Genomic DNA, 56752 nt, shown 5'->3' with positions numbered 1-56752 from the left:
ACAAGGCGCGATGCCCAGCGGCTGTCAGGAGTCATGCGTGCGTTGTACGTTATGTCGAGCCCGTTGGTGGACTCCCTGGTCAGTCATTGGATTCTCGATGGCACCGCAGAGGCCATGCGTAAAGCCGTCCGTCAGGAGGCTATTGGTCGCCTGAGGCTTGCTGAACAGTACCTGGGAACCCAGAGAATTCAGTCGGCCGAGGGTGCTTTCCATCTTTGGCTCAGCCTTCCCAAGGCCTCCAACTGGAACCCGTCTGAACTGGCGGTGCAGCTGCGACAAGAGGGTGTGAGCGCTGTTGCAAGCGCGGCCTTCAGTACTGACAACAATCCGCCAGACGCGCTAAGGCTCTGCTTCGGGGGGCCGATTAGCCGTGATCAATGGGAAGAAGGGCTTCAATATGTTGCGGATATGATCAACCAGCCGGCCTATCTCTCCTCATTGACGACCTGATCTGGTTGCTACAGATCAGGGCCGTTTCGATGTGCGGCTGGTGCCAATGGTCACAATCGAAAAGAGTGTAAAAACCGGATGGAGCTTCAAAGCACATGCACAGTAGCCGCTTGAGAGGCAGTGATTTTCAGATCAATTGGCGTGGTGAGCCAATCCGGCATGCCGATTTTTTTGCGTCATTCAAGGAGACTGATCGCGTCGGCATTGTGACTCCGCATCGAACGGAAGGCCTCGGTGCGATGAACCTTATTATGGCCTGCGTTACTGCGTTTTATGACCGCTACCGGGAAAAGGGTGCAGAATTTTACGCGTATCCGGACTTCTTTACTTTCCAGCAGGAAACTCCATGCGCCGACTACTGCATGTTTGACATATGGCCGTACCACAAAAACGTGGAGGTTCAGAACGATCCACAGAAGGTCGTTGAAGCGATTACAGAGCGGGGAATAACCGTTTTGCTGGTGCCTGAACAGGCAGATCACGAAACAGAAATATTGCCCGTTGAAATGGAAAGTGCCAAAAGGACGATCAGGCAGTGCTTTCAATATTCAGAGACTGGCAAGACAATGTCGGCCGATCTTGCCATTGAGTGTCAGAGTAGCCCGTTACGGGATTATGCAATGGCTGTGCTTGATTCTCTGTCTGAGGCTGATGCCCCGCCAGAACGTCGCAGGCAGTGGGAGCAAAGGCTGGCTCAGGATGTGATTTGTCAGACATTTCGCGAGCTCGATCCTGTAAACGCTCTGTGGCGTCTGTAACTACATAAACCCTGGATCGCTTGGGACCTGCACGGAGTGTTAAAAGAGAAGGGGGGCATGAAAAATGGCCCGCCCGAGAGGATTCGAACCTCTGACCTCTGCCTCCGGAGGGCAGCGCTCTATCCAGCTGAGCTACGGGCGGATGAAGTTGAACGCGTGATGCGTCAATTTCGAGTGCGCAATCTTACGTGTGCAGACGGCCGGTGTCCAGCCCCTGACGGCCGCTGGTCACTTTCAAGCTCCTTTTCGCACAACCTGAGGTTATTGCGGATTGCCGCTTTCCGGGGTGTCGCGTAATCTCTCCGGCCGATCAAACGCAACAGGAAGCTTCTGCCGTGGCATTTTCCGAATTTTTTCTGGTTGGCGAACTGGACCCTTCCATGTTGCTGATCGGGCATTATGATGCCTGGGCAATTGCACTGTCCCTCCTGATTGCCATTGGTGCTTCCTACATGGCCCTGACTCTCGCAGAGGCGGCCATGCGCAGTAACTCCCTGACGATGCAGCGCCTGCATCTGGTTACCGGAGCGGGCTCGCTGGGGTTTGGTATCTGGTCCATGCACTTTATCGGCATGTTGGCTTTTGAACTCTGTACGCCCGTCAGTTATTCGCCCGGTTTGACGCTCTTCTCTGCCGTTCCCGCTCTGCTGGCTGCCTGGGTGACTCTGAATATGCTGTCACGCCATTACATTAACGGCCCCCTGTTGCTGGCTGGCGGACTCGCCGTGGGGCTGGGCGTTGGTACCATGCACTATGTCGGCATGGCCGCGATGACTCTGGGGCCGGCACTTCGTTACGATCCCTGGCTGTTCGCTATGTCTATTGTGGTCGCTGCGGGGCTGGCAACCTTGGCGCTCTGGATCAGTTTTGGCCTTCGCAAGCGATTGGCACTCCGGGGAATGACAATTCGCCTGATGGCTGGTGTGGTAATGGGGCTGGCCATTGCGGGTATGCACTACACCGCTATGGAGGCCGCCCGCTTTGTGGGCGAGGCCGATCCCGATTATGTGATAGGCGATAGCAATCACTATTTGCTGGCCGTGGCCATCGGCGTGGTGACAGTGCTGGTTAGTATCTGTATTGCTGGTGTGAATTCTGTGGCGCGTTATCGTGCGCTTTTGAGGCGCAGTGAGGAAACCGCCAGTCAGTTGCGAGCGGTGTTTGATACCGCGGTGGATGGCGTTGTCCGGATTTCTGACAGAGGCATTATCCAGTCATTCAACCATTCAGCAGAACGGATACTGGGGTATTCGGAAGCGGAGGTTGTGGGCAGGAATGTCAGCATTCTTATGCCTTCTCCCCATCAGGAAGTGCATGACAGCTATCTCAAACAATACCTGCGCACGGGTCAGGCCCGTATTATCGGTTCTGGCCGGGAAGTCTTTGCACTCCACAAGGACGGTCATGAAGTTCCGATCCGTCTTGCCATTGGAGAGTCCAGGCTGGGCGGAGTGAGCACGTTTGTCGGTTTCCTGACGGACATCACAGAGCGCTACCACATGGAAACCGACCTTCGGCGGGCCAAGGAGCAGGCAGAGCAGGCGGCGGAGGCCCGTAGCGCATTTTTGGCGAATATGAGTCACGAAATTCGCACCCCGATGAATGCCATTATTGGTTTCACCGATCTGTTGTCCGAGACCCGGCTAAGTACTGAGCAGGCCAAAAATCTGAACATCGTCCGCAATTCAGCGCGCTCTCTGCTGTCACTGCTGAACGATATCCTCGATACCGCCAAGTTCGAGAGTGGTGCCATTGAACTGGAGCAGCGTAATTTCTCACTGCTGAAAATCTGTGAGCAGTTGGTCGCCACCCAGAAATTAGCGGCAGACAGGAAGGGTGTCCAGCTGTACCTGGATTACTCCTCCGGGCTGGGCCATTTCTTTTGGGGTGATGGGCTCAGGGTTCAGCAGGTGGTCCTGAATCTGTTAAGCAATGCCGTGAAGTTTACCGAAAAAGGGCAGGTCACATTGCGGGTCTGTCGTGGCTCTGCCGGGGATGGGGTGAAACTGACGGTTTCGGACACCGGCATTGGAATTCCGCCGGATCGATTGGCCAGAATCTTTGAGCCCTTCTCGCAGGCGGACTCAAGTATGACACGCCGCTTCGGCGGCACGGGTCTCGGTACGACCATCGCACGCCAGTTGGTTGAGTTGATGGGCGGTGACATTCACGTGTCCAGTACGGTTGGTGTGGGTTCCTGTTTCGCAGTCCACCTGCCATTGAGGGAGGGGCCGGCGGAGGTCGAAGTGCCACCGCTGGTAGCCTCGGTGCCGGAGTTGCCGCCTTTGCGGATACTGGCGGCCGATGATGTGCCGCAAAACCGGACTTTGCTCGAAGCGCTGTTCGACTCCGGAACGCATTATCTGGTGTTGGTAGACAACGGTGTGGACGCTGTAAGTCAGGCTCAAACCGGCGTATTCGATCTCGCGCTGCTGGATGTCCAGATGCCGGTCATGGATGGTCATCAAGCCTGTCGGCGTATCCGGGCGTGGGAGCAAGCGAATGGCAGTTGCCGGTTACCGGTCATCGCTTTGACGGCAGGGGTTCTGGAGCAGGATCGCCAGCTGGCACTGGAGGCTGGCATGGATGGTTTCGTTGGCAAGCCACTTAACCGGGCGGAGCTATACACTGAGATATCGCGTGTACTGGCTGGGCCGGCGGGTGCACTGTCAGGGGCGGCCCATGACCGGGAGTCCAGTGCCGGTGAAGTTGTGAATCTGCGCCAGGGGAGCGACCTTTGGGGATCGCCTGGCCTGTATCGCCAGGCTTTGCAGCGTTTTTTGGCCGATCCGGAGAACCAGGTGCAGGCTGTCGCTCGACGGTCGCAGCTGGGTGAAGACTCCTGGGCTCAGGCCGTGCACCGGCTAAAAGGGCTGGCTGGCAATCTCTGTCTGCCAGTATTGTTTGACTGGATATCCGAGGTTGAGGCGGCGCCGGGAGCGCCAGAGGGCGACATTGCCGGGCAATATGAGGCGCACCTGTCGCTCATCAAGTCGGTTGTGGCCACCATGCCCGATTCCGGGGGGGGCGAGTCGGAGGATGCCAAGGCTGAACTGGATCCTCTGAATAAGTCTCAAATTGAATCACTGATTCATCAATTACACCAGGGAGAGTTGCCCGAGGATGCGGTTGAGTCGGTGCTTTCCCAGCTCCCCGGCGGGGTTCGCGCCGGGCTTGAAGATGCCATGGAAAATTTTGAACCGGAGAGGGCCGCCGGAATCCTTGAATCTTTTATGCAGTCCCAATCCGGAACGGTAAACAACGATGAATGACCATCCCACGTTGCTAGTTGTCGATGATGAGCCCACTAATTTACAGGTTCTCAAGAACCTGCTCGGTGATGACTACCGTCTGTTGTTTGCACGAAACGGTGATCGAGCCTTGCATCTAGCTACGAGTGAACTGCCAGACCTGATTCTTCTGGACGTTATGATGCCCGGATTGTCCGGGCACGATGTCTGCCGCCAGCTCAAGGCGAACGCAAGCACCGCTCCGATTCCGGTGATTTTCGTAACGGCCATGTCTGAGGTGGATGATGAAGCGCTCGGTTTTGAGCTGGGTGCGGTGGACTATCTGACCAAGCCAGTCAGCAAGCCTGTTGTGCAGGCACGAGTCCGTAACCATCTTTCCCTGGTTCGCGTCGAAGAACTGCGCCAGAGCAGGCTTTCCATTGTCCAGCGGCTCGGACGAGCAGCCGAATTCAAAGATAATGAAACCGGCCTGCACGTGATCCGCATGAGTCTGTTCTCCCAGATTATCGCCCGAAAAGCCGGACTGGGCGAAGCCTATGCAGAAGACCTGCTCAATGCGGCACCCATGCATGATATCGGAAAGATTGGTATTCCGGATGCGGTCCTGTTGAAGCCGGGTCGACTGAATGAAGACGAATGGAAAGTGATGGCCAGCCACGCCGAAATTGGCGCCCGGATTATTGGGGAGGACGGCTCGCGCCTGTTGGGTATGGCTCACGATATAGCGCTTTACCATCATGAAAAATGGGATGGTACCGGGTATCCCAGGGGCTTGAAGGGAGAGGCGATTCCCATTGAGGCAAGAATTGTTGCCCTGGCGGATGTCTTTGATGCCCTGACCAGTGAGCGTCCATACAAAAAAGCCTGGTCAGTGGAGGCGGCCACCGACCTTATACGTGAGCAGAGCGGGAAACACTTCGATCCGGCGCTGGTGGCGGTTTTCTTCGAGTGCCTGCCGGACATACTTGAGGCCCGCGATCAGTGGAGGGAAACGGCTGATCAGGAAGAGGCGGCCCTGTCATAGCATGGTCTGAACCCCGGTCAGTCGGGTTGCGTTGGCCGTAACGTGATCAGTGCGTTCTCGTTGCTGAACGTTACATCCCCCTCCTGAATGGTTACCTGGAAGCTCATGTTGCGGGCCGCCAGATCAGCCAGGGCCTTGGTGCCAGCTTCTGGCAAGTCCACGATGGTGAGATTGTCGAAGCGGGCCAGCGATGCCCGGTGTTTCTCGCGCCAAAGATCCACAGCGCGTCCACCATAGGTGTACAGCAGAACCTGACTGGCGCGGTTGCAGGCTTTGCGCAACCGGTCTTCCTCGGGCAGTCCGAGCTCGATCCAGAGCTCAATCTCGCCTGTCAGAGTTTTCTGCCACAATTCAGGTTCGTCATCCGTGCTCAGTCCTTTTGTGAATTCCAGGGTATCGCTGGCGTTCAGGGCAAAGGCGAGCAACCGGATCATCACGCGCAGATCGGTTTCAGACGGATGCTGGGCGATGGTCAGGTGATGATCTGCATAATGATGCCGATCCATATCGGCGATGTTCAACATCGCCTTCAGGATAGTTGCTTTGAGCGCCATGGGCTTCCTGCATTGGTGTGGGGGGGCGTCAGTATAATGCAATTCGTCCCCCGGGTAAGTTTAGGCGCATGTTGATGTTGCGAGGTTTTTGATAATTCGGGGTCTGTGCATCATCGCAATGGCTTCTGGTTATTCGTGAACCTGTCTGCGAGTCTTGAGTTTCGCACCCATGCGCCGGGCTATCGTGTGGACGACATTAAAGGCGATAAACAGAAAGGCTACAACACACACGATCGTTGGGCCGGTTGGCGAGTCAAAGTGATAGGAAAACCGTAGGCCGGCAACACTGGCGCACGCGCCGATAACGGCGGCCATCAGTGCCATAGTCTCTGGGGTTCGACTGAACCGTCGCGCGGTTGCAGCAGGAATAATCAGCATGGCGACGATCAACAGAACGCCTACCACCTTGATGGCGACTGCGACGACGATGGCGAGAGCGATCGTCAGTACCAGCTCTTCCCGCCGAGGAGAGATGCCACTGGCAAGCGCGAGGTCCGGGTTCAGGGTCGACAACAACAGCGCTGACCAGCGATAGCCCACAATGATCAGAACCAGTAATGCGCCGCCCCAGATGATTGCGAGGTCGGTTTTTCCCACGGCCAGAATGTCGCCGAAAAGGTAGGCCATGAGGTCAATGCGAACTCCCGACAGAAATGAAACGGACACCAGCCCTACAGCCAATGCAGAGTGGGCCATGACCCCAAGAAGAGTATCCATGGCGTAGCCCCGCCCACTGAGGGTTGAAACGATAACGGCCATCAGTAAAGAAACAAGAAGCACGCCTGCGAACATTGGCGTTGAAAGTGTCAGCGACAGAGCGACACCCAGCATCGCAGCGTGAGCGGTAGCATCCCCGAAGTAGGCCATGCGCCGCCAGACAATGAAACATCCCAGAGGGGCGGCCGCGAACGCAACGCCGACGCCAGCCAGTGCCGCCCTGATCATGAAATCATCCAACATCACACCGCCTCCCGGACTGGCCCCGACTCGTGGTGGTGGCTTCTGTGGCTGTAGAACGCCAGTGTATCGTCGTCCCCGTCGAAGCCGAACAGCGCCTGGAATTCGCTGGAGGAGCCCACGGTTTCCGGCTTGCCCTCGCAACAGATAGTGCCGTTGAGACAGATGACCCGCTCTGCTCGTCGCATAACATACTGAAGGTCATGACTGACCATGATGACGGCGCAATTGAGTTGCTGCCTTATACCATCGATCTGTCGGTAAAAGGCGGCAGCACCCCGGTGGTCCAGACCTTGCGTGGGTTCGTCGAGGAGCAGCAGGTTAGGTTTCTCCAACAGAGCTCTTGCCAGCAACACTCTCTGTAACTGGCCGCCAGATAATGACATGAGCTGTTGGTTCAGCAGGTCGGGCGCACCAGCGTTCGCCATTTGTTCGCGAATATCGGCCAGTGGTGAGGTCTTTGGTAGCTGCAGGAAGCGTTTCACTGTTATAGGCAGTGTTTCATCGATATGCAGGCGCTGGGGGACGTATCCGATCGATAATCCCGGCGATCGGGTTATCTGTCCGTGCGACGGCGCAAGGGCACCGATGAGCGAGCGCAGGAATGTCGATTTCCCAGACCCATTGGGGCCAATAATGGTCACGATCTCGCCCGGATCAACCCGGACATTTATGTTTTCGAGTATGGGTTTATTGCCTATCCGGATGGAGAGTGCACGGGTTTGAAGCAGCATCAGGTTTCCTCTGCGTAAGGCGTCCGGTAGATCAGAATGTTCGATCTTTGCGAGCTGGCTAAACGCGTGGTTTTCAAATTAAATGATATGTTATAACATAACATTCTTCAGGTCACCCTTCGCCGCGGCTAACGGGGTATTACCCGTTTTAAATTTTACAGGAGCTTCCGAATGTTTCGCCCCGTGTTGTTAACAGGTTTTGCCAGTGCACTTTTACCTGCCCTCGTGTTTGCGAACCCTCCCAGAGTGTCGGTTGATATTGCGCCTGTTCATTCCATTGTAAGCCAGGTCATGGAAGGGGTGGGGCAGCCGGATTTGCTGGTTCAGTCAGAAGCATCGCCACACGGTTATTCATTGAGACCGTCTGAAGCAGAGGCGTTGTCGGAGGCCGATGTCGTTTTTTGGGTCAGTAACGAATTGACGCCGTGGCTGGAGAACTCGTTGGCGAATCTGGCCGGATCAGCAACAAAAGTCGAACTCCTTGAGCTGGCAGCTACCGTCAAACACGAGTATCGCGAGGGTGCGACGTTTGAGGCTCATGATCATGCAGGTGAGGGGGATCATCATGACGAACAGGAAGAGGGCCATCACGATGATGAAGGCCATCACGATGATGAAGAGCATCACGATGAAGAACATCACGCGGAAAGTGAGCACCACCATCATCACGGTGAACATGATCCTCATGCCTGGCTCGATCCGGTCAATGCGAAAGTCTGGGCCGAGGAAATCGCCAGAATACTCTCGGAACATGATGTACAAAATGCCGATATTTACCGTGAAAATGCCCGGTCGTTCGGGCAATCCATGGACGAGCTGAGGGCATCTCTCGACGAGCGGGCCCATAACCTTGAGGGTATTCGGTTCATTGTTTTCCACGATGCCTATCAATATTTCGAGCGGCGTTTCGGGCTGACAGCAGCCGGGGCCATTGCTTTATCTGACGCCTCCGATCCAAGCCCGGCCAGGATTCGGGAAATTCAGTCCACCGTGACCGAACTTGGTGTGACCTGTTCTTTCACTGAACCCCAATTCAACCCGGGTTTGCTCGATACCGTGTTCGAGAATACCGAGGTTGAAACCATTGGCGTAATGGATCCTCTGGGCGCTGATATCGAGGTTGGCAGAGGCCACTATGTCAACCTTATAAACGGGGTGATGACGAGTCTGGAAACATGCAAGCCTCGGAGCTGAACCCGGTCCTCAGGCGCCGGGCCCTGATGCACGGCTTCGAAAAATGGATTCCATGATTCGTCTCACATCGAATCAGCGCAAGGTTCTTGAGGTGCTTGAGCAGACTGGCAAGCCCATCGGCGCGTACGCAATCCTGGAGAAGACCGGCTTTCGGGGGGCCGTTCAGGTATACCGGGCGCTGGAGAAACTGATTGACCTTGGGTTGGCGCAGAAACTCGAAAGCCTGCATGCGTACATTCGCGTGTCACCTAAAGACGAGACGGAACTGACTGCCTTTGCCATCTGTGACCATTGCGGTCACATCCATCAGCTAACGGAAGCCAGGGAGATCAGACAATTACACGAGTGCCTGGCTCAGATGGATTTTGCCGTCTGTCGGTCCGTCATCGAAATCCACGGTGCCTGCTCGACATGCGTCAGTAGCAAACGAAACAAGTAGTAACGGCAACTCGGCCTCCCGATTTGCCGTTGAACCGATGATTCACCAACCGGATGTTGATTCACTATGGAAAAAGAGTTGCCCGACGTTGCTTCCAATGAAACGCCTCAGATCCAGGCCCCTTTAGAGTGGGTGGGAATGAGCGGAATCGATGTTCCTGTGAACCTCGCGGAGCAAGGGTGTGCTGGCCCTCTCCATGCTGTTGTCGATGCCCGTGTCAATCTGCCGGTTGCGACTGTAAAGGGTATTCATATGTCGCGCCTCTATCGGATACTGGATGATGCATCCCGGCAGGAGGTCATGTTGCCTGAGCACCTGAAAAGCCTGCTTGAGCAGATGGTGCATAGCCACCGAGACTGTCATACCGATAGCGCAAAGTTGTGTCTGGACTTCAAGCTCCTCGCCCGAAGACCGGCGCTTCAATCACCGGATTTGGCCGGCTGGAAGGCGTATCCTGTCCGAATCGAGGCGACGCTGATCCGTGGTGTTTTTAAGCTTAAAGGTTCGATCACCGTTGAGTACTCCTCCACCTGCCCATGCTCGGCCGCCCTGGCTCGACAATTGATTGCGCAGTTTTTCTGGGCGGATTTTCCTCAGGGCGATGCCCTGGCGCGTGAAGACGTTGTCGCCTGGCTGGAGAAGAAGGCAACGCTGGCGACGCCCCATAGTCAGCGCAGTGAGGCAAGCGTCAGCGTCGACATCCTCGCCTCGGCGCCGACCTTTGGATTGATGTCCCTGATAGAGCAGGTGGAAAGCGCTCTGAAAACGCCGGTACAGACAGCGGTCAAACGCGCGGACGAGCAGGCTTTCGCCTTGCTCAATGGACAGAATCTCATGTACGTCGAGGACGCCGCACGCCGAATCCAGAGTGCGCTCTCCGGCCACTTCACTAACGTTCGCACTCATGTCAGGCATCTTGAAAGCCTGCATTCCCACGATGCGGTCGCCTCTGCGGTATAACCAGCACTCTCAGATTCGTCGACTAGTCAAAGCGTATCACTTCGAAATCGGATAGAGGTTCATGGAGTCGAACAGTGAGCACAGACACCATTCAGCTATACAACAGCCTTACCGGCCGCAAAGAGCGACTGAAAACCGAGCTTCCCGGTCGGGTGACACTGTATGTCTGTGGGCCAACCGTCTATAACTTTGCCCATATAGGCAATGCGCGGCCAGCGGTGATTTTCGATGTGCTGGCCCGACTGCTACGCCAGGATTTTCGCTGCGTTCTTTATGCCCGAAACTTTACGGATGTGGACGATAAGATCAACGCCGCAGCGGCTGCCGAAGGTGTGCCGATTGAGACTGTCACTAATCGCTACATAAAGGCCTACCACCAGGACATGAAGGCGCTGGGCATCGAGGCGCCGGACCTGGAACCTCGTGTCACCGAGCACATCCCGGCCATTATCGAGCTGATCCAGACGCTGATTGATCGAGGCCACGCCTATGTGGCGCAAGGGCATGCGCTCTTTGACGTCTCTTCCTACCCTGCCTATGGGGCGCTGTCCAGGCGTAAACCGGAGGACATGCTGGCTGGCGCGCGTGTTGAGGTGGCGCCTTACAAGCGAAGCCCGCTGGATTTCGTTCTCTGGAAGCCATCCGGCGCTGATCAGCCGGGGTGGGAAAGTCCCTGGGGATGGGGGCGACCCGGTTGGCATGTGGAATGCTCCGCCATGATTGGCGAGCACCTGGGCAAGACCATTGACATTCATGGGGGTGGCCAGGATCTCATCTTCCCTCACCACGAAAATGAGATTGCCCAAAGCACTTGCGCCACTGGTGCTCTCTACTGTCACACCTGGGTCCACAACTCCTTTGTTACTGTCGACGGACAGAAGATGTCGAAATCCCAGGGGAATGTCCGGTTGGTGCGGGACCTTCTCACTGAAGCTTCAGGCGAAGCCATTCGGCTGGCACTCCTGTCCACACACTATCGCAACCCGCTTGACTGGAATGATCAACGGCTGGATCAGTCCCGGCGGACCTTGACGCGTTGGTATAAAGCCTTGGCCAGAGCAGAGGCTCGTAAGCAAACAGTATGGGATGAGACCAGGCCAGACATGCAGCTGCTGGCGGCGTTAAGGGATGATCTGAATGTATCGCGCGCACTGAAACGGATGCACGAACTCTGTCATTTGCTGGAGCAGACAGAAACCAGCCAGGCGAAGGAAGAGCTGGCATTAACCTTCAGGGCTTCTGCGGCACTGCTGGGCCTGCTGCAACAACCGGCCATGGAAGCGCTGGAGAGATTGCAAAGTAACACCGTTGAAAGCACGAAAGGGAAACTCCCGCCCGAGCGTATTGAGGCGTTGCTGCGTTTGCGGCAGGAGGCCCGGCAACAACGTGACTTTGTTCGCGCGGATGCGCTACGCAACGAACTCGAGGCCGCGGGCGTGGTCATTGAGGACGCAGCGGCGAGCCGTGCACTGTCGGGAGTGAAGCGTTCATGACTCAGGGAAACGTCTCATCTTCACGTCATGCCGATCTGTTGATTATTAACGGCACTGTGGTGACGCCGGGCGGAGCCGGGTGCCTCGATATTGCCTGTGTTGATGGCCGCATCGTCGCAATGGGTGCATTGCAAAACCAGTGGACAGCAGATACCCAACTGAACGCTCGTGGTCTGCATGTACTGCCAGGGGTCATCGATAGCCAGGTGCATTTTCGCGAGCCCGGGCTAACCCATAAAGAAGATCTTGAAGCCGGCACCCGGGGTGCTGTGTTGGGCGGTGTGACCGGTGTTTTTGAAATGCCCAACACTCATCCGCTGACACTCTGGCGTGAAGATCTTCAGGCTAAACTGGACGCCGCCAAAGGCCGAGCCTGGTGCGACTACGCCTTTTATATTGGTGGCTCAGAGGTCAACGCTGAACAGTTGCAGACCCTGGAAGCCCTGCCCGGCTGTGCCGGCGTGAAAGTCTTTATGGGGAGCTCTTTTGGTGATCTGTTGGCTGACAATGATGCGGTATTACGCAGCATTCTGCGCCACGGGAACCGGCGTATGGCCGTGCACGCCGAAGATGAAACCCGCCTGCGTGAGCGCAAAGCCATTGTGGAGGCCAGCGGGGATGTATGCCAACACTCCGAATGGCGTGATGTCACAAGCGCACTCAACGCGACACAACGAATTGTGGCCCTGGCTGAGGCGGCGGGGCGGCGCTTACATGTTCTTCACGTCTCAAGCGCCGAGGAAATGCAATACCTTGCCCGGCATAAGCGCCGGGTCACGGTGGAGACGACGCCCCACCACCTGACCATGGCGGCACCGGAGTGCTACCAGCGCCTGGGCAGCCTGGCGCAAATGAACCCGCCGGTGCGGGAACAGCGTCATCAGGAGGCCTTGTGGCACGCCATCCGTGAGGGGGTAGTCGATGTTATCGGCAGTGACCACGCGCCGCATACCCTGGAAGAGAAAGCGCAACCCTATCCCTCGTCGCCCAGTGGTATGACCGGCGTGCAGACGTTGTTGCCGGTGATGCTCGATCACGTGCATGCCGGACGTCTCAGCCTGCAACGGCTGGTGGACCTGACCAGCGCAGGGCCGGCCCGCATTTTCGGAATCGAAGGCAAAGGGCGTATCGCCGTGGGCTATGACGCCGACCTGACTCTGGTTGATCTCGCCGCCCAGCGGAGCATTTGCAATGAGTGGATTGCCAGTCGCAGTGGCTGGACCCCGTATGACGGTAAATCCATCACTGGCTGGCCCATCCACACCGTTATTCGTGGCCAGATGGTAGTGCGTGATGAAGCGCTGGTGAGCCGCCCCCAAGGCCGGCCTATCCGTTTTCTGGAAACCTCTGAAGCAAACTCTGCTTTGGTTTAAGTGAACACTTCTATTGAGAGAAAAATGCCATGACCACTGATTCCTCCAATCCACGACAACCTCGCCCGGTGAAACTTGCTCCCAGAACATCGATTGAGCAGGTAGAAGAAGGGCACGAGCTTGCACCAACGTTTGATTCGAACGGCCTGGTGGCCTGCATAACCACCGAGGCCGACAGCGGTGAAGTCTTGATGCTGGGCTACATGAATCTGGAAGCTTTGGAAAAAACGATCGTCACGGGTGAGGCCCATTACTGGAGCCGCAGCCGAGAGGTTATCTGGCATAAGGGAGCCACGAGTGGCTTGGTTCAGCGTGTTGTCGAAATGCGTGTTGATGACGATCAGGATGCCATCTGGCTCAGAGTGTCGGTGGCTGGATCCGGTGCCAGTTGCCACGTGGGCTATCGTTCCTGCTTTTACCGGCGGATTCCGGTTGCGGAAGAACGGAACGACACCGAGGCCCTGGTGTTTGTTGAGCACGAAAAAACATTCGATCCGGTTGATGTCTATGGCGATGCGCCCAACCCCACCAAGCTCTGAGATGAACCGTGTGGCCGGGAACCTGTCCTGCTTATAGCTGAGCGGCAAGGTACGGAATCGCTTTCAGGATAGCCGCTTTGAGCGCTACGGGCTTCCTGCATTGGTGTGGGGGCATTAGTATAAGGCACTTCTTTCCCCGGGTGAGTGTGGGCGCATGTCGATGTTGCGTGGTTTTCTGATTCTGGTGCTGTTTTTTATTCTCGGTGAATCCATGCGAGTGCTCCTGGCGCTCCCGGTCAGTGGTGGTGTGCTGGGAATGGTGGCCATTACCTTCACGCTGATGGTGAAGGGCAGTGTGAGTGATGACCTGGCTTTGGCCAGTCAGGGACTGATCTCGGTACTGGTGCTGCTGATTATGCCGGGTGTTGTGGGTGTGTTCTTTACCGCTGATCAGTTCTCCGGGCAGTGGTTGGCCGTTGCCGTGGCTCTGCTTGCGGGCACTTTTCTCAGCGTGCTGACGACCCTGGTGTTGATGAAGCTGGTGACGGCCGGGGGCGTGGAACATGACGAGTGATCTGTTTACGCGCTTTCAGGGGCTGCTTGAGACGCTTGCTGTCACGCCCATTCTGGCGATCGGTTTGACGCTGGGCGCCTTTCTGGCAGGTAACTGGCTGTTTGCCCGGATAGGCAGGCCGTTGTGGCTGCCCCCCGTGCTCTTGTCGGCGTGCCTGTTATCCGGGGTGATTGCGATTCTGGCGGTGGATTACCAGGATTACCAACAAGGTGCCCTCTGGCTTACCGTTTTGCTTGGCCCTGCCACTGTGGCTCTGGGGATTCCGCTGTACCAGCAGATGCACCATATTCGGGCCATGTGGCGCCCGATTGTGGTGACATTGCCAATTGCTGCGACGATGGCGGCCGTTTATGCCGTGGTGATTGGCTGGGCATTCGGCGCCACACCGGAGGTGCTGGCGTCACTGGCGCCCAAATCAGTAACGGCACCGATTGCCATCGGTATTACCGAGCAACTGGGTGGTTCGGTGCCATTGATGATGGGCGGGCTGTTGATTACCGGTGTGGTGGCAACCCTCTTCGTTGACCTGCTTGCGCGCCTTTTGCCGGTCAGGGATGAACGCATCCTTGGTTTTGCACTGGGCCTGAACGGCCACGCGGTTGGCACGGCCAGGGCTTTCGAAATCAGCCACACGGCAGGTGCGTTTGCCTCTCTGGGTATGGGACTTACCGGTGTATTCACGGCCCTGGTTCTGCCTCTGGTATTCCGTCTCTGAATGGCGCCCCACAAGAGGTCATTCACCTGACGTATAACCCCATGTCGCAATTTCGATTGCTCTAGGTGTTTTCCGAGACTAGCTTGTTGGCCAGGCATTCGGCGTGCTTCTGCGCCGATGTTCCGTGAAAATTCCTAAAACAGCGACGGAAAACGCGATGAAAAAACTGATTGCAGCATTTGTCGGTTCCATGGCTCTGGCGTCGGCGCCGCTAGCGCTGGCCGCTGACGCGACCAAAGAACTGAAGATGGCGTATGACGCCGACCCCGTGACCCTGGATATTCATGAGCAGTTGTCTGGTGGCATCCTTCAGTTGTCCCATATGACCTTCGATCCACTGCTCCGCTGGACCAAAGACCTTGGCTTCGAGCCGCGTCTGGCAGAAAGCTGGGAGCGGATCGATGACAAGACCATGCGTTTCAAGCTCCGTGAAGGCGTCATGTTCCATTCCGGTAATGAGCTGACTACAGCGGATGTGAAGTTCACCTTCGACCGGCTGAAGCAGAGCCAGGACTTTAAGGCGATCTTCAAGCCGTTCAGCGCTATCAACGTTGTCGATGACTACACCTTTGAACTGGTGACCAGCGAGCCCTACCCGCTGCTGCTGAATACGGCGACGTATATCTTTCCGCTGGACAGTGAGTTCTACAGCGGCCAGACCGAAAGCGGCAAGGACAAAAGCGAGATTCTCAAGCATGGCAATTCGTTTGCCTCCGAGAACCTGTCCGGTACTGGTCCCTACACAGTGACCGAGCGTAAGCAGGGTGTCCGTGTCGAGTTCGAGCGCTTCGACGATTACTGGGATACCGAATCCCCGGGTAACGTTGACAAGATCGTGCTGACGCCGATCAAAGAGAACAACACCCGGGTTTCTGCCCTGCTGTCTGGTGGTGTTGATTTTGTCGCCCCGGTTCCGCCCAATGACCTGGAACGGATTCGCAACGACAAGAACTCCAATCTGGTAACCATGAGCGGTACCCGAATCATCCTGTTCCACATGAACCAGGAGCGGGTAGAGGCCTTCAAGAATCCGAAGGTTCGTCAGGCTATTGCCTACGCCATCAACCAGGAAGGCATCGCGGCCAAGATCATGAAGGGCTTCGCCACGCCGGCGGCCCAGATGTCTCCGGCAGGCTACCAGGGCCATAATGACTCCCTGGCACCGCGCTTTGATGTCGCGAAGGCTCAGGAATTGATGAAGGAAGCGGGTTACGAGGATGGCTTCACCATCACCATGATGGCGCCGAACAACCGTTATGTGAACGATGACAAGATCGCTCAGGCGGTGGCCGCCATGCTCGCCCGTATCAATATCAAGGTCGACCTGAAAACCCTGCCGAAGGCTCAGTACTGGCCTGAGTATGACAACCGCGCCGCGGACATGATGATGATCGGCTGGCATGCGGATACTGAGGACTCGGCCAACTTCTATGAGTTCCTGACCTTCTGTCCGGATGCCGACAGCGGCGCTGGCCAGTACAACGCTGGCAACTACTGTAATGCGGAAATTGACGCGCTGGTCGACAAAGCCAACGTTGAGACAGATCTGGACAAGCGTGCCGCCATGCTTCAGGAAGTGGAGCAGCGTCTCTACGACGATGCGGCCTTTGTTCCGCTGCACTGGCAGGATCTGGCCTGGGCTTCCAAGAAGAACGTGAATATTGAGCCGGTGCTCAATGTCATGAACTTCCCTTACCTGGGTGATCTGGTTGTTGAGTAATCGCCTCTGATGGCCGGCCGGCGCGGGAGTGATCCGGCGCCGGCCTTTTATTTGCAAGCCTTATCCGGAAGCTTTCCATGTTAGCGTTTTTGGTTCAGCGAATTTCCCAGGCATTTCTGGTCATGTTCGTGATCAGTGTTATCGCCTTCGCCATTCAGGATGGTCTCGGAGACCCGCTTCAGGAAATGGTGGGTATGTCTGTCTCCCAGGAGGAGCGGGAAGCCATTCGTGAGGAACTCGGGCTGAATGACCCGATGGTGGTGCAGTACCTGCGTTTTGCGGGCAATGCCCTGCAGGGTGATCTGGGAAACTCCTATTTCTACAGCAAACCGACCCTTGAGGTGATCGCCGAGCATCTGCCGGGAACCCTGGAGCTGGTGATCGGTGCCAGTCTGATTATCGTGTTTTTGTCCGTGCCCATCGGTGTGTATGCCGCTATCCGACCGCAGGCATGGTTATCCAAATTCTTTATGGGTGTCAGCACCGTGGGAATTTCCATCCCGGTTTTCCTGACGGCCATTGTGTTGATTCAGCTGTTTTCCATTGGTGTGACGGTGAGCTGGTTCCCGTCTGACACCGGCTGGGGGCAGTGGCTGAATGATTTCTTTAGCACCGAGGGTGGCTTACCGTCCTATGGGCGGGGTGACGACCTGATCCACCTGTTCGGTACCTGGGAGTCGGGCTTTTTCTCCAGCGGGGGTCTCATGCACCTGGTCCTGCCGTCGGTGTCGCTGGCTTCGATCATGTTGCCGCTGTTTATCCGGCTGATCCGCGCCGAGATGATGGAAGTACTGCAAAGCGATTATGTCCGTTACGCCCGTGCCAAGGGCCTGAGCGCCGGGCGCATCAACTTCCTGCATGCCCTGAAAAACACCATGCTGCCGGTGATCACCGTCGGTGGTGTACAGATCGGTATCATGGTGGCCTACACCATTCTCACGGAAACCGTGTTCCAGTGGCCCGGCGTAGGGCTGATGTTCCTGGAAGCGATTACCCGCAGTGACATTCCACTGATCGTGGCCTACCTGATGGTTGTGGGCCTGATCTTCGTGGTCACCAACACTCTGGTGGACCTGATCTACGGACTGGTTAATCCCACCGTCAAACTGACAGGAAAGAAAGCATGACAACGGCAACGGTTTCCCGCTGGGACCGCTTCCGCGAGTCCTTCTTCTGGTACAGCTTCAAACGCGACAAGGTAGCGATTGTCAGCTTTTCCGTGCTGCTGCTGATGGTCCTGGCCGCGGTATTTGCGCCATTGCTGGCTCCGGCAGACCCGTACGATCTGGCGCAGATCAATATCATGAACTCCGAGCTGCCCCCGGTGGGCATGAGCGGTGCGGACCCGGCTTTCCCGCTGGGTACGGATGCCCAGGGCCGGGATCTGCTGTCCACCATTCTTTACGGTACCCGGGTGTCCCTGATGATTGGTTTCGGGGCAGTGGTGCTGCAGGCTTTTCTGGGGATTCTCTTCGGACTGATGGCCGGCTACCTGGGCGGCAAGGTCGACGCGGTACTGATGCGCATCGCCGATGTTCAGCTGTCATTCTCCACGTTGATGGTGGCGATTATTGTCGGTGCCGTGTTCAAGGCCAGTTTCGGTAACCTGATGTTCGGTGAGATCGCCATCTACATGCTGATCTTCATCATCGGTGTCGCAGAATGGCCCCAGATTGCCCGAACCGTGCGTGCCTCGGTGCTGGCGGAGAAAAAGAAGGAATACGTCGACGCCGCGAAGGTGATGGGTTTTGGCACCCGCCGGATCATGTTCCGGCACATACTGCCCAACACCCTGTCGCCGATCTTCGTCATTGCCACCGTGCAGATTGCCAATGCCATTATTTCCGAAGCGGCCCTGTCGTTCCTGGGGCTTGGCATGCCGGAAACCCAGCCCTCCCTGGGCTCGCTGATCAAATCTGGCTTTGATTACATCCAGAGCGGCTCCTGGTGGATCACCCTGATCCCGGGCCTGGTGCTGGTGGTGCTCGTGCTGGTCATCAATCTGTTGGGTGACTGGTTGCGGGATGTGATGAACCCACGGCTGTACAAGGGGTAACACCATGGCACTGTTGGAAGTAAAAGATCTGGATGTACGTTTTGCCGTGCGTGGTGGTGATCTGACCGCGTTGCGAGGCATCAGCTTCAGCCTGGACAAGGGCGAGCGGCTGGGACTGGTAGGGGAGTCCGGTGCCGGTAAATCGGTGGCGGCCTTTTCCATTCTCAACCTGATCGCCCAGCCTGGCTATATCGCTGGCGGGCAGATCCTGTTTGAAGGCAAGGATCTGGCGGCCATGAGCGAGCGGGAGCTGCGCAGGATCCGCGGCAATCGCATAGCGATGATTTTCCAGGATCCGATGATGACGCTGAACCCCGTGCTTACCATCGGCACCCAGATGGTCGAGTCTATCCTGGCGCACCGGAGTATCAGCAAGAAAGAAGCGCGGGCGATTGCCCTCGACCGACTGCAGAAGGTGCAGATTCCTTCGCCGGAGAAGCGCCTGGACCAATACCCCCACGAGTTGTCCGGGGGCATGCGTCAGCGGGTAATTATCGCCATCGCGTTGTTGCTTGATCCGGAGATCATCATTGCCGACGAACCAACGACGGCACTGGATGTGACCATTCAGGCGGAGATTATGGATCTGCTGTTGAACCTGTGCGAGCAGGAAAATGTGGCCCTGATGTTGATTACCCATGATCTGGGTGTGGTCTCCCAGGTTACCCAGCGGATGCTGGTCATGTATTCCGGGCGCATCATCGAGCAGGGCCCGACCCGGGAAATCATCAACGATGCCCAGCATCCCTACACCCAGGGCCTGATCAATGCGCTGCCCCAGATGGGTGAGCCGGGAGAGCGGCTCTTTCAGATACCCGGTTCCATGCCGTCATTGAAAAACGTGCCCACAGGCTGTCCGTTTCACCCCCGCTGCAACTTCGCCACCGAGCAATGCAAACAGTCGATGCCGGAGTATGTGCGCTCGGGTAACGTGAGTGTCGCCTGTTACGAAGTTGCCAATCTGATTGAGCAGGAGAAACGCATGCAGGAGGCGGAATCATGACCTCCCCGTTGGTAAGTATTCGCGGCCTTGAGAAACGCTTTGACCTGTCTGGCAGCTTGCTGGAGCAGATTACGTTTGAGGGCGGTCGTTTTCGTCGCAAGCAGGAAGCCGTGCACGCCATCAATGGTGTCGACCTGGATGTGCACAAAGGTGAGGCGCTGTGTGTTGTGGGTGAGTCCGGCTGCGGCAAATCGACGGTAGCCCGTACCGTGATGGGGCTGCTCTCGCCCAGTGCCGGAGAGATCCACTACGACGGCCAGCGTATCGATAACCTTGAGCGCAAGGACTCGCTGCCGTTTCGGCGCAAGATGCAGATGATCTTTCAGAATCCTTATGCCTCGCTGAACCCGCGTATGACGATCCAGCAGACCCTGGAAGAGCCGATTCGTTTCCACCATCCGGATTGGTCGCAGTCCCGGATTCGCGACAAGATCCAGGAGGTGATGCAGTCGGTGGGCATCGACCCGGACTGGGGCAGTCGTTTTGGTCATGAGTTTTCCGGTGGCCAGCGCCAGCGGATAGCCATTGCCCGGGCACTGGCCGTAGATCCGGAGTTTATCGTTGCGGACGAACCCATTTCTGCCCTCGATGTCTCCATCCAGGCGCAGGTTCTGAACCTGCTGATGGATGCTCAGGAAAGCCGGGGGCTGACGTACCTGTTCATTACCCATGATCTGGCGGTGGTGGAGCATTTCGGCACCCGGGTGGCGGTGATGTACCTTGGGCGGGTCTGCGAGCTGGCGGACACCAAAACACTGTTTGCCGCTCCGAGACATCCTTATACCCAGGCGTTGTTGTCTGCCATTCCGAAACTGGAAGATGATCGGCCCAATCACATCCGTCTGAAAGGTGAAGTGCCCACGCCTGTGAACCTGCCTTCAGGGTGCGTGTTCCATGGTCGTTGCCCCTATGTCAATGAGCGCTGCCGGCAAGAGGTGCCGCAACTGATAACCACCGATAGTGGTACTCAGGTTGCCTGCCATGCGGTGGAAGAGGGCCGGTTGTAACGGTGGCGGTGCGATGGGCTATGATGCCTTCAACAGAACTCGCTTCGATACAACATTCTACCCTCAGGGGACTCCATGGAAGTACGCTGGTTGGAAGACTTTCTGGCGCTGGCTCGAACGCGCCATTTCTCACGTGCTGCCGAGTTGCAGCATGTGAGCCAGCCTACGTTCAGCCGCCGGATCAAGCTGCTGGAAGAAGCCATGGGCAGCACTTTGATCAATCGCCAGACCCTGCCACTGTCACTGACACCGGCGGGGGAGATTTTCCGGGAGCTGTGTGAGCGGGTCACCCGGGATGTCCGGGATACCCGTGAGCGTGTTTCTGCGCTTGAGGCAGAAGCCTCTGCGCGGATCAGCGTTGGCTCCACTCAGGGCCTGTTCTCCCACTTCTACCGGGGCTGGGCCAAGGACACGGGTATCGCTGAACGTCTCCAGCTGAACCTTAATGCCACCAGCTGGGTCGGCGAACAATTCCTTGAAGCTCTGGACAGTGGCGAGTGTGACCTCGTGCTGTGCTACTGGCATACCGACCTGCCGTGGCGTGGGCGGTTGGCGGCAGACAGCTATGAATGGCTGGTGCTGGCCCGTGAATCGCTGGTGCCCGTCAGTGTCGTTGACGATGACGGGCACCCACGGTTTGCATTGCCGGGTGGCCCGGATCAGCCGGTACCTCTCATCGCGTATCACAGGCGTGGTTTCCTTCAGTCGGCGATTGAAGGCCATCTGGTGCGGCGCAAGCTCACGGCCAATCTGTTGCCCCTGAATGAAAATACCCAGTCGGCCAGCATCAAGGCGCTGGTCAAACAGGGGTTTGGTATGGGCTGGCTGCCCAGGCGCATGACGGAAAAAAGTGAGCAGTTTGGCAGTCTGGTACGGGCGGGTGATGAAAGCTGGGACGTGCCGCTGGAAATCCGCCTGATCCGGCGGAGGGATGCCCGCTCGGACGATCTTTTGACGCTCTGGAAGAAACTGGAAGATGTTTATGCCTCATGATGCCCTGCTGGCGCTGCAGACGGATCACCTTAAAGAAATACAGCTCCGATACGAATTGGCGTTGGCCGCACATGGTTTCGACAGTTTGCTGATCGCATCCGGCGCTGCTCCGTACCGGTATGGCGATGATCAGGCCTGGCATTTTCAGGGCTATGGCCCTTTTCTGCACTGGACAGGACTGGCCGGCCGCGAGCATTGCTGGCTTTTGATCAGGGCAGGGCATAAGCCTGTGTTGTGGTTGTTTGAACCGGTGGACTTCTGGCACGCGAGTCCGTCATTGACGGAAGAGCCGTGGCAAGATTTCATTGACGTTCGCAGCAGTGCCTCCCCGAAAGCCCCGGTGCTGGAGCATTCGGGCAAGCTGGCTGTCATTGGTGATCCGGTCGTGATCGAAGGTGTCACGGGAGAAGCAAATCCTGAGGGGTTGCTCAGGGAGCTGGATGAAACCCGTGTGCGCAAAACCCAATACGAAATCGAATGTCTCGCGCAGGCCAATAGACTGGCATTGAACGGTCATGCTGCGGCCCGAGAGGCGTTTCTCGACGGTGAAAGTGAGTTCGGTATCAATCTGGCCTATCAGCAGGCGACTGGTCAGCGCGAAGCCGACGCGCCTTACCCGAGTATCATCGGTCTGAACGAACACGCAGGGATTTTGCATTATCAGTACTTCGATACTCGGCCTCGGGGACAGCCCCGGAGTCTGCTTATCGATGCTGGCGTCCGTTTTCGCGGCTATTGCTCTGACATCACACGCACCACCGCTGGACCTTACGAGGAGCACTTCGCCGCCCTGATTCAGGGGCTTGAGCGATTGCAGTTAAGGCTCTGCGGCATGGTGGCACCTGATGTAGATTACATCGACATACATCGTAAGACCCATCAGGGCATTGCGGCCTTGCTATCCGCGACCGGGCTGGTGTCGAACCTGGACGACAGGGATATTGTCGAGCAAGGTATCACCCGGGTTTTCTTTCCACATGGCATCGGTCATTTTCTGGGGGTTCAGGTTCACGATGTGGCCGGAAAGCCAACGCCGCCCCCGGAAGACTCGCCTTTCCTTCGTCTGACCCGCAGGCTGGAGCCCGGAATGGTGGTGACGATCGAGCCTGGACTCTATTTCATTCCCTCGTTATTGGATCCCCTGCTGGCGGGGGAATTGGGCCAGTACCTGAACCAGCCGCTGATCAGCAGGCTGAGAGGTTGTGGTGGCATCCGCATTGAGGACAACCTTGTGGTTACGGAAGACGGTTCCCGGAATCTGACCCGTGAGCTGTGAGCTCGAATCACAAATCGTTGCACAGATTTAAATCAGCGGGCTTGCATTTCGTGATGTTAATGACAATAATTATCAATACCTTTTATTGTCATGGGTGAGACATTGCTATGTACGTTTGCCTTTGCCACGGCGTAACCGATCGCGAAATTCGGGAAGCGGCTGATAACGGCGTTTCCTCAATGCGCCAGCTCGGAAAGGAGTTGGGTGTAGGAACCCAGTGTGGACGCTGCGCCTGCACTGCCCGGGAAATCCTGCGTGAGTGCCGTGCGCCTGACTATCTGGCCATGGCCAATATGCTGGCGCAGCCTGCATAACCGATTTGATTTTTCGTTTCTGTTTTTCTCTCGCCTGATAAGGGGCTATCCTGAGAGGCTGATTCATCCAGCCATCAGGGAGCCCGACTATGAAAGGCGACAAAAAGGTAATCCAGCACTTGAACAAGGTCCTCGGCAACGAGTTGACCGCGATCAACCAGTACTTTCTCCATTCCCGCATGTACAAGGACTGGGGTATCTGCAAACTGGCGGACAAGGAGTACGAAGAGTCCATCGATGAAATGAAGCACGCAGATCAACTGATCGAGCGTATTCTGTTTCTCGAGGGTCTGCCCAATCTTCAGGATCTCAACAAGCTGCTGATCGGAGAGAATGTTGAGGAAATGATTTCCTGCGACCTCAAGCTGGAAGAGATCGCTCACGCTGACCTGAAAGCAGCCATCGCCTACTGTGAAGAGATCCAGGATTACGCCAGCCGTCAGCTGTTCCGCAGTATTCTCGATAGCGAGGAAGAGCACATTGACTGGCTGGAAACTCAGCTGGAAATGATTTCCCAGATGGGCATCCAGAATTACATCCAGCTTCAGTCATCTGCCGCGGAGTAACTTCAGACAATGGACCTGTCCTGCTTTAAAGCCTACGACCTGCGTGGCCGCGTGCCGGATCAGCTGAATCCGTCGCTGGCTGAAAAAATCGGGCGCGCTTACGTAGAAATCACCGGCGCAAAAAAAGTGATCGTCGGTTACGACATTCGCCTCTCCAGTCCGGATATCGCCGAAGCGCTGAGTTCCGGTTTGATGGCGGCTGGAGCGGATGTTTTCGATATCGGCCTGTGCGGTACCGAGCAGGTGTACTTTGCCACCAGCCACTACAAGATGGATGGTGGCATCATGGTCACCGCCAGCCACAATCCCAAAGACCACAACGGTATGAAAATGGTCGGCCCTGAATCCAGGCCGATCAGCTCCGACAACGGCCTGAACGATATCCGTGACAGAGTGCTGGAGCCTTTTTCAGACGCGCCCGAACAGGGGCGTTACGAAACCCTGGAGGCGATGAGCGCTTACATTGACCATCTGTTGGGCTATGTGGATGCGACATCTCTGACGCCGATGACCATCGTGGTTAACGCAGGTAATGGCGGCGCTGGCCTGGTGATTGATGAGCTTGAACGGCATCTGCCGTTCGAATTCGTGAAGGTACATCATCAAGCCGACGGCCATTTTCCAAATGGCGTTCCCAATCCCATCCTTCCGGAAAATCGCGCAGCCACCGCCGATGCCGTTATCAGGGAAGGGGCTGCCATGGGCATTGCCTGGGACGGCGACTACGACCGATGCTTTTTCTTCGACGAGAACGGCCGCTTCATCGAGGGCTACTATATTGTCGGTCTGCTGGCCGACCAGTTCCTGCGTAAAACCGGCGGCGGCAAGGTCATTCATGATCCGCGTCTGACCTGGAACACGCTCGATCTGGTTGAAGCTGCCGGTGGCGAAGCCATAGAAAGCAAAACCGGTCACGCCTTCATCAAACAGAGAATGCGGGATGAGGACGCCGTCTACGGCGGTGAGATGAGTGCCCATCACTATTTCCGTGATTTCGCCTACTGCGACAGCGGCATGATCCCCTGGCTGCTGGTCGCCGAACGTCTTTGTCAGTCTGGTCAGACCCTGTCATCCCTGATTGACGCCCGAATCGAGGCCTACCCGGCCAGTGGCGAAATCAATCGCACCATCAATGATCCGGCGAGGGTCATTGCAGCGATTGAGGCCAAATACGCCATCGGCGCGAAGAGCGTCAGCCACGTAGACGGTGTCAGCATCGAGTTCGACGACTGGCGCTTCAACCTCCGGATGTCCAACACCGAACCGGTTGTGCGTCTGAACGTGGAGTCGAGGGCGGATATTCCGTTGATGGAAGAAAAAACGGAAGAATTGCTCGCAGAAATGCAGAGGTTGAACGAAGAGGGTTAGCACTGCAGCCCGGGGCCGGTCGGCCCCGGGCTGCAGTGTCAAGGCAAGGTCAGAGCCAGTCGTTCAGCATAATCCCCACACCAAACCGCTGGATCCGGTGGTTATAGTCGATCAGGCTTTCTCCATAGCCGTTGTAGTACTGGAAGAAGCCCTTGATCGTATCTCCCATCGGAAAACTGTAGCCGAACTCCACTGACGTTTTGTTGTCATCGGATCGCAGGTTATTCATCAGGCGCAATGAAAACGTTCGGTCCTCGCTCAGCTTGTAGACCGCATAGTAGTTAGCGTGCCCCAGATAGCGCTCGATATCCTCGTTGTCATCATTGTTGTTTTCCGGAATCCGGTACCAGGGTTGAACCATGAAAAGCCAGCGATCATAGCTGTAGGCTGCGGACCCCATAATCCGGTTCCAGCTGCGGGATCGGGGCTCTGATTGTCCGTTGGACTGGTGGTTGAAACCGATAGTGAGGGCATTCAGGCGACCCGGCCCGAGGTCCCAGTCAACTTGATATCGGGCAAATATCTCGGGTTCATAGTTGGTTTCTCTGAACGGCGCCGAATCGTCCTGGTTGTAGACTTGCCAGAATGACGTCTGCGTATAGCCAAACCAGAGGGTTGTTCGATCATCCAGAATTCCGGTCAGCAACGGAACCTTGAAGCTGATCTGGTACTTGGCCTCTTCACGTTCCAGTTCATAATCGTATCCCGTGGCGCCAAGTCGGGGACTGAGTGGTGTGTCGTTCGGGTCTTTCACCCAACTGGCTGGCAGGATGTAGGTGGGGCGATGCCCGACGAAACTGCCGGAGAATGAGAATATGGCCTTTTCTGCCGCCACGTAGCGGTCGACCAGGGCCGCCATCACACCTGAGTCAGGATCACCTTCCGAGCCATTGCCGGCAATGGCATCGATGTCCTCTCCGTTCGGCGCCAGTTTCGCCACGCTCTCCTCGGCTTGTTCTTTGGCACTTTCGGAGGCCTGGGCCTGGCGCTCTGCCGGCTTATAAAAATTGTCGAAGCAGGCCAGTCGTTTAATTCCGTCGGCAATCAGCGCACATTGGTCGGGCGAATCGATGGCTGGGGGCTCGTTGGTCTGCGCCACCACCGTGAGGGGCAGCGACAGCAGCAAAGAGATCGTGATAGGTGCCGTTGGTGGCGCCGAGACCTGTGAGGATGTCATGATCAATGTATCTCCTAGCTGGCGGTCAGACTGAACCAGGTGTTGGCAATGCTGTAAATCCATACGCCGACCAGGGTGACGGTCAGAAGCGAGAAAATGACTTTGTGGCGAAACTGGTTTCCGCTCTCTGTGGACGCAATCCAGCGGAGGTACATCAATCCGATAAAACTGAGAAAGACTCCCAGACTGGCGAAGGCCGGGATCAGTAACCAGGCGGCACTGATTGTTTGACCTTCGTTGGTCTGACTGGAAAACCATCCCATTGATGCGAGCAAAACAGCGAGCGCCGTAAATTCAGTGATCAGCAGTGGTTTGCGCAGGGGATGAGGGGAAGTCGGTTCCGTATTCGTCATGGAAACAGGTCCTGAATGTTAAAACGTCGGCAAACGCCATGGTAACCGGATTGTCCGGGAAACACTCTTCGACTTACGAAATCGCAACTAAAATGGTTGAAATCAATTTATGATTTTGCTGTTTGGTTTTTTTGCCAGGTTTCAGTCGCTATAATGCGGCAACCGAAGATTATAACGCTCAAATGCGAGGTGCATTGTGAAGATGAAGAGAGTCCTGGCTGCAGTATTAGTCGGTTTCGGCCTGACAGCTGGCGCCGTATTGGCAAGTGTCGAAGATGAAATCCGTGCACGTATCCAGCCGGTGGGCGAAGTATGTCTGCAGGGTGATGAGTGTGGCAGTGCCGCTGCTCCGACCGAAACGGCCAGTTCCGGCCCTCGTTCAGGTAGTGAAGTTTATGATGCGGTCTGCATGGCGTGTCATACCACCGGTGCTGCTGGTGCACCTGTGATCGGCAATACGGATGCCTGGGCGCCTCGTATCGACAAGGGCCTGGAGACTCTGGTCAGTCATGCCCTTAATGGCTTTAACGCCATGCCTGCCAAAGGCGGCTGTGCGAACTGCGCCGATGAAGAAATTCAGGCCGCTGTCGAGCATATGGTCGCAGAGAGTCAGTAAGCTGAGTCTCTGAATACAAAGCCTCCGGACTCCGGGGGCTTTTTTGTATCTCCGGTGCGCAAGGGTTTCAGCGCTTGGGCAAAGGCCGCGGTTTAGAGGCCGAGGTCGCCAATCAATGCGCTGAGCGTTGCCTTTCCTTTTTTCTGGTTGGCTTCGACATCCAGATCGCCGGTACCCTCCCATTTAAGGTCTTCCTCCGGAAGTTCATCCAGGAATCGGCTCGGAATTGTTTCCAGCTTTTCCCCGTACTGTTTGCGGGTGGCTGCGTAGGTCAGGGTGAGTGTTTCCCGGGCCCGGGTGATGCCCACGTACATCAGGCGACGCTCTTCCTCGATATTGCCTTCCTCGATGCTGCTGCGATGAGGCAGGATTTCTTCCTCGAGCCCCATTATGAAGACATGGGGAAACTCCAGGCCCTTGGAGGCGTGCAGGGTTAGCAGCTGGACCTTGTCGCTGTCGTCATCCTCTTCCCGTTGTTCCATCATGTCCCGGAGGATCAGTTTGGTGATGGCATCTTCAATGCCCAGCTCATCGGCCGTGCCCTTGCCATCGTCGAGCATGCGCTGGATCGATTCCACCAGGTACCAGATGTTCTCCATGCGCCGCTCGGCCTGCTTTGGCGTACCGGAGTGCTGGTGCAGCCACTCTTCGTATTCGATGTCTGTAAACAGTTGCTTGATAACGGGAATCGGATTCTCGCTGTGCAGTCGTTCACAGGTCGCGTCTACCCAGTGAGCAAAGCGCCTTAGCCGGTCCAGGCCCTTTTCAGTGACATGGGTCTCGGCGCCCATGTCGCCCAGTGCCTTGAACAGGCTGACATTCCGGGAGCGGGCATAGTGGCTGAGCTGCTCAAGGGTACGCGGGCCGATTTCCCGGCGCGGCACGTTGACGACCCGCAGGAAGGCGGCGTCGTCATCCGGATTGATCAGTAGGCGCAGGTAAGACATGGCATCCTTGATCTCGTTCTTCGAGAAAAAGGACTGGCCTCCGGAGATGCGATAGGGGATCTGATAGGCCTGCAGTTTCATTTCCAGCAGCCGGGCCTGGTGATTACCCCGGTACAGTACGGCAAAGTCCCGGAAGTCGAGGCCTTTTTTCAGCTTCTGATCCAGAATCTCGGTGGCAACCCGGTCCGTTTCAGCGTCCTCGTTTCGGCACCTGACAATCCGGATTTCCTCGCCGATGGTGTGATCACTCCACAGGGCCTTTTCAAACGCGTGGGGATTGTTGGCGATCACAGTGTTGGCGCCACGCAGGATTCGGGCGGTGGATCGGTAATTCTGTTCCAGTTTAACGACCTTCAGGCTTGGGAAGTCTTCCTTGAGCTGTGCCAGGTTTTCCGGTCGGGCGCCGCGCCAGGCATAGATCGACTGGTCGTCATCGCCCACCACGGTAAAAGCCGCCCTCTCTGCCACCAGCAGCTTCACCAGTTCGTACTGACACACGTTGGTGTCCTGGTACTCATCCACCAGCATGTAGCGGATTTTACGGCGCCATTTGGCGAGAACGTCTGGCTGTGAGCGGAACAGCATGACCGGCAGCAGGATCAGGTCGTCAAAATCGACCGCGTTGTACGCCTTGAGGTACTCGTTGTATTGCTTGTAGATGATCGCAATGCGTTGTTCCCGCTCATCGGCGGCCTTGCTCAGGGCTTCTGCCGGGCCGCGCATGGCGTTTTTCCACGACGATATGGTCATCTGGATATCGTTGAGCTCATCACCAGCCTCGGCACTGGCCTCCCGGAGCATCAGATCCTGCATCAGGGCTTTGGCGTCTTCGGCGTCGAAAATGGAAAAGCCGGGGTGGTAACCGAGATGGGTGTGCTCCTCCCGGATCATGTTGAGGCCAAGGTTATGAAACGTGGATACGATCAGCCCACGGGTCAGCTTCCGGTCAACGATCCGGCCAACCCGCTCCTTCATTTCCCGGGCAGCCTTGTTGGTGAAGGTGACGGCAGCAATATGACGCCCGGGTATTCCGAGTTGCTCGATAAGGTAGGCGATCTTGCGAGTGATCACGCTGGTTTTTCCGCTACCGGCACCTGCGAGTACCAGCATGGGGCCATCGGCATAGCGGACTGCTTCGCTTTGTCTCGGATTGAGCTTGTTCACAAATAAGTGGCCAGACCGGAACGAAATGGGGATAAAGGACGTGAGGGTATTCTACACCAGACAGAGTTGGTGTACCTTGGAGATCTATCGACTATGATTAACAGAATGGAATCGGTTGTTCACGCATAAATGGATCCTGCTTGATGACATTGCCACTGGAAACCATGAGGCCAGGAGAGTTAGGCCTATTGGTTCTGACACCAGATTACGCGGATTTTCTCTGGCTGAAAGCGCTTCTGGCGTATGACGTCGAACTCAGTGCGGACGTTACCTGGTGTCCTGATCTGGTTGACTGCGACGATCTGATCCGTAATGCCAGTTTTGATGTTGTCGTCTGGGATTGCGTGTTTCATGCCGGGTCCGAAGCCTCTTTCCTGCAATACCTGGCTGTCGCCGGCAGTGAAAAACCCGTATTGGCCCTGAGTGCCGAGCATTCTCGCGAACGTGCGCCCGACCTGCTCGCGGCTGGTGCGGCGGATTACCTCTGTCGTCAGAACCTGGATCAATGGAGTTTCTGTCGGGCTATCAAATGCCTCTGGTATCGGGATCGGTTGTCCGAATCCGCTCACGGTCAACTGGGTCGTGAGGTTGCCTCCGGCTTTATCAACCGGGATCTGTTCTTCGATCGTCTTCAGCAAGCACTTTTGCGGGCTGAGCGCGCGAGCCACCGACTGGCGCTGTTGCATCTGAATATTGATGATTTCCGCAGCATTAATGAATCGTTCGGCTACCAGAAAAGCGACCAGTTGATGATTAAACTGGCCGAACGACTCCGGAGTTCCCTCCGGCGCGTCGATTCGCTGATGCGTATCGGGGGAGACGAACTGGCCATTATCATTGAAAAGGTCGAGGATTCCCTGGATATCACCCAGATTATCCGCAAGGTGGTCAACGCCCTTGATGAGCCGGTTACGATTGATGGCCAGACGGTGGTCGTCAGTGCCAGTCTCGGCGTCGCAACCTATCCGGAAGCTGGCGACAGCCCCGAAAATCTCCTGCGCCGCGCCAACCGTGCCATGTTTGAAGCCAAGCGTGATCCGGGTACCAGTTATCGTTTCTACGACCGGCAGTTACATATTTCTGCGGGTTACCAGCTCCGGCTGGAAGCTGATCTGCGCAACGCGCTCCGGGCCAATGAACTGGAACTTTACTACCAGCCCCGGATCGATCTGGCTACCGACGAGCCCCGGGGTGTTGAGTGTCTGCTGCGCTGGAATCATCCGGAACGTGGGTTGGTGGGGCCAGACGAATTCATTCCGGTGGCCGAGCGTAGCGGGCTGATTGTGCCCATCGGTTACTGGGTGATCGAGCAGGCCTGTAAGCGCCTGCAGGAGTCATCCGAACTCGGGTTTCCAGGTCTGGTGTTTGCCGTCAATCTGTCGTTCCGCCAGTTTCACGACCGCAAGATGACCGAAACCATTTTCAGGATTATCTTCAACGCTAACGTGGATACCAGTCTGCTGGAACTGGAGCTGACCGAGAGTGCCATGATGCATGATCCGGAATACGCCCAGCGCTGCCTGCGGGAACTGAACCAGTTGGGCATCAGTTTTGCCCTTGATGACTTTGGCACCGGCTTTTCCTCTCTGAGCAATCTCCAGCATCTGCCTATTTCTCTGGTGAAAATCGATAAGTCATTCGTTCAGGAGCTCGGTAATTCGGCAGATGCAGAGCACATTATCCGGGCCATTATCAGTCTGGCGCACAGCCTTCAGATCAGCGTGGTTGCAGAAGGCGTTGAAACCGAAGGTCAGCTGGAATTTCTGCGCCAACAACATTGTGATGAAATCCAGGGTTACTACTACGCCAGACCCATGCCCTGGGCGGATCTTGTGCAATTCCTGAACAAGCGGGGTCAGGCCGCTTGCCTGCAGCAGTAACCCGCTGTACCTTTGCTGGTTTATTAGCAAAGCATCAGACAGAGGTTGCATGAACAGTATCTCCAGGCGTATCGCCGACGAGCTCGGTGTCCGCGAGCAACAGGTTAATGCCACCGTCGCCCTGCTCGACGAGGGTGCTACCGTCCCGTTTATCGCCCGTTACCGGAAAGAGATCACAGGCTCGCTGGACGATAGCCAGCTGAGGAACCTGGAAGAGCGTCTGCGTTATTTGCGGGAACTGGAAGACCGCCGTGCCACCATCCTCAAGAGTATCGAAGAGCAGGGTAAGCTGACCGATGAACTCAAGGCCAGTATTGGTGAAGCGGATACCAAGAACCGTCTGGAAGATCTCTACCTGCCTTACAAGCCCAAGCGCCGGACCAAGGCACAGATTGCCCGGGAAGCGGGCCTGGAACCTCTGGCCGATGCCCTTTATGAAGACCCCACGCTAGATCCCGAGGCCACCGCCCAGGCTTATCTGAATAAGGATGCTGGCGTGGAGGACACCAAGGCTGCGCTGGACGGTGCCCGTTACATACTGATGGAGCGCTTTGCCGAGGACGCCGAACTGCTGGGTAGCCTGCGGGACTTCATCTGGCAGGAAGGGCAGCTGAAAGTGACCGTGGTCGAGGGCAAGGAAAACGAAGGTGCCAAGTTCCGGGATTATTTCGACCATGTGGAGCCTCTGAAAAAAGTGCCTTCTCACCGTGCCCTTGCCATCCTGCGGGGCCGGAACGAAGGCATCCTTGGCTATACCATTGTGGTTGGTGATGCTGAAGACGATCGTCGGGCACCCCATCCGGCAGAGCAGCGTATTGCTGCGCGCTGGAATATCCGCGACAACGGCCGCGCTGCCGACAAGTGGTTGTCGGAAGTGGTGCGCTGGACCTGGCGGGTTAAGCTTTCCACCCAGATTGAAACCGATCTGATGGCTCAGGTGCGTGAGGCTGCGGAAACCGAGGCCATCAACGTGTTTGCCGCCAACCTTAAAGATCTTCTGCTGCTGGCGCCGGCCGGCCCGCGCCCGACTCTGGGGCTGGATCCTGGGCTGCGAACCGGCGTCAAGGTGGCCGTTATTGACGGCACCGGCCAGGTTGCCGGGCATGGTGCCATTTTCCCGCATGCTCCCCAGAACCAGTGGGACCGCTCTATCGAACAGCTGGCAGTCTGGTGCCGCGAATATCAGATCGAACTGGTCGCGATTGGCAATGGCACAGCGTCCCGGGAAACCGAGAAGCTGGTCGCCGACCTGAGCAAGCGTTACCCGGAACTGAAGCTGGCCCGCATTGTGGTCAGTGAATCGGGTGCTTCGGTCTACTCGGCCTCCGAGTTTGCCTCCAAAGAACTGCCGGATCTGGATGTCACCATCCGTGGCGCAGTTTCCATTGCCCGCCGGCTGCAGGACCCATTAGCCGAGCTGGTAAAAATCGAACCGAAATCCATCGGGGTGGGGCAGTACCAGCATGATGTATCCCAGGTGCAGTTATCCCGGAGCCTCGATGCCGTGGTGGAAGACTGTGTAAACGGCGTTGGTGTGGATCTGAACACCGCGTCCGCGCCATTGCTGGCCCGGGTGTCTGGCCTGAATCAGACCATTGCCCAGAACATTATCGAGTTCCGTAATCAGAACGGTATATTCCGCAACCGCAAGCAGCTGCTCAAGGTCACCCGGCTCGGGGACCGCACGTTCGAGCAGGCTGCAGGCTTTCTGCGCATTGCCGGTGGCGAGAACCCGCTGGACCGGTCCTCTGTTCACCCGGAAGCCTATGGTGTGGTTGAGGCCATCGCAAAGCGGAATAACCGCAAGGTGGACGACATAATCGGGGACGCCGCTTTTCTTCGTGGTCTGAATCCGCAGGATTACGTAACAGAACAGTTCGGTTTGCCGACGATCAAGGACATCATGTCGGAACTGGAGAAGCCGGGCCGTGATCCTCGCCCGGAGTTCCGGTTTGCCAGCTTTGAGGAGGGTGTTGAAACCCTCAGTGATCTGAAGCCGGGTATGGTGCTGGAAGGCTCGGTGACCAATGTCACCAACTTCGGAGCCTTCGTGGATATCGGGGTTCATCAGGACGGTCTGGTACACATCTCCGCGCTGTCCCACACCTTTGTCAAAGACCCTCGCGAGGTGGTCAAGGCCGGGGACATCGTCAAAGTGAAAGTGATGGATGTGGACATTCCGCGCAAGCGAATTGCCCTGACCATGCGAATGGATGATCAGCCGGGCGAAAAAAATGAAGGCAAGCCAATGGCTGCCAATCGCTCCGGAGCCGGCCGCAAAGCGAGTAACCGGAACGACAACAGTGGTAGTTCCGGACAGAAATCTCAACAAGGTGCCATGGCGGGCGCGTTGGCTCAGGCGCTTGCTTCGGCGCGCAAGGGCAGCCGTTAAAGGGTTTACAATCTTTTCACCGGTCGGTTTATGCTCACAGGGCGAAAAACCGGCCGCAGCAGGAGTCGACCATGGCTGAATCCCGCCATTCCGTATTTCGTCAGTTCGCTGCCAGCGACTGGGATGGATTTCTTAAAGGTGTCGAAAAAGAGGGGTTGCGGGTGGATCGCAACGGCTTCGTTGCCCAGACCCCGCATCCGGAAGCTCTGGGTTCGGCGCTGACGCATCCGAGAATTACCACGGACTATTCGGAAGCCTTGCTTGAACTGATCACTCCTGTGTTCAACAGCACAGAAGGCATGCTGAAGTCGCTTCGGGATACCCATGCCTTTGTACAGCAGAACCTTGGCGATGAGGTTTTCTGGGCCGCCAGTATGCCCTGCGAGCTGGACGGGGATCAGAGTATTCCTATCGCAGAGTACGGAAGTTCTAACATCGGCCGCCTGAAACACGTTTACCGGCAAGGCCTGGCAGCGCGTTACGGGCGCATGATGCAGAGCATTGCGGGCGCTCACTATAACTTGTCGTTACCCGACAGCTTCTGGGAAAAGTGGCAAGAGTTGCTCGGTAACGAGGACAGTCTGAAGGATTTTAAATCGGACCAGTATTTCTGGCTGATTCGTAATTTCCGTCGCCGAAGCTGGCTGCTGATGTTGCTGTTTGGTGCCTCACCGGCGCTGGATGCCAGCTTTGTTGCTGGAGTCAGCCACGATCTCGATCGATTTGACGAGCGCACCTGGCACGGTGAATACGCCACCTCTTTGCGTATGGGTGATCTGGGTTATCACAACAACGCGCAGGCGTCCCTGAACATCTGTTTCAACGAGCTCAGTACCTACACCCAGACTCTGGATCGTGCCATCCACACCACCTGGCCGGCCTATGAGGCCATTGGTACCCGTCGGGGTGAGCAGTTTATCCAGATCAATACCAGCATCCTGCAAATCGAGAATGAGTACTACAGCGCTGTGCGCCCAAAACGTACGACTCAGCGGGAGGAGAAACCCATTCAGGCTCTGGAGGCCCGAGGGGTAGAATACATTGAGGTTCGATGTCTGGACCTTGATCCTTTCTCCCCGGTTGGCGTGAATGAGGCGCAGGTCGACTTCCTGGATCTGTTCCTGCTGGATTGTCTGCTATCCGATTCTCCTCGTATTGGCGATGAAGAGTGCGAGCGCCTCGATGATAACTACAAAGACGTGGTTGCCAGCGGGCGACATCGCGAATTAACGCTCTGCCGTGGTGGGCAGCGAACGCCGGTTTCAGAAGCTGCGAACGACATTCTGTGTCAGCTGGAGCCGCTCGCAGAGTTGCTTGATAGCTGGCGGGGGGATGATACCTACCGGCGCGCCCTTGCTGCGCAGCAAGGAGCCTTGACGGGGGAGTGGACGGTGCCATCTGTCCGGGTGCTTGATGCGATGCGTTCCTCCGGTATGGGACATCGGGAGTGGGGGATGGAGATGGCGCGTCAGCATCAGAACAGCCTTCGGGAGGAAGGCCTCGACGCCGATGTTCGTCAGGCGTTTAGCGCCATGACTGCCGAGTCTCTGTCCGAGCAGGCACAGATGGAGAATGGTGAAACTCTGCCATTCAGTGAATTTCTGGAACAGTACTTGCGCTCCTGAGCGCTGAATCGGATCAGGGTCGCAGGAACCTGCGGACCTGACTCACAGAAACCGAACAAAGAGTTGTCTCCCTCCGATCCGGCTGTTAATTTTTGTGTCAACAGGATCGGGAGAGATCGTTATGGCAAGGGATATCAAGCTCGGCTGGAGTGCGGAAGCGCTGAACAAGGCTTACCGCCAGGGCTACATGGCTGCCAACATGGGTATGGAAAAAGCCCGCTGCCCCTATCGGGGTGAGGTCGTCATTGCGGCCTGGGAAGCTGGCTGGGATGATGCCGATCAGGCGGCCCGGGATGACCGGGACCAGGCAAACGATCTGTTTTCACAGATCGCCTGATGCAATGCCCGGTTTGAGTCTTACTTCTGCACCACGAACTCCGTAAACAGGACACCGGCAATGTTCTCGCCGGTTTGCTGTTCCTCCAGTACCGCATTAATCCGCTGTTTGGCTTCCTCTCGCAGAGCTTCCTGGCCTTCCATTGACGTGAGGCGGTCGGTGTCGGTCTGCTCGCCGAACAGCATCACCAGCTCGTGCCTCAGACGTGGAATGTGAGCTTCAATGGCAGGCCGGGCGCTGGCGCTTTTGGCTCTCAGGCTGATGGTGGCCTTCAGGTAAGTCGGTTTGCTGCCAGGGGAGCCCACATGGGTCACGAAGGGCGGATCCATGCTGATATAATCGGTCACTCCACTTTCTTGCTCGGCCACTTCCTCTTCGGTGCTTTCCTCGCCCAGAGAAACGGCTGGAAAAGTGATCATGACAAATAAAAGGAATAAAAGCGTCAGGGCAGATTTTGGCTGGCGTGTCATAGGCTTGAAGTTGGTCGTGGTTTAGGGTTTAGTGATTGGCTCTGTGTCGAGAATAGCAGGCCCGGTGCCCGCTTGCAGTTTCAATTCACAATTCGAGGTGTTCTTTTGACCCGCAGATGGCTTTTCGGACTTATTTTCCTTGTGTGTGCTGCACTTCTGGGCGTGGCGTTTTATATGGAGCATGTGATGGGGCTGGAGCCCTGCCCATTATGCTGGTTGCAGCGTTTCGGATTCATGGGCGCCGGTCTGGTGAGTTTTCTGGCCTTTCTCCAGGGTCCCAGAGGATTCGGTGTCCGTATCTATGGCTTTTTTCTGATGCTGACGGCTGGCGCCGGTTTGGGCGTTGCCGGGCGGCAACTGTGGTTGCAGAGCCTGCCGGCGGATCAGGTGCCTGCGTGCGGACCCTCGGTTGACTACATGCTGGAAGTCCTGCCCTGGTTAGACGTCCTTTCTACCGCGCTCAAGGGCACCGGAGACTGCGCCGAAGTGGTGTGGCGGTTCCTGGGGCTGAGTATCCCGGCCTGGACGGCTGTGTTTTTTGTGCTGCTGGTCATTGTCGGTCTGATTCTTATGTTCCGCGGGCAAAATTCCCGGGAGTGGATCCAGAGCTGAAACGGTTGCGGGGGACAGCAGCCATGGGGTAACTTGATTCAGACGTAATACGTTTCAGAGCAGAAACAGAAGTAGCGATTACAAGCGGAGAACAGGCGTCATGTTGGAAAATTGCCGAAATGCCAGGGAGCGCTGGGGTGGCGTCAGCGAACTGATTGATCGCTGGCTCAAAGATCGTCAGGAGCTTCTGGTTCATTACTGCGACCTGTCCGGAGAAAGTGATTTCTCGCAGACCGAGGCGCTGAAAGAGAAATTTGTACGCCTGTGTGAAGTGCTGGTGGATTATGTTTCTACCGGCCATTTCGAAATCTATGAGCAGCTGGTCCGCGAGGCCAGAGAGTTTAACGATGGTGGCCTGGAGTTGGCTGCAAAGGTTTATCCCAGAATAGAGACGACCACAGAGGTGGCCCTTAATTTCAACGACCGTCTGGACGGTCGTGAGTTGTCAGAAGAGGACATCAAGGCGCTGTTCGAAGAGTTGTCGAAGCTGGGAGAAACTCTGGAGACACGGTTTGAGATGGAGGATTTCCTGATCGAGCATCTCCATAACGCCCACGCCGGTAAAGTGGCCTCTGTCTGATAAACGCATGAAATAAAAAAGCCCCAGCCGGCAATGCCGGCTGGGGCTTTTTTCTGCATCAACCTCAGGATTCCGGGTTGATCTCCAGAAGCTCGACATCAAATACCAGCGTTTCGTTCGGGCCGATGGCACGGTTTCCACCGGGTCCGTAAGCCAGCTCGGACGGAATGTAGAGCTTGTAGCGGGCGCCAGCGCTCATCAGCTGAAGACCTTCGGTCCAGCCCGGAATGACCTGGTTCAGGGCAAAGGTTACCGGTTCGCCACGCTCCCGGGAGCTGTCGAAGACTTCACCAGACAGCAGTTCACCGGTGTAGTGCACCTGAACGGTATCGGTGGCTTCCGGTTTTTCGCCATCACCCTGTTCAAGTACCTCATACTGGAGGCCGGACTCGGTTGTTTCCACGCCCTCGCGCTCAGCATTTTCCGCCAGGAAGGCTTTGCCTGCGTCGAGGTTTTTCTGGGCCAGTTCTTCCATCTGCTTGCCTTGCTCTTCCTGCAACTGCTGCTGGTAAGACATCAGGGCTTGCTGGATTTCCTCGCGACTCATGCGCTTGGCTTCGTCATCGCCGGCGTGGCCATGCTGGATGCCCTGGAGGAACTGATCCATCTGCAGGTTGGGCAGATCATTGCCCATACGCTCTCCCAGTACCAGACCCATGCCGTAGCTGACCTTCTGGTCGGTTGAGTCCAGATCGGGTTGTTCAGGCGCTTCGGGGGGCGTGGAGCAGCCAGCGACCAGGCCGGTCACTGCCAAAGCAAGGAACATCTTCTTCATTGCATCATCCTTTAACGTCGGTACCCGGGGCAAAGCCCCGCATTGTGTTTGTCAGAGTGGAAACGGTAACGGGTTCCGTCATCAGATGCCACTGAACATGTGTTAAGAAAGCGGACGTGTCAGCCTAACTGCCGTTGGTTCCGGCGGATGGCGGCCCCAGAGAGAACGGAGCATTATAAGGTGATTGCCAATCGGTCTCCGGTTCCTGGGGCTGGATACGAGGGAATGACTTGTCGCGACGTTCGATAGCAAGAGTATTCCAGCGGCCCTGCTCAGGAGGCTGGTCGGCATAATGCCAGTTGCCATCGGTATCCTGCCATTTGAACACTATTTCGGGTCCATCGGTTGGAATCGGCGAGGGGACCAACCCTTCGAATGCGGGAATGTCCGGTTGTTCCTCTTCGGCCACCGGTTCAGAGACCTGTTCCGGATCGTTCAGACCGAAGAAAATAAGAAGTAACAGCAAGCCGAGGGCTGGAAACGAGAGCCGTATTAGCCATTTCATCATCATGGCTGGCGGTCTCCCGTGGAAAAGTGGGCCAGAGTGTTAACCAGTGTATTCAACAGCGGGCTGGCACAGTCATCCACGGAGGATGTCGGGGCAGCGGCCATCAGATTTGTGATAATCAGCTCTTTGCGTACCTGCATTTCAGCGTGTTCCGGGTTGTCAGTCATAAGCGTTCGCCAGCTCAGGGCCAGTTCGATCTGTTCGGCTTCAAGTTCGAGGCCAGCGATGCCGGTACGGAGCTTTTGGCAGTTGTCGGTGTTGCCCGGCAGCGATTTTCTTGCGCTGCGTAGCGCAACGGTTACACGGTCGCGCCACTCTGTTACCGTAGCGCCTTCGATCCCGGTGAAGACTCTGCCAGAGAGCGCCAGCCAGGCCGCGCATAGAATCCGCGTCACGCTCCAGCCCTGATTCTGAAGCGCCAGGCAGGCACCCTGAACGTCAGGAAGTTTCCAGAATACCAATGCAAAGCGCCAGAGTGGGTTCTCCAGTTCCAGATCTGCCGGCAATTGCAGCGGCGGAATCGAAAAATCCGGGATGGTAGCCGAGCAGATCGACATAGGCGCCGTGCCTTCCCTGAACACTTTAAGTTGATAAAATGAAAACATGCTAACGATAACCGATCTCAGTTTACAACGGGGCGGCGTCTGGTTGCTAGAATCCGTCAACCTTACTGTCCAGCCTGGCCAGCGAGTTGCTATCGTCGGTGCCAATGGTGCCGGCAAGTCCAGTCTGTTTCAGCTTTTTTTGGGACAGCTGGCGTCAGAGCAGGGAACTGTCTCTTTACCTGGTGGTTGTCGTATCGCTCATATGGCACAGGAAGTGGAAGCCACAGAGCGCAGCGCCCGGGACTTTGTACTCGATGGTGATCTTGATCTGCGCCGGCTGGAACGTGAGCTTGCCAGAGCAGAATCTGACGGGGACGATCACGCGGTAGCCCGCATACATGGCGAGCTGGATGTGCATGAGGCCTGGTCTGCGGCCCGTCGCGCCGAGGCGCTTCTGAGAGGACTGGGCTTCGCTGACCCAGACGCGGACCGGCCGGTGTCCGCATTTTCCGGGGGATGGCGGATCCGCCTGAACCTGGCCCAGGCCCTGATGCGGCCTTCCGATCTGTTGCTTCTGGATGAGCCAACCAACCACCTGGATCTGGATGCCTGTCTGTGGCTCGAAAACTGGTTACGACGGTATCGGGGGACACTGCTGTTTATCTCTCACGATCGTGATTTTATGGATCGGGTTGCCACTCATGTGGTGCATTTCGATCGGCAAAAACTGGAGCTTTATACGGGTAATTACTCAGCCTTCGAGGGTCAGCGCAGCGAACGGTTGGCCCAGCAGCAGGCTGGTTTCGAACGCCAGCAGGCCCAGATTGCGGAAATTCAGCGCTTTATTGATCGCTTCAAGGCCAAGGCGACCAAAGCCAGGCAGGCCCAGAGCCGGGTCAAGGCGCTGGAGCGTATGGAGCGTATTGCGCCGGCTCATATTGATTCGCCGTTTAACTTTGAGTTTCCGGTGGCGGAGAAAGTCTCCAATCCTCTGCTTTCAATCCGAAATGGTCAGGCCGGACACGGTGACACCACCATTCTGAAGGGTATTAATATTACCTTGTTGCCTGGCAGCAGGATTGGCCTTTTGGGGCCTAACGGAGCGGGCAAGTCCACGTTAATGGATGCGCTTCGGGGCGAGGGCACACTTCTGTCCGGAGACCGCACTAGCGGTGAGAATCTGGCTATCGGTTATTTCGCCCAGCACCAGCTGGAATCCCTCGATCTGGATGCCAGTCCCTTTCTGCACCTGCAGAGACTGTCGCCCAGAGCTTCAGAGCAGAGTATCCGGAACTTTCTCGGTGGTTTTGATTTCCATGGCGATGAGGCTCTGAGTGCCATCCGATCGTTCTCCGGTGGCGAAAAGGCCCGGGTAGCGCTGGCGGTTATTGCATGGCAAAAACCGAACCTGCTTTTGCTGGATGAGCCCACTAACCATCTGGATCTGGAAATGCGCCAGGCTCTGACTATGGCGCTACAGAATTTTGACGGTGCCATTGTGGTGGTCTCCCATGATCGACACCTGTTGCGGAACACGGTGGACGAATTCTGGCTGGTCAATGATGGTAGGGTGACGGAATACCAGGGGGACCTGGAAGACTACGAGCGTTGGCTCGCGGACCGCCGAAAAGATGAAACCGAAGCGCCGAAACGAGTGCCAGACGGGCAGCAGGCTCCACAAGAGAGCACCGAAGCGGTTGGTGAAAGTGCGGAGGACCGTAAAATCCGCAAACGGGCGGAGGCTGCGCTTCGCCAGAAAATCAGCCCCTACCGCAAGAAACAGGCTGCCCTGGAGAAGGATATGGACCAGCTCCAGCAGACACTGTCGGCTCTGGAGGAGCAACTGTCGGACACAAGTCTGTATGACGATAATAACAAGGTGCGTCTGAAAGAACTTCTGGGCGAGCAGGCCGCTGCGACGGCCCGCCTGGAAGAAGTGGAGGCGCAGTGGCTGGACGTCAGCGAAGAAGTCGAATCCCTGGAAGAAGGGTTGGCCGGCTGATTGCGGTCAGCCGCCGGTCAGTTCGAGAATCAAATCCTGTTTGGCCAGATAATCCCGCTCGTTTTCAAGATCGGCCAGAGTCAGTGGCCTGTCATCCAGCCAGCCCGGTGGGAACTCGATCACCAGCGTGTCGGGGCGTGCAGACAGAGTGAATGTTGGGGGTTGCTCCATATTGCGCGGGTGTTGAATCAAAACGGCCAGCCTCACCAGTACGCAGAGGTAGCGGAGTCTTGCAATGTCTTCCGTGGGCAGTCCCTCGAAAATCGCTGAGGAAAATTTGCGCCGATGGCCCCGTACCAGGGTGGCAAGGTCTCGCTGGAACTGTTGGGTGAAACCGGGCAGGTCCGAGTAACGTAGCAGGTAGGCCCCGTGTTTATGATACTGGCTGTGGGAAATGGTCAGGCCGATTTCATGCAGGCGGCAGGCCCAGCGCAGGACCTCTTCGTCTGCGGGTGTGTTGAGACCCCAGGAATTGGCAACCTGTTCCCAGGCGGCAATAGCTGTTGCCTCGACTGCCGCACCATGTTCCTGATCGACGTGATAGCGCTCCTGCAGGGCGGAAATGGTGCGTTCCCGCACATCCTCATGCTGTATCCGACCGACAATGTCGTAGAGAAGCCCTTCCCGCAAGGCGCCGTCTGCGAACGACATCTCCTGAATGCCCAGGGACCGGAAGGCCCCCATCAGAATGGCGAAGCCGGCCGGGAAAATGCTCTGGCGGTCCGAGCGTACGCCCAGGTCGCCGAGTTTCTCCGTTTTGCCCATGTCCACCAGGCGCTTACGAAGTTCCTGCATGGCCGCGAGGGTGATAGTGCCATCGGTGATTTTCAGGGAGGCGAGGACACTGGCGATAGCCTTGATAGACCCTGACGAGCCCACGGCGCTCTGCCAGCCTGCAGAACGATAGCGCTGCCGGATGTTCTGCAATTCTTGCTCTGCGTGGGTTACCGCATTGTCCATTTGCCGACGGCTTATTTTGCCATCGGGGAAGTAGCGATTCCGGAAGGACACGCAGCCCATGTGCAGACTTTCCAGTGCCTGGGGCTCAAACCGCTGTCCGATGATGAACTCTGTGCTGCCTCCGCCGATGTCGATGACCAGCCGCCGACCGAGGTCGTCGGACAGAGTATGGGACACACCGAGGTAAATCAGGCGGGCTTCTTCGCGGCCGGCAATAATCTCTACGGGGTATCCCAGAACCTCTTCTGCTCGCGTCATGAACTGATGGGCATTGCGGGCCACCCGAAGCGCGTTGGTGCCGACAATCTGCACCGCTTCCGGGGGCATCCCCTTGAGCCGCTGCGCGAACCGGCCCAGACAAGCCAGAGCGCGCTCCTGAGCGTCGTCGGTCAGGCGGTTGTGCTGATCCAGACCGGCGCCGAGCTGGACCTTTTCACCCATTTTCTCAAGGGTACGGATCTCTCCATGAACCAGTCGGGCAACCACCATGTGGAAGCTGTTCGAGCCCATGTCTATCGCTGCGAGTACCTCGGGCGAGGAGGCGGTGTTTCCGGCGGTGGATGCGGCCGTCACGTAGTCGGAATCCTTTTGGTGTGAACGTGCGAGTTACTATAAGCGAAATCCCTCAGACCTGTCAGTAACCGGAGAGCCCGGTATTGGACCGGAGCAACACCTGACTCATTTCAAGGTGGTGGATCTACCGCTTCACATCGGACTGATCAATCGCGTAAAGTATGCGTTACCGTGATTTGGGTGAAAGGTTGTCTGCAAACCACGGCAGCCTTCAGCGACAGTCAACAGCACCTGTGCCCGGTATCGTAATAGTTTACGGAAATGCCGTCGCGTAGCAGCAGTGCATGAATCAGGAAAACGTAATGAGCGGAAATATCGTAAATGTAACCGACGCTTCTTTTGAGCAGGACGTACTGCAGTCCGATGTCCCCGTATTGGTGGACTACTGGGCTGAGTGGTGTGGCCCCTGCAAAATGATTGCGCCGGTGCTTGAAGAGATTGCCGATGAATACGACGGCAAACTGAAAGTCTGCAAGCTCAACATTGACGAAAACGAGCAGACACCGCCGAAGTTCAACATCCGTGGTATTCCCACGCTGATGCTGTTCAAGAACGGCAACGTGGATGCTACCAAGGTCGGCGCCCTGTCCAAGTCTCAGCTGGCGGCTTTCCTGGACAGCAATCTCTGATCGCTGTCTGATCGCCAGAAGCCGCCCCTGAACGAAGGTTTACGGGCGGTTTTTTTATGGTTGTTCAGTCCCAGCCCTGGGATCGTTCCAGATCGGCCTCTTTTTGCTCCACCCAGTGCTCTCTGTCGGCAGTAATCTCTTTCTTCCAGAACGGCGCCGAGGTCTTCAGGGCGTCCATGATGAACTCGCAGGCGGCAAAGGCGTCCCCGCGATGGGCGCTGCACACCCCTACGAACACAATCTGATCGCACAGCGCCAGTCGTCCTACCCGGTGAATGACCCGGGCCTTGCGAACGTCCCAGCGTTCCGAGGCCTCATCAATCAGCCCCTGGATTACCTGCTCAGTCATTCCGGGGTAGTGCTCCAGGTAAAGCCCCGTTACACCTTGCAGGTCGCCGTTGTCGCGCACCAGACCGGTAAACGTCGCAATGGCACCCGTGCCGGCGCCGCTGTCACGCAGAGCGGTGTATTCAGCGCCAGGATCAAAGTCTCCATGCTGAACTGAAATCATTTCACCCTCCGGTTACCGGCGGAAAAAAAGCCAATTCATCGCCTGCGGTTACCGCCGAGCCCGGTTTCGCCATGGCCTGATTGATCGCGATCATCACCGGCTGGTCACCCTGTAGCTGACCCCAGGGGCCGCCCCGGGCTGCCAGCTCCGTGAGCACATCGCCCGCAGTCAGGCCTGGCCTGGCGTCGACGGCCAGATGTTCTGTTTTCAGTTCTTCGCGCAGCCTGGCAAAGAAACGTACGGTAATCGTGTTATCACTCATGGTCAGCTCAACAGTTCCGCAAACGAATAGTAGGTTAGCAGGTCGCCGGGGCTTACCGTGGTATTTTCGGGCACCACTGCCAGACCGTCTGCCCAACAGGTCGAGCTCAGGATGCCGGAACTCTGGTTGGGGTAGGCGGCAACCACCGGTTCTGATCCTCGGATTTCTTTTCGGGCCCGGACAAACTCCCGGCGCACTGACGTCGAAGAAACGGAAAAGTTTGCAGGTATGCGCTCTCCGAGAAGAACTCTATCGCTACGTCCCTGGCGTTTTCGTAGGTAGGGCATGCCCACCACCAGAAACGTGACCAGCACAGACCCCGGGTTACCGGGTAAACCCAGTACCGGTGTGCCGCCGATGGCACCAAAAGCCACGGGCTTCCCGGGTTTGATGGCCATGCGCCAGAGCGACAGGCTGCCGGATTCCTCCAGCACCGCACGCACGTGGTCTTCTTCACCCACAGACACGCCGCCGCTGGTGATGATCAGATCGGCGCATTCGGCCGCACGCATCAGCGTTTGGCGGGTCGCTTCACGTTTGTCCCTTAGCGTCTCGCACAGGACAACCTCGCAGCCGGCCTGGGTGAGCAATCCTATCAGGGTAAAGCGGTTGCTGTTATAGATCTGTCCCGGCCCGAGGGGCAGTCCGGGGTCTACCAGCTCGTCGCCAGTGGAGAGAATGGCGACTTTCAGTCGCGCCAGGACCGCCACCCGGGCAATGCCCATGGACGCCAGCAGTCCCATCTCATTAGGACGCACCTGTGTGCCTTTGGACAGCGCAAGGTCGCCCGTCGCCAGATCCTGGCCCCGGCGACGAATATTCTGCCCCGTGGTCACCCCTGCCTGGACAAGTATGCCGGCGTCGGTCACTTCAACCCGTTCCTGCATTACCACCGAGTCTGCGCCTTCGGGAATCTCGGAGCCGGTGAAAATGCGGGCGGCGGTGCCCGGTGCCAGCGCCTGCGGAGCTTCTCCGGCGGGAATTCGTGCCGAGACTGGTATCGCCTGCTCGCCATGCAGATCCTGTTTGCGCAGGGCGTAACCGTCCACTGAGCTGTTGTCTGCCGGTGGAACGTCAGCCGGAACATAGTGGTTCTCGGCCAACACCCGGCCCAGGGCGTCGGCGAGGGCGACAGTTTCAGTTCTGGTTACCTCTGGCGCTTCCGACAGCAGGTGTTCCAGGGCCGCTTCCAGTGGGGTGAGGTTTGGGTTAGCCATCAATTCTGAACTCCGATCGGGATGTCTTCTCGTCTCAGCGCTTGGCGCGCTGTCCAATGACCTCATTGAGTCGCTGCATCGGCTTCTCGGGTTTGCGCAAGACCAGCGCCGAAAAATTGCATGGTGTATGCCGACTGTCCAACTGGCTGAGCAGGATGCCGTTCCAGCCCGTGCGGCAGGCACCGGTCGAACCAGGCAGGCAGAAAATAACCGTATGGTTCGCCATTCCTGCGAGTGCTCTTGACTGCACTGTTGATGATCCGATTTCAGCGGCGGACTGGCGACGGAACTCCTCGCCAAAACCTTCAATGGTTTTATCCAGCAGAGGCGTTATTGCCTCCGGGGTGCTGTCTCGTTCCAGCAGGCCGGTGCCGCCGGTGATGATTACCACATGCACGCCCGGGTCCGCGATCCAGTTGGATACCAACGCCCGCACCAGATAGACATCGTCCGGCAGGATTCGGCGGGCGACCATGTGGTGCCCGGCCTCAATCACGCTGTCTTCAAGAAACTGCCCGGAGGTGTCCTGCTCCGGGCCTCGTGTGTCGGAAACGGTCAGTAGGGCAACATTAAGGGGCGTCAGTTCGGTGCTGGGTACACTGCTCATGGAAAGTGCTCCGGATTTATTGAAAAGTTCCTGTACGTCAGTATCGCTATCGCGGGCTTTTATTGGAAGGGAGTAACCCATCAGGGGGAGGCCCGGGGTGGGCCGGTAGCGGCCCGCTTGTGTATGAAATTGGCGTTAATTTGTTCAGTGGGCTTGACATTCGCCAGTCAGGTGGCCGATGATCGCTCTTGCCCGGCGAACGGTTGTTCCCACTCTCTGGCCTCAGTACCTTTATTCCGGACTCCATCTACACCGGTTGCTCCAACAGGCCAGCACCAAGTTCAGCGTTTATTCGATCAATACGTTCAGGGGCACCCCTGTCATTTTAATATTCGTTTACTTCCATTCCTGAAAATCCAACAAACTATGAATCTTACTGAACTCAAGCAGAAATCCGTGCCCGAATTGCTCGATATTGCGCAAGAGATGGGCCTCGATAACCTGGCTCGTTCGCGCAAACAGGATGTGATCTTCACCATTCTGAAGAAGCATGCAAAAAGCGGCGAAGACATTTACGGCGATGGCGTACTGGAAATTCTGCAGGACGGCTTCGGCTTTCTCCGTTCCGCTGATGCCTCCTACCTGGCGGGTCCCGACGATATTTACGTCTCTCCCAGCCAGATTCGTCGCTTTAACTTGCGCACTGGCGATACGGTTGCCGGCAAGATCCGCCCGCCAAAAGACGGCGAGCGCTATTTTGCCTTGTTGAAGGTCAGCGAGATCAATTTCGACAAGCCGGATAACGCCCGAAACAAGATTCTCTTCGAGAACCTTACGCCGCTGTTCCCGGATGAGCGTCTGCAGCTGGAGGCCGGCAACGGCAGTACCGAGGATCTCTCGTCCCGGGTACTGGATCTGGTGGCTCCGATTGGCAAGGGGCAGCGCGGCCTGATCGTGTCTCCGCCCAAAGCGGGTAAAACGCTGCTGATGCAGAGCATCGCCCAGTCGATCACCCGCAACAATCCAGAGTGCCACGTGATGGTGCTGCTGATTGACGAGCGACCTGAGGAAGTGACAGAGATGCAGCGCACCGTGCGCGGCGAGGTCATTGCTTCGACGTTTGACGAGCCGCCGGCCCGCCACGTTCAGGTAGCCGAGATGGTGATCGAAAAGGCAAAGCGCCTGGTCGAGCACAAGAAAGACGTGATTATCCTGCTGGATTCCATCACTCGTCTGGCCCGGGCCTACAACACGGTCATTCCGTCTTCCGGTAAGGTTCTCACCGGTGGTGTCGATGCTCACGCCCTGGAAAAGCCGAAACGCTTCTTCGGTGCGGCCCGAAATGTGGAAGAAGGTGGAAGCCTGACCATCCTGGCGACAGCACTGGTAAACACCGGATCCAAGATGGACGAGGTGATTTACGAGGAGTTCAAGGGTACCGGCAACATGGAGATCCATCTGGATCGCAAGATTGCCGAGAAGCGGACCTATCCCGCCATCAACATCCGCAGTTCGGGCACTCGCCGTGAAGACCTGCTTATGACTGAGGCGGATATTCAACGGGTCTGGATTCTGCGCAAGCTCCTGCACTCTATGGACGATGATACAGCGGCCATCGAGTTCCTGCTGGATAAGCTCAAAGACACCAAGACCAACGACGAGTTCTTCCAGTCAATGAAGCGTCGCTGATTCCTTCCTGATAAGGGCGCCTCTGGTTGCGGGGCAGGCAGAGCCGGGGATAAGCTCCCCGGCACGCCGAGAACCCATCCATGGGGGCTCAGCATTGCCATCCCCGGCTTCGCCATTCATGCCAAGTGCGCGCATCTGAAGGGTTCAGGGAGAGTGCGTCGCTTTCCTTTTTCTGGTCTGCTAGAGCAGTCCAGCGACCACCGATCTCCGTAGTACTGGCATATCGAAACGGAGCAACCGATGAAATACAACGACCTGCGAGACTTCATTGACCAGTTGGAGAAACAGGGTGAGCTGAAGCGCATCACCGTTGAAGTTGACCCTCATCTGGAAATGACCGAGATCTGCGACCGCACCTTGCGGGCAGGCGGCCCTGCGTTGTTGTTTGAAAATCCCAAAGGCTATGACATGCCGGTACTGGCCAATCTGTTCGGGACACCGAAACGGGTAGCGTTGGGTATGGGGCAGGATGATGTCAATGCGCTTCGGGATATCGGTAAGCTGCTGGCGTTTCTCAAGGAACCGGATCCCCCCAAGGGCTTCCGTGACGCCATCGAGAAGTTGCCCCTGTTCCGCCAGGTGATGCGGATGAGCCCCAAGGTGCTGCGTTCTGCGCCCTGTCAGGATGTGGTGATCGAGAAGGATCAGGTGGATCTGTACCAGATTCCGGTCCAGCATTGCTGGCCGGGAGATGCCGGGCCACTGGTCACCTGGCCTCTGGTGATTACCCGCGGACCGCATAAGGAACGTCAGAACCTCGGGATATACCGGCAACAGGTTATTGGCCGTAACCGGCTGATCATGCGCTGGCTCAGCCACCGAGGGGGTGCCCTGGACTTTCAGGAATTCCAGAAGACCAACCCGGGCAAGCCCTATCCGGTTGCAGTGGCACTGGGTGCTGATCCGGCGACGATTCTGGGGGCGGTGACACCGGTTCCTGACACACTGTCGGAGTATGCCTTCGCTGGCCTTCTGCGGGGCAGTCGGACGGAGCTGGTTTCCGCTGGTCTGAGTGATCTGCAGGTACCGGCCAGCGCTGAAATTGTTCTCGAGGGGTTTATCTACCCGGACGATACCGCTCCGGAGGGCCCGTTTGGTGATCACACCGGCTATTACAACGAAGTGGACCACTTCCCGGTGTTTACCGTTGAGCGAATCACCCATCGGAGAGATCCGATCTACCACAGCACTTACACTGGTCGCCCACCCGATGAACCTGCCATCCTCGGGTTGGCTTTGAACGAAGTATTTATCCCGATTCTTCAGAAACAGTTTCCGGAGATCGTTGATTTCTACCTGCCGCCGGAAGGTTGTTCCTACCGCCTCGCAGTCGTGACCATGAAGAAACAGTACCCCGGCCATGCCAAACGGGTGATGATGGGCGTATGGTCTTTCCTCCGGCAGTTCATGTACACGAAATTCGTGATAGTGACTGACGACGATGTGAATGCCCGCAACTGGGAAGATGTGATCTGGGCGATCACGACCCGCATGGATCCGGTCCGGGATACGACTCTGGTGGAGAATACGCCCATCGACTATCTGGACTTTGCCTCTCCCGTGTCCGGACTGGGCTCCAAGATGGGCATGGACGCCACCAACAAGTGGCCGGGGGAAACCACCCGGGAATGGGGTGAGCCCATTACCATGACAGACGAAGTGAAACAGCGGGTGGATGAGTTGTGGGACACCCTGGGCATTGAAAGTCCCGCGTCCCGCCCCGACTGATATGGGCACGGAGCGCAGGGTGGCGATGCTTGCGCCTTCAGGGCTGGTCTTCACGGTGATGCCCGGAAACGATTTACTTGGCGCCGCTGTACGGTCAGGCATTGATGTGCCTGCGGCTTGCCGCAACGGGGTATGTGAAATGTGCGAGGCCAGACTGCTGGCCGGCAGTGCGATCAACACCCGAAACCAACAGACTATAAAGGTCGGCGAGCGGCTGATGATGTGTCGGAGCATCGCGCTTACAGACCTGGAATTGGAGATGTCCGCCGTTATGGCAGCTGGAAACAATCAGCCTGGCAAGTATCAGGCAAAGGTCGTGGACGTTAGTTCCATCAGTCACGATGTTTATCGCGTTGAGCTGCAGCTGCCTCGGCGTCGGGACGTGTCGTTTCACGCAGGGCAATATCTTTCGGTCAATTTGCCGGACGCTGATCCTTGCTACTTCTCTATCGCCAGCAGTCCATCGGAGCCGAATATCGAGCTGCATATTCAGGCGTCGCCAGAATGGCTGTCGGCCCAGAAAGTCATTGATGCCCTCACATCCGGCGATGATGTAACCCTGGTTCTGCCTCACGGCAATGCCTGCCTGGCATCAATGCCCGTGAAACCGCTGTTGCTGGTGGCCGCCGGCACCGGTTTTGCTCAGGTTAAGAGCCTGGTGGATTACCTTCGGGGAACTGCCTACGACCAGCCGGTTAAGCTCTACTGGGGGGTGCGACAGCATGAGGATATGTACCTTCGGGCACTGGCGCAGCAGTGGCAGGACGAGTGGCCGAATTTCACGTTTGTACCCGTGATAGGGGACGATGAGGATAATGACTGGGCAGGACATCATGATCAGCTCGTTCGGGCTGTTCTTGCGTCCGGCATGGACTGGGAGAATGTGGAAGTGCACGCAAGCGGGTCGCCCGCTATGGTGTATGCGATGATGGATGCCTTGATAGACGTAGGGCTGCCAGAAAATGCCTTCTTCTCTGATGTGCTGGAATACGCCCCCAGATCCTGACGCAGACGCGAGGTCCGACAAAAGGGCCAGATAAGAGGCTTATCTGGCCCTGGCGTTATGCCCTTGGCATTGGCAGTTCGGGCAATCCGTTATCCTTGGCCAGTCCCTGCATAAGTAGTTTGACGCTCGCTTCTTCCTCTCCCATGTGAGCATTCAGGCGGCTCAGTTCCGCCAGTGCCTCCCGACTGTGCTTCAGCCGGAGACTGGTTTCAAAATACTCTCGGGCCTTGCCCCACAGTTCATTGCGCAGGCTCAGGCGTCCGAGTGCCAACAGCAATTCCGGATTGTTGGGACGATCTTTAAGCCATTGCTCAGCCAGCAGCAATTGTTCGTCGGGTTTCTGGCCTTTGACCCTCCCGTAGAGGTTGATCAACTCATCACTCCAGTGGTTGCGCAGCACCTTGCGTAACAGGGTTTCGGTTTGATCCTCGTCGCCAAGGCTGGCGAGCAGGCGGGCGTAGTCACGGATGGTGTGTTCGTCGCGGCGCAGGAACCCGGGGAGTTCGTCCCAGAGCTTCGTCAGCGACTCTGGTGAAGCCTCCGGATCTTGTTTCTGCTGGCGCCGGCAATCCTCTGCAGCACGTTCCAGCAGGTTATGCCAGACCTGTCGTTCCAGATCATTGAGCTCCGCTTCGGTAAGCACGCTTCGTTTGCGCAGTTCGGGCAGCAACCGGGACAGCTCGCGCCAGTCTTCCAGGCGAAGGTAGGTGTTTTTCAGTAGCTTTAGAACAAAGGGATGGTGCGGTGACTGCTTGCGCAGGCGAATCAGTGTGGCCAGAGCCTGTTCAAGCCGGTTGCCTGCCAGTTGCAGTTGGGCCTGAGTGATGCCGACGGCCATGTCGGAACCCGGCGTACTGTCGAAAGCCTTGCGCAGTAAATCGTCCACGGCTTCGTGATCGCCTGACTCGAACGACGCCTGGGCTGCGGCAAGATAGTTGATCAGCGGGGTGTCGGCATGACCGGCTGAGGCGGTTAGCAGTTTTCGGGCCCTCGGCCAGTTACCCTCGGCCAGGGCGAGAAGGCCCTGGGTGGTCCGTCGCCGGGCCCGGCGCTCATTGCCCCGGGCAAACCAGCCTTTCACTACACCGGTGCTGGTCCTGAGCCTGCGGAAAAGGTTGAGGGTCAGTACCGTCAGCACAATCAGGGCCACGATAAGCCCAAGTCCTACCCAGAAATTGGTTTCAATCAGATACGGCCCGAGGCTGATGCGGATGTACCCCAGATCGTACTGCAGGCCAAGGGAGAGCCCGGTGCCAAGCAGCAGTGCCAGCAGGATGATCAGTAGCAGGAGGATCATGAATCATCGCCTCCGTTACTGTTTCCGGCGTTCTCCTCGCCGTCATCATTGGTAGAGTTTAGGCGGCCGGCCAGGCGTTCTTTGAGCAGGTTCAGCGATTGGCTGATATCGGGCAGTTCGGGGTCCACATTATTCTGTACCAGTTCCGCCAGGGCTTCGGACAGGGCGGTCACCCGCGGATTGCTGGTGCTGTACCAGTCATCGATGGTGGCCCTGGCCTTGGCCAGTGCTCGCTCATAAAGCGGCTGGTTGCCCCGCAACACTGCCATTTCTGCTTCTTCCAGCATGAGCTGGAGGTTGAGCCGGGCATAGGCGCTCTGATCTGGTGACAGAAGTGGCTTGACCGGCTCGTCCATACGACGGACAACCACCACCTGCATCAGTGTCGATTTTACCTTGTTCCAGGCCCCCGCTATTGATCCTGGTTCATTGGTGGCCTCTTCCTGAGGCTCAGTGCTGGCAATGAAGCCGGGAGCATTTTCACTGATCAGGGCCTGGTCGGTGAGCTGGTGAATACTGTCGATGGCGGCTTCGAGTTTCAGATAGAGTCCGGTCCGGTCGACGTCAGTGAGGCCTTTGAGTACCATGATTTCACGGGCCAGCTGCTGGCGAACCGGGTAGACGCCGATGTCGTCGGATTCGGCCAGTACCTCATCGGCGCCCTCCAGGGCCGACATGGCGCCGCGAATATCTTTTTCAATCATCAATCGCTGATTGGCAATGCGAAGAAGGTATTCCGCCTCGGCAAGCAGCCAGTCGGTGCGCGTTCGGTTTCCGGCCTCCAGCAACTCCCTGGCGTTGTGATCAATCTGGCGTTGCTGGGTGGCAATCAATTCTCGCTGGCTGGCCAGTTTCTCGTCGATTGATTGCAGGCGCTGGTTCTCCTGGCTGCCACGTTTACCATATCCATCTTCGAGCTTTGCGGTGTCCTGTTGCAGATTCTGAAGTGTCTGCATCACAGCCTGATGGTTGTTCCACTGCTGCCAGCTCCAGAGTGCCAGGACAATAGCGATGATCAGTGCAATGATGGCGACCAACCAGATGGGCCAGAGTTTCTGGCGAGCAGGTGGTTCTTTGGAAACGGGTGCGGGCAGTTGATTCGTTGTGTCTGTCACGGGCGTCCTTACTTAAGCTTTTCCGGAGCCACCGTCTCGGCCGCTAAGTTGCTCTGCAACCCTGGCCACGATGTCGTTGTCGGTAAGGCTTCCTGGTATACACGGATTTCTGAAACCCGCTGCCCGGGCCTGTTCGGCAACCCGATCTGCGGGAACTATCAATACGCTATCGTATAGATTATGGCTGCTATTCGCACATAGTGCGATGAGATTGTTCAAGGTTTCTCCCGAGAGGGCCACGATGGCCTCCGGAGCAAAGGTCTCCAGGGTGGCCCGGACCCGTTCTTTCGGGTGATTCGGGCGAAAACGCCGATACAGGGGGAGGAGGGTAACCCGGGCGCCCCGGGCTTCGAGGGTTTCCCTGATGAGCTCCCGCCCGGTTTCTCCGCGGGCAAGCAGAACCCGTTCACCTTGCAAATTTTGCAGTGACGGCAGCGCCAGTAGTGCCTCGCTGTTCCAGCCTTCGGGTGGCCTGCGTGGACTGAGTCCTTGTTCTGCAAGCACGGCCGCTGTGCCGGCGCCAACCCCGTACCAGCGAATGCCCGTTGGAATCTGGGGCCACCAGGTGTCCACCTCTTCGAGTAGCTGTCGGGCAGCGAAAGGGCTGACCGTAATCACATGGGAAAATTCGGCCAGACTCAGGATGAGTGTGCGGCGCTCTGGTGTTTCCGGCAAAGGCTCCCGGTCAATAAGGGGCAGAATCTGCACATCGGCGCCGGCCGAGCGAAACTGGCTGGCCAGGCGCGAAGCCTCGGGTTCGGGCCGGCAGATGAGGATCCGCCGACCACTCAGATCAGGTTGGTGTGTGGCCATAGATTTCAGCCAGAACCTTGTCGGCACCCAGAGCCAGCAGGTCTTCGGCCAGTTCCCGGCCCAGCCGTTCGCCTTCAGCGCGGGGAGCCCGGCCCTCGACCCGGAAAATCTGAGTGCCATCCACTGCCCCAACCAGACCACGTAACCACAGGGTGTCGTTATCTTCGAGCAGCGCGTAGGCGGCGATTGGTACCTGGCAGCCTCCCTCCAGGCGGCGGTTCAGTGCCCGCTCTGCCTTGACCCGATCAGAGGTGTCCTTGTGATTCAGAGGCTCCAGCATGGCCAGGAGGTCGTGATCCTCTAACCGGCATTCAATACCGAGAGCGCCCTGACCGACCGCTGGAAGCGAGACGGTGTCCGGCAGGCAATAGCGGATGCGTTCGTGAAAGCCCAGGCGTTTGAGTCCGGAACTGGCCAGCACGATGGCGTCATATTCTCCGGCATCAAGCTTGGCCAGGCGGGTATTGACGTTGCCGCGCAGGACACGAATCTGCAGATCGGGGCGGTAGGCCCGGAGCTGGGCTTCTCTGCGCAGGCTTGCGGTGCCTACCACTGCGCCCTGGGGCAGGGCGTCAACGTTATCGTACTGGTTGCTGACAAACGCGTCTGTGGGATCTTCCCGTTCGCAGATGGCGACCAGTCCGAGCCCTTCAGGGAATTCCATGGGTACGTCTTTCATGGAGTGCACAGCCAGGTCCGCGCGGCCGTCCAGCATGGCTTCTTCCAGCTCTTTGACGAACAGGCCTTTACCGCCGATTTTGGCCAGCGGCACGTCCAGGATCTTGTCTCCCTGGGTCTTGATCTTGACCAGTTCCACGGTGATGTTGTCGTGCAGCCTTTCCAGTTCGGCCTTGATGAATTCCGCCTGCCACAGCGCCAATGCGCTGCTGCGGGTTGCAATGCGAAGGATTCGTTTGGACATGGCACTCACAGTCGGTTCGGGAAATGTCCGCCAAGGTTACCTTGTGATGGCCTAAAAGTCCCGTGGATGGCACCTCTGCAGGTGTCGGGGTTCAGCCAGGTTGATACTCGTTCAGCCATTGGCGAACGTTGCTGGCATGGCGGCGGCTGACCGGTAGCTCGGCCCGGTTATCCCTGAGCGCGACCAGGTTGTGACCATCGGGTGTCCGTTTCAGCCCCTGGATAAAGCGGACACCGACCAGTGTGTTCCGGTGAATTCTGAGCAGGAGACCGGGGAAGCTGTTTTCCAGTTCCTTCAACGTATAGTCGCACACCGTCTCACCCCGGGTATGGTGGATCGTGACGTATTTCTGATCCGCTTCGCAGTAGAGGATTTCCGGCAGATCAATCAGCTCGGTACCGCGATGAGTGCGCACTGCCAGCTGTTCCAGGCTTTGCTCCGTCTGGTTATTGAGAGTCTGCAGTTGCACACGGTTGACCCTGCCGGCCCGAGCGAGGGCGTCAGCCAGAGCTTCTTTGCGCACCGGTTTGAGCAGGTAGGCAATGGCCTGAACGCCGAATGCCTGAATAGCGTAATGGTCGTAGGCGGTGCAGAATATCAGTGCAGGCGGATTGGCCAGCTGGCTCAGGCGACCGGCAGTTTCCATGCCATCCATGCCGGGCATGCGAATGTCGAGCAGCAGGATGTCCGGCTCACATTCTGCGACCTGCTGCAGGCAGCTGTCGCCGTCTGCGGCCTCACCACAGACGTGGTACCCGGGAATCGCTTCAACCAGCCTTCGGATGCGTTCCCGGGCCAGGGGTTCGTCATCGGCGATCAGAACGCTGCGGGTATCACTCATGGTTGTTTCGGTTCCCTGTTGTCATGGAGTTTCATGTCGGGCGGGTTTCCTGTCCGCCTGCCTTTTTCCTCGGTAACCTCAAAGTAACGGTATATACATCATTCTGGTGGCTGTTCTTCAACACTGCCGGTTCGCCGAACAGGGCCCGGAGCCGGGACTGGATGTTGGTCAGGGCCATGCGGTTGCCATTGTGTTGCTGGTCATTCTTGTCGGGCTTCGGGTTCTGTACCAGCAGGTAGACAAAGTCGCCTTTAGACTGGGCTTCAATGCGCACGGTGCCACCTTCCGGGCGCGGTTGAATGCCATGGTAAATGGCATTTTCCACCAGTGGTTGCAGGCTCAAAGGTGGAATGGCCTGTTGCTCAAGGCCTTCTTCGATCTGCCACTCAAGATTCAGGCGGTCGCCGAGGCGCAAGGATTCTATCGCCAGATAGCGCTGGCACAATTCCAGTTCTCTGGCCAGTGGGATCAGCTGGTCGCCGGTTCGCAGACTGGCGCGGAACAGTTCCGAAAGATCCAGCACGGCTTCTTCTGCCCGTTCCGGATTGATGGCGATCAGGCTGGCGATGGTATTCATGCTGTTGAACAGGAAGTGGGGCTGTATCCTGGCCTGGAGTGACGCCAGGTGCGCCTGCATTTCTGCTTCCCGCTGCTGTTGCCACTGGTGCTGCAGGTAAAAATAGCGAAGCACCATCAGCACAATCAACAGAGCCAACAGCATTTTCTTGGCTACGCCCTGCCAGACGGCCACGCCAGTCTGCGGATGCAGCACGCTGTCGGCAAACAGGCTGAACGCCAGTACATCCAGCAAGACGATAAGTGCAATGGCCATCGTGGCGCCGGACACTGACATGCGGGCAAGTCTGGTTCGTAACAGACAGATCAGGGCGACGCTGGTGAGTGTGGTCCACTGGACAAACAGTGACAGCAAACCGAAGTAATTCCAGTCGATCCAGCTTCGGTCTGCCTGCACGATAGCGAGCACCAGAACCAGCAATTCACTGGTGATCAGCAGCAGAAATACGGCTCGCACCCGGCACAGATCGGGAACGAAGAAGTCGTTCGCTATCACACCTTTGTCCCCGTTTCGGGGTGTCTCCTTTACCCGGGTCAGAATGCTATACTCCCGCCACGTTCAATTTATCCAGTTCCCGCCAGATAATGCCGGGCTGTCAGCAGGAAAGATAGACCATGACGGATCAGAAAAAGTCTGACCAGACCACAAGCTCTGAAAAACCCTGGGGCGGACGCTTCAGCGAACCCACCGATGCCTTCGTGGAAAAATTCACCGCATCCGTGGGGTTTGACCAGAGGCTGTACCACCACGACATCACCGGTTCCATCGCCCATGCCACCATGCTGGCCGAGGTTGGTGTTCTCACTGATGAAGAGCGGGACCAG

General features: G+C 57.1%; 56 protein-coding genes and 1 tRNA gene (2 of these 57 running past the window's edge). 35 read left to right on the top strand and 22 right to left on the bottom strand.

The genetic code is table 11. The features are described from left to right. Positions 1–450, top strand: partial view of a PLP-dependent aminotransferase family protein gene (locus KO499_RS13145; RefSeq protein ID WP_228339948.1) — the end only. It extends 951 nt beyond the left edge of the window; only the last 450 of its 1401 coding nucleotides appear in the window; its start codon lies off the left edge, out of view; it ends in the stop codon at positions 448–450. 95 nt (positions 451–545) lie between these two features. After that, a complete protein-coding gene (locus KO499_RS13140) occupies positions 546–1208 on the top strand; it encodes a hypothetical protein (RefSeq protein ID WP_215984207.1) in 663 nt (220 codons plus the stop codon). Between the two features lie 65 nt (positions 1209–1273). Here the strand turns inward: KO499_RS13140 and KO499_RS13135 are convergent. After that, positions 1274–1350 (bottom strand) — tRNA-Arg (locus KO499_RS13135). Positions 1351–1543: 193 nt separating this feature from the next. Here KO499_RS13135 and KO499_RS13130 point away from each other — a divergent pair. Then, positions 1544–4480 (top strand): MHYT domain-containing protein, encoded by a 2937-nt coding sequence (locus tag KO499_RS13130; protein WP_323133347.1) that lies wholly within the window; start codon positions 1544–1546, stop codon positions 4478–4480. Then, positions 4473–5483, top strand: a complete 1011-nt coding sequence (locus tag KO499_RS13125) for an HD domain-containing phosphohydrolase (protein ID WP_215984206.1) — start codon at positions 4473–4475, stop codon at positions 5481–5483. The genes KO499_RS13130 and KO499_RS13125 overlap by 8 nt, the downstream gene beginning before the upstream one ends. A gap of 17 nt (positions 5484–5500) precedes the next feature. Here KO499_RS13125 and KO499_RS13120 read toward each other — a convergent pair whose 3' ends face one another. The 3 genes from KO499_RS13120 to KO499_RS13110 form a co-directional block, all read right to left on the bottom strand. Beyond that, positions 5501–6037 carry a YaeQ family protein gene (locus KO499_RS13120; protein ID WP_215984205.1) on the bottom strand — a complete coding sequence of 179 codons (537 nt, stop codon included), beginning with the start codon at positions 6035–6037 and terminating at the stop codon, positions 5501–5503. Between the two features lie 129 nt (positions 6038–6166). Then, the gene (locus KO499_RS13115; protein WP_215984204.1) at positions 6167–6997 is read right to left on the bottom strand and encodes an iron chelate uptake ABC transporter family permease subunit; all 831 of its coding nucleotides are present in this window, start codon (positions 6995–6997) and stop codon (positions 6167–6169) included. Then, on the bottom strand, positions 6997–7728 hold the full coding sequence (locus KO499_RS13110) for a metal ABC transporter ATP-binding protein (protein ID WP_215984203.1): 732 nt from the start codon (positions 7726–7728) through the stop codon (positions 6997–6999). The genes KO499_RS13115 and KO499_RS13110 overlap by 1 nt, the downstream gene beginning before the upstream one ends. Before the next feature lie 171 nt (positions 7729–7899). On the opposite strand from KO499_RS13110, the gene KO499_RS13105 reads away from it, so the two are divergent. The 18 genes from KO499_RS13105 (at position 7900) to KO499_RS13020 (ending at position 25258) form a co-directional block, all read left to right on the top strand. After that, positions 7900–8922: a zinc ABC transporter substrate-binding protein gene (locus KO499_RS13105; RefSeq protein ID WP_215984202.1), complete on the top strand. Its 1023-nt coding sequence runs from the start codon at positions 7900–7902 to the stop codon at positions 8920–8922. A 43-nt stretch (positions 8923–8965) separates the two neighbouring features. Then, the gene (locus tag KO499_RS13100) at positions 8966–9361 is read left to right on the top strand and encodes a Fur family transcriptional regulator (protein WP_215984201.1); all 396 of its coding nucleotides are present in this window, start codon (positions 8966–8968) and stop codon (positions 9359–9361) included. 66 nt (positions 9362–9427) lie between these two features. After that, positions 9428–10321: a GTP cyclohydrolase FolE2 gene (folE2, locus tag KO499_RS13095; protein ID WP_215984200.1), complete on the top strand. Its 894-nt coding sequence runs from the start codon at positions 9428–9430 to the stop codon at positions 10319–10321. Positions 10322–10395: 74 nt separating this feature from the next. Then, on the top strand, positions 10396–11814 hold the full coding sequence (gene cysS, locus KO499_RS13090; RefSeq protein WP_215984199.1) for a cysteine--tRNA ligase: 1419 nt from the start codon (positions 10396–10398) through the stop codon (positions 11812–11814). Then, a complete protein-coding gene (locus tag KO499_RS13085) occupies positions 11811–13187 on the top strand; it encodes a dihydroorotase (protein WP_215984198.1) in 1377 nt (458 codons plus the stop codon). The genes cysS and KO499_RS13085 overlap by 4 nt, the downstream gene beginning before the upstream one ends. A gap of 29 nt (positions 13188–13216) precedes the next feature. Beyond that, entirely contained in the window at positions 13217–13726 is a 510-nt protein-coding gene (hisI, locus tag KO499_RS13080; protein ID WP_215984197.1) for a phosphoribosyl-AMP cyclohydrolase, read from the top strand. 154 nt (positions 13727–13880) lie between these two features. Then, positions 13881–14240: a CidA/LrgA family protein gene (locus KO499_RS13075; protein WP_215984196.1), complete on the top strand. Its 360-nt coding sequence runs from the start codon at positions 13881–13883 to the stop codon at positions 14238–14240. Further along, on the top strand, positions 14230–14955 hold the full coding sequence (locus KO499_RS13070) for an LrgB family protein (protein WP_215984195.1): 726 nt from the start codon (positions 14230–14232) through the stop codon (positions 14953–14955). The genes KO499_RS13075 and KO499_RS13070 overlap by 11 nt, the downstream gene beginning before the upstream one ends. A 157-nt stretch (positions 14956–15112) precedes the next feature. Beyond that, on the top strand, positions 15113–16675 hold the full coding sequence (locus KO499_RS13065; RefSeq protein ID WP_215984194.1) for an ABC transporter substrate-binding protein: 1563 nt from the start codon (positions 15113–15115) through the stop codon (positions 16673–16675). Positions 16676–16752: 77 nt separating this feature from the next. Next, entirely contained in the window at positions 16753–17802 is a 1050-nt protein-coding gene (locus tag KO499_RS13060) for an ABC transporter permease (protein WP_215984193.1), read from the top strand. Next, a complete protein-coding gene (locus KO499_RS13055; protein WP_215984192.1) occupies positions 17799–18731 on the top strand; it encodes an ABC transporter permease in 933 nt (310 codons plus the stop codon). Before KO499_RS13060 ends, KO499_RS13055 begins: the two co-directional genes overlap by 4 nt. A 4-nt stretch (positions 18732–18735) precedes the next feature. Then, positions 18736–19734, top strand: coding sequence for an ABC transporter ATP-binding protein (locus tag KO499_RS13050; RefSeq protein ID WP_215984191.1), 999 nt, complete (start codon positions 18736–18738; stop codon positions 19732–19734). Then, on the top strand, positions 19731–20741 hold the full coding sequence (locus KO499_RS13045; RefSeq protein ID WP_215984190.1) for an ABC transporter ATP-binding protein: 1011 nt from the start codon (positions 19731–19733) through the stop codon (positions 20739–20741). The genes KO499_RS13050 and KO499_RS13045 overlap by 4 nt, the downstream gene beginning before the upstream one ends. 75 nt (positions 20742–20816) lie before the next feature. Continuing rightward, positions 20817–21734, top strand: a complete 918-nt coding sequence (locus KO499_RS13040; RefSeq protein WP_215984189.1) for a LysR family transcriptional regulator — start codon at positions 20817–20819, stop codon at positions 21732–21734. After that, positions 21724–23010, top strand: coding sequence for a Xaa-Pro dipeptidase (pepQ, locus tag KO499_RS13035; RefSeq protein ID WP_215984188.1), 1287 nt, complete (start codon positions 21724–21726; stop codon positions 23008–23010). The genes KO499_RS13040 and pepQ overlap by 11 nt, the downstream gene beginning before the upstream one ends. 107 nt (positions 23011–23117) lie before the next feature. Continuing rightward, positions 23118–23324, top strand: coding sequence for a bacterioferritin-associated ferredoxin (locus KO499_RS13030; protein ID WP_215984187.1), 207 nt, complete (start codon positions 23118–23120; stop codon positions 23322–23324). A gap of 89 nt (positions 23325–23413) precedes the next feature. Further along, positions 23414–23890, top strand: a complete 477-nt coding sequence (bfr, locus tag KO499_RS13025) for a bacterioferritin (protein ID WP_215984186.1) — start codon at positions 23414–23416, stop codon at positions 23888–23890. 9 nt (positions 23891–23899) lie between these two features. Beyond that, positions 23900–25258: a phosphomannomutase gene (locus tag KO499_RS13020; RefSeq protein WP_215984185.1), complete on the top strand. Its 1359-nt coding sequence runs from the start codon at positions 23900–23902 to the stop codon at positions 25256–25258. A 49-nt stretch (positions 25259–25307) separates the two neighbouring features. Here the strand turns inward: KO499_RS13020 and KO499_RS13015 are convergent, their stop codons facing one another. Both KO499_RS13015 and KO499_RS13010 read right to left on the bottom strand, forming a co-directional pair. Next, a complete protein-coding gene (locus KO499_RS13015) occupies positions 25308–26435 on the bottom strand; it encodes a phospholipase A (RefSeq protein WP_215984184.1) in 1128 nt (375 codons plus the stop codon). 14 nt (positions 26436–26449) lie between these two features. Then, positions 26450–26788 (bottom strand): hypothetical protein, encoded by a 339-nt coding sequence (locus KO499_RS13010; RefSeq protein ID WP_215984183.1) that lies wholly within the window; start codon positions 26786–26788, stop codon positions 26450–26452. Between the two features lie 202 nt (positions 26789–26990). Between KO499_RS13010 and KO499_RS13005 the strand changes: the two genes are divergently transcribed. Continuing rightward, the gene (locus KO499_RS13005; protein WP_215984182.1) at positions 26991–27404 is read left to right on the top strand and encodes a c-type cytochrome; all 414 of its coding nucleotides are present in this window, start codon (positions 26991–26993) and stop codon (positions 27402–27404) included. A gap of 92 nt (positions 27405–27496) precedes the next feature. On the opposite strand, the gene rep is transcribed toward KO499_RS13005, so the two are convergent. Continuing rightward, entirely contained in the window at positions 27497–29515 is a 2019-nt protein-coding gene (rep, locus tag KO499_RS13000; protein ID WP_215984181.1) for a DNA helicase Rep, read from the bottom strand. A gap of 143 nt (positions 29516–29658) precedes the next feature. Between rep and KO499_RS12995 the strand changes: the two genes are divergently transcribed. From KO499_RS12995 to rmf, 4 genes are all read left to right on the top strand, one after another. Then, positions 29659–31395 (top strand): putative bifunctional diguanylate cyclase/phosphodiesterase, encoded by a 1737-nt coding sequence (locus KO499_RS12995; protein WP_215984180.1) that lies wholly within the window; start codon positions 29659–29661, stop codon positions 31393–31395. Between the two features lie 49 nt (positions 31396–31444). After that, positions 31445–33787, top strand: coding sequence for a Tex family protein (locus KO499_RS12990; protein ID WP_215984179.1), 2343 nt, complete (start codon positions 31445–31447; stop codon positions 33785–33787). Positions 33788–33858: 71 nt separating this feature from the next. After that, positions 33859–35412, top strand: coding sequence for a glutamate--cysteine ligase (gene gshA, locus KO499_RS12985; RefSeq protein WP_215984178.1), 1554 nt, complete (start codon positions 33859–33861; stop codon positions 35410–35412). A gap of 121 nt (positions 35413–35533) precedes the next feature. Then, complete coding sequence (rmf, locus tag KO499_RS12980; protein ID WP_215984177.1) at positions 35534–35749, top strand: ribosome modulation factor; 216 nt, start codon at positions 35534–35536, stop codon at positions 35747–35749. Between the two features lie 20 nt (positions 35750–35769). Here rmf and KO499_RS12975 read toward each other — a convergent pair whose 3' ends face one another. Beyond that, positions 35770–36219, bottom strand: coding sequence for a flagellar basal body-associated FliL family protein (locus tag KO499_RS12975; protein ID WP_215984176.1), 450 nt, complete (start codon positions 36217–36219; stop codon positions 35770–35772). A 105-nt stretch (positions 36220–36324) separates the two neighbouring features. Between KO499_RS12975 and KO499_RS12970 the strand changes: the two genes are divergently transcribed. After that, a complete protein-coding gene (locus KO499_RS12970; RefSeq protein ID WP_215984175.1) occupies positions 36325–36831 on the top strand; it encodes a disulfide bond formation protein B in 507 nt (168 codons plus the stop codon). Positions 36832–36931: 100 nt separating this feature from the next. Then, complete coding sequence (rsd, locus tag KO499_RS12965; protein ID WP_215984174.1) at positions 36932–37411, top strand: sigma D regulator; 480 nt, start codon at positions 36932–36934, stop codon at positions 37409–37411. 64 nt (positions 37412–37475) lie between these two features. Here the strand turns inward: rsd and KO499_RS12960 are convergent, their stop codons facing one another. The 3 genes from KO499_RS12960 to KO499_RS12950 form a co-directional block, all read right to left on the bottom strand. Next, positions 37476–38186, bottom strand: a complete 711-nt coding sequence (locus KO499_RS12960) for an FKBP-type peptidyl-prolyl cis-trans isomerase (RefSeq protein ID WP_215984173.1) — start codon at positions 38184–38186, stop codon at positions 37476–37478. 124 nt (positions 38187–38310) lie between these two features. Beyond that, positions 38311–38697 (bottom strand): DUF4124 domain-containing protein, encoded by a 387-nt coding sequence (locus tag KO499_RS12955; RefSeq protein ID WP_215984172.1) that lies wholly within the window; start codon positions 38695–38697, stop codon positions 38311–38313. After that, on the bottom strand, positions 38694–39299 hold the full coding sequence (locus tag KO499_RS12950) for a TIGR02444 family protein (protein ID WP_228339947.1): 606 nt from the start codon (positions 39297–39299) through the stop codon (positions 38694–38696). The genes KO499_RS12955 and KO499_RS12950 overlap by 4 nt, the downstream gene beginning before the upstream one ends. Between KO499_RS12950 and KO499_RS12945 the strand changes: the two genes are divergently transcribed. Next, positions 39298–41241 carry an ATP-binding cassette domain-containing protein gene (locus KO499_RS12945; RefSeq protein ID WP_215984171.1) on the top strand — a complete coding sequence of 648 codons (1944 nt, stop codon included), beginning with the start codon at positions 39298–39300 and terminating at the stop codon, positions 41239–41241. The two genes, KO499_RS12950 and KO499_RS12945, sit on opposite strands and share 2 nt — an antisense overlap. A gap of 6 nt (positions 41242–41247) precedes the next feature. Here KO499_RS12945 and ppx read toward each other — a convergent pair whose 3' ends face one another. After that, a complete protein-coding gene (ppx, locus tag KO499_RS12940; RefSeq protein WP_215984170.1) occupies positions 41248–42774 on the bottom strand; it encodes an exopolyphosphatase in 1527 nt (508 codons plus the stop codon). A 302-nt stretch (positions 42775–43076) separates the two neighbouring features. Between ppx and trxA the strand changes: the two genes are divergently transcribed. Next, on the top strand, positions 43077–43403 hold the full coding sequence (gene trxA, locus KO499_RS12935) for a thioredoxin TrxA (protein WP_008169901.1): 327 nt from the start codon (positions 43077–43079) through the stop codon (positions 43401–43403). A gap of 64 nt (positions 43404–43467) precedes the next feature. Here the strand turns inward: trxA and KO499_RS12930 are convergent, their stop codons facing one another. The 4 genes from KO499_RS12930 to moaB are packed head-to-tail and all read right to left on the bottom strand — an operon-like array spanning position 43468 to position 46000. Further along, positions 43468–43914 carry a molybdenum cofactor biosynthesis protein MoaE gene (locus tag KO499_RS12930; RefSeq protein ID WP_215984169.1) on the bottom strand — a complete coding sequence of 149 codons (447 nt, stop codon included), beginning with the start codon at positions 43912–43914 and terminating at the stop codon, positions 43468–43470. 1 nt (position 43915) lies between these two features. Beyond that, positions 43916–44176 carry a MoaD/ThiS family protein gene (locus tag KO499_RS12925; protein WP_215984168.1) on the bottom strand — a complete coding sequence of 87 codons (261 nt, stop codon included), beginning with the start codon at positions 44174–44176 and terminating at the stop codon, positions 43916–43918. 2 nt (positions 44177–44178) lie between these two features. Further along, the gene (glp, locus tag KO499_RS12920; RefSeq protein WP_215984167.1) at positions 44179–45393 is read right to left on the bottom strand and encodes a gephyrin-like molybdotransferase Glp; all 1215 of its coding nucleotides are present in this window, start codon (positions 45391–45393) and stop codon (positions 44179–44181) included. A gap of 34 nt (positions 45394–45427) precedes the next feature. Beyond that, on the bottom strand, positions 45428–46000 hold the full coding sequence (gene moaB / locus KO499_RS12915) for a molybdenum cofactor biosynthesis protein B (protein WP_215984166.1): 573 nt from the start codon (positions 45998–46000) through the stop codon (positions 45428–45430). A 366-nt stretch (positions 46001–46366) separates the two neighbouring features. On the opposite strand from moaB, the gene rho reads away from it, so the two are divergent. The 3 genes from rho to KO499_RS12900 all read left to right on the top strand — a co-directional run bounded on the left by rho (position 46367) and on the right by KO499_RS12900 (position 50363). Further along, entirely contained in the window at positions 46367–47629 is a 1263-nt protein-coding gene (gene rho / locus KO499_RS12910) for a transcription termination factor Rho (RefSeq protein ID WP_215984165.1), read from the top strand. A 240-nt stretch (positions 47630–47869) separates the two neighbouring features. Further along, entirely contained in the window at positions 47870–49357 is a 1488-nt protein-coding gene (gene ubiD, locus KO499_RS12905) for a 4-hydroxy-3-polyprenylbenzoate decarboxylase (protein WP_215984164.1), read from the top strand. 25 nt (positions 49358–49382) lie between these two features. Beyond that, a complete protein-coding gene (locus KO499_RS12900; protein WP_228339973.1) occupies positions 49383–50363 on the top strand; it encodes a 2Fe-2S iron-sulfur cluster-binding protein in 981 nt (326 codons plus the stop codon). Positions 50364–50418: 55 nt separating this feature from the next. Here KO499_RS12900 and KO499_RS12895 read toward each other — a convergent pair whose 3' ends face one another. The 6 genes from KO499_RS12895 to KO499_RS12870 form a co-directional block, all read right to left on the bottom strand. Beyond that, positions 50419–51660: a heme biosynthesis HemY N-terminal domain-containing protein gene (locus KO499_RS12895; RefSeq protein ID WP_215984163.1), complete on the bottom strand. Its 1242-nt coding sequence runs from the start codon at positions 51658–51660 to the stop codon at positions 50419–50421. Beyond that, positions 51657–52775 carry a uroporphyrinogen-III C-methyltransferase gene (locus tag KO499_RS12890; RefSeq protein WP_215984162.1) on the bottom strand — a complete coding sequence of 373 codons (1119 nt, stop codon included), beginning with the start codon at positions 52773–52775 and terminating at the stop codon, positions 51657–51659. Before KO499_RS12890 ends, KO499_RS12895 begins: the two co-directional genes overlap by 4 nt. Before the next feature lie 12 nt (positions 52776–52787). Beyond that, positions 52788–53588: a uroporphyrinogen-III synthase gene (locus KO499_RS12885; RefSeq protein WP_215984161.1), complete on the bottom strand. Its 801-nt coding sequence runs from the start codon at positions 53586–53588 to the stop codon at positions 52788–52790. After that, entirely contained in the window at positions 53569–54510 is a 942-nt protein-coding gene (hemC, locus tag KO499_RS12880) for a hydroxymethylbilane synthase (RefSeq protein ID WP_215984160.1), read from the bottom strand. The genes KO499_RS12885 and hemC overlap by 20 nt, the downstream gene beginning before the upstream one ends. A 91-nt stretch (positions 54511–54601) precedes the next feature. Next, positions 54602–55351 carry a LytR/AlgR family response regulator transcription factor gene (locus KO499_RS12875; protein WP_215984159.1) on the bottom strand — a complete coding sequence of 250 codons (750 nt, stop codon included), beginning with the start codon at positions 55349–55351 and terminating at the stop codon, positions 54602–54604. Positions 55352–55382: 31 nt separating this feature from the next. Continuing rightward, positions 55383–56420: a sensor histidine kinase gene (locus KO499_RS12870; RefSeq protein WP_416240392.1), complete on the bottom strand. Its 1038-nt coding sequence runs from the start codon at positions 56418–56420 to the stop codon at positions 55383–55385. 122 nt (positions 56421–56542) lie between these two features. Between KO499_RS12870 and argH the strand changes: the two genes are divergently transcribed. Further along, positions 56543–56752, top strand: the beginning of a protein-coding gene (argH, locus tag KO499_RS12865) for an argininosuccinate lyase (RefSeq protein WP_215984157.1). Its footprint extends 1200 nt past the window's final position; 210 of the gene's 1410 nt are visible here — the first part of the coding sequence; it begins with the start codon at positions 56543–56545; its stop codon lies beyond the right edge, outside the window.

The sequence above is a fragment of the Marinobacter sp. F3R08 genome (genome assembly GCF_018860425.1).
GTDB lineage: Bacteria > Pseudomonadota > Gammaproteobacteria > Pseudomonadales > Oleiphilaceae > Marinobacter.
This window is presented reverse-complemented; position numbering and strand designations above follow the sequence as displayed.

Excerpts from the sequence above, each read along its gene's own strand:
- rsd (WP_215984174.1), top strand. The coding sequence starts at position 36,932 with ATGTTGGAAAATTGCCGAAATGCCAGGGAGCGCTGGGGTGGCGTCAGC.
- KO499_RS13070 (WP_215984195.1), top strand. The coding sequence starts at position 14,230 with ATGACGAGTGATCTGTTTACGCGCTTTCAGGGGCTGCTTGAGACGCTT.
- KO499_RS13060 (WP_215984193.1), top strand. The coding sequence starts at position 16,753 with ATGTTAGCGTTTTTGGTTCAGCGAATTTCCCAGGCATTTCTGGTCATG.
- KO499_RS12960 (WP_215984173.1), bottom strand. The coding sequence starts at position 38,186 with ATGAAGAAGATGTTCCTTGCTTTGGCAGTGACCGGCCTGGTCGCTGGC.
- KO499_RS12900 (WP_228339973.1), top strand. The coding sequence starts at position 49,383 with ATGCTTGCGCCTTCAGGGCTGGTCTTCACGGTGATGCCCGGAAACGAT.
- KO499_RS13140 (WP_215984207.1), top strand. The coding sequence starts at position 546 with ATGCACAGTAGCCGCTTGAGAGGCAGTGATTTTCAGATCAATTGGCGT.
- KO499_RS13110 (WP_215984203.1), bottom strand. The coding sequence starts at position 7,728 with ATGCTGCTTCAAACCCGTGCACTCTCCATCCGGATAGGCAATAAACCC.
- KO499_RS13030 (WP_215984187.1), top strand. The coding sequence starts at position 23,118 with ATGTACGTTTGCCTTTGCCACGGCGTAACCGATCGCGAAATTCGGGAA.
- pepQ (WP_215984188.1), top strand. The coding sequence starts at position 21,724 with ATGCCTCATGATGCCCTGCTGGCGCTGCAGACGGATCACCTTAAAGAA.
- KO499_RS13010 (WP_215984183.1), bottom strand. The coding sequence starts at position 26,788 with ATGACGAATACGGAACCGACTTCCCCTCATCCCCTGCGCAAACCACTG.
- KO499_RS13105 (WP_215984202.1), top strand. The coding sequence starts at position 7,900 with ATGTTTCGCCCCGTGTTGTTAACAGGTTTTGCCAGTGCACTTTTACCT.
- KO499_RS13065 (WP_215984194.1), top strand. The coding sequence starts at position 15,113 with ATGAAAAAACTGATTGCAGCATTTGTCGGTTCCATGGCTCTGGCGTCG.
- KO499_RS13040 (WP_215984189.1), top strand. The coding sequence starts at position 20,817 with ATGGAAGTACGCTGGTTGGAAGACTTTCTGGCGCTGGCTCGAACGCGC.
- KO499_RS12975 (WP_215984176.1), bottom strand. The coding sequence starts at position 36,219 with ATGACACGCCAGCCAAAATCTGCCCTGACGCTTTTATTCCTTTTATTT.
- hemC (WP_215984160.1), bottom strand. The coding sequence starts at position 54,510 with ATGTCCAAACGAATCCTTCGCATTGCAACCCGCAGCAGCGCATTGGCG.
- rho (WP_215984165.1), top strand. The coding sequence starts at position 46,367 with ATGAATCTTACTGAACTCAAGCAGAAATCCGTGCCCGAATTGCTCGAT.
- gshA (WP_215984178.1), top strand. The coding sequence starts at position 33,859 with ATGGCTGAATCCCGCCATTCCGTATTTCGTCAGTTCGCTGCCAGCGAC.
- KO499_RS13085 (WP_215984198.1), top strand. The coding sequence starts at position 11,811 with ATGACTCAGGGAAACGTCTCATCTTCACGTCATGCCGATCTGTTGATT.
- KO499_RS13125 (WP_215984206.1), top strand. The coding sequence starts at position 4,473 with ATGAATGACCATCCCACGTTGCTAGTTGTCGATGATGAGCCCACTAAT.
- KO499_RS12950 (WP_228339947.1), bottom strand. The coding sequence starts at position 39,299 with ATGTTTTCATTTTATCAACTTAAAGTGTTCAGGGAAGGCACGGCGCCT.
- glp (WP_215984167.1), bottom strand. The coding sequence starts at position 45,393 with ATGGCTAACCCAAACCTCACCCCACTGGAAGCGGCCCTGGAACACCTG.
- KO499_RS13045 (WP_215984190.1), top strand. The coding sequence starts at position 19,731 with ATGACCTCCCCGTTGGTAAGTATTCGCGGCCTTGAGAAACGCTTTGAC.
- KO499_RS12930 (WP_215984169.1), bottom strand. The coding sequence starts at position 43,914 with ATGATTTCAGTTCAGCATGGAGACTTTGATCCTGGCGCTGAATACACC.
- KO499_RS13005 (WP_215984182.1), top strand. The coding sequence starts at position 26,991 with ATGAAGAGAGTCCTGGCTGCAGTATTAGTCGGTTTCGGCCTGACAGCT.
- moaB (WP_215984166.1), bottom strand. The coding sequence starts at position 46,000 with ATGAGCAGTGTACCCAGCACCGAACTGACGCCCCTTAATGTTGCCCTA.
- KO499_RS12895 (WP_215984163.1), bottom strand. The coding sequence starts at position 51,660 with ATGATCCTCCTGCTACTGATCATCCTGCTGGCACTGCTGCTTGGCACC.
- folE2 (WP_215984200.1), top strand. The coding sequence starts at position 9,428 with ATGGAAAAAGAGTTGCCCGACGTTGCTTCCAATGAAACGCCTCAGATC.
- KO499_RS13120 (WP_215984205.1), bottom strand. The coding sequence starts at position 6,037 with ATGGCGCTCAAAGCAACTATCCTGAAGGCGATGTTGAACATCGCCGAT.
- KO499_RS12875 (WP_215984159.1), bottom strand. The coding sequence starts at position 55,351 with ATGAGTGATACCCGCAGCGTTCTGATCGCCGATGACGAACCCCTGGCC.
- trxA (WP_008169901.1), top strand. The coding sequence starts at position 43,077 with ATGAGCGGAAATATCGTAAATGTAACCGACGCTTCTTTTGAGCAGGAC.
- KO499_RS12990 (WP_215984179.1), top strand. The coding sequence starts at position 31,445 with ATGAACAGTATCTCCAGGCGTATCGCCGACGAGCTCGGTGTCCGCGAG.
- KO499_RS13055 (WP_215984192.1), top strand. The coding sequence starts at position 17,799 with ATGACAACGGCAACGGTTTCCCGCTGGGACCGCTTCCGCGAGTCCTTC.
- KO499_RS12925 (WP_215984168.1), bottom strand. The coding sequence starts at position 44,176 with ATGAGTGATAACACGATTACCGTACGTTTCTTTGCCAGGCTGCGCGAA.
- KO499_RS13100 (WP_215984201.1), top strand. The coding sequence starts at position 8,966 with ATGGATTCCATGATTCGTCTCACATCGAATCAGCGCAAGGTTCTTGAG.
- KO499_RS13020 (WP_215984185.1), top strand. The coding sequence starts at position 23,900 with ATGGACCTGTCCTGCTTTAAAGCCTACGACCTGCGTGGCCGCGTGCCG.
- rmf (WP_215984177.1), top strand. The coding sequence starts at position 35,534 with ATGGCAAGGGATATCAAGCTCGGCTGGAGTGCGGAAGCGCTGAACAAG.
- KO499_RS12945 (WP_215984171.1), top strand. The coding sequence starts at position 39,298 with ATGCTAACGATAACCGATCTCAGTTTACAACGGGGCGGCGTCTGGTTG.
- KO499_RS13050 (WP_215984191.1), top strand. The coding sequence starts at position 18,736 with ATGGCACTGTTGGAAGTAAAAGATCTGGATGTACGTTTTGCCGTGCGT.
- ubiD (WP_215984164.1), top strand. The coding sequence starts at position 47,870 with ATGAAATACAACGACCTGCGAGACTTCATTGACCAGTTGGAGAAACAG.
- KO499_RS13115 (WP_215984204.1), bottom strand. The coding sequence starts at position 6,997 with ATGTTGGATGATTTCATGATCAGGGCGGCACTGGCTGGCGTCGGCGTT.
- KO499_RS12955 (WP_215984172.1), bottom strand. The coding sequence starts at position 38,697 with ATGATGATGAAATGGCTAATACGGCTCTCGTTTCCAGCCCTCGGCTTG.
- KO499_RS13015 (WP_215984184.1), bottom strand. The coding sequence starts at position 26,435 with ATGACATCCTCACAGGTCTCGGCGCCACCAACGGCACCTATCACGATC.
- KO499_RS12995 (WP_215984180.1), top strand. The coding sequence starts at position 29,659 with ATGACATTGCCACTGGAAACCATGAGGCCAGGAGAGTTAGGCCTATTG.
- hisI (WP_215984197.1), top strand. The coding sequence starts at position 13,217 with ATGACCACTGATTCCTCCAATCCACGACAACCTCGCCCGGTGAAACTT.
- KO499_RS12885 (WP_215984161.1), bottom strand. The coding sequence starts at position 53,588 with ATGGCCACACACCAACCTGATCTGAGTGGTCGGCGGATCCTCATCTGC.
- bfr (WP_215984186.1), top strand. The coding sequence starts at position 23,414 with ATGAAAGGCGACAAAAAGGTAATCCAGCACTTGAACAAGGTCCTCGGC.
- KO499_RS13075 (WP_215984196.1), top strand. The coding sequence starts at position 13,881 with ATGTCGATGTTGCGTGGTTTTCTGATTCTGGTGCTGTTTTTTATTCTC.